The organism is Dehalococcoidia bacterium, from assembly GCA_035528575.1.
Classification (GTDB): Bacteria; Chloroflexota; Dehalococcoidia; order E44-bin15; family E44-bin15; genus DATKYK01.
Genome location: DATKYK010000020.1, coordinates 115,343 through 172,483 on the forward strand (window position 1 = coordinate 115,343; position 57,141 = coordinate 172,483).

Annotated in this window: 54 protein-coding genes and 1 other annotated feature (1 of these 55 running past the window's edge); of the genes, 39 read left to right on the top strand and 15 right to left on the bottom strand. The window is 56.3% G+C overall.

The features are described 5' to 3' along the window. The 12 genes from VMX96_04185 to VMX96_04240 all read left to right on the top strand — a co-directional run. Positions 1 to 1,184 carry the 3' portion of a 3-oxoacyl-[acyl-carrier-protein] synthase III C-terminal domain-containing protein gene (locus VMX96_04185; protein HUU63102.1) on the top strand. 235 nt of this gene lie to the left of the window's left edge, so 1,184 of the gene's 1,419 nt are visible here — the last part of the coding sequence; the start codon falls outside the window, past its left edge; its stop codon occupies positions 1,182 to 1,184. Positions 1,185 to 1,195: 11 nt separating this feature from the next. Next, a complete protein-coding gene (locus tag VMX96_04190) occupies positions 1,196 to 2,392 on the top strand; it encodes an acetyl-CoA acetyltransferase (GenBank protein HUU63103.1) in 1,197 nt (398 codons plus the stop codon). Positions 2,393 to 2,414: 22 nt separating this feature from the next. After that, the gene (locus VMX96_04195; protein HUU63104.1) at positions 2,415 to 2,909 is read left to right on the top strand and encodes a pyridoxamine 5'-phosphate oxidase family protein; all 495 of its coding nucleotides are present in this window, start codon (positions 2,415 to 2,417) and stop codon (positions 2,907 to 2,909) included. A gap of 255 nt (positions 2,910 to 3,164) precedes the next feature. Then, complete coding sequence (locus VMX96_04200) at positions 3,165 to 3,569, top strand: YbaN family protein (GenBank protein ID HUU63105.1); 405 nt, start codon at positions 3,165 to 3,167, stop codon at positions 3,567 to 3,569. A 316-nt stretch (positions 3,570 to 3,885) separates the two neighbouring features. Further along, the gene (locus tag VMX96_04205) at positions 3,886 to 5,337 is read left to right on the top strand and encodes a 3-oxoacyl-[acyl-carrier-protein] synthase III C-terminal domain-containing protein (GenBank protein HUU63106.1); all 1,452 of its coding nucleotides are present in this window, start codon (positions 3,886 to 3,888) and stop codon (positions 5,335 to 5,337) included. A gap of 12 nt (positions 5,338 to 5,349) precedes the next feature. Beyond that, positions 5,350 to 6,537 carry an acetyl-CoA acetyltransferase gene (locus VMX96_04210; GenBank protein HUU63107.1) on the top strand — a complete coding sequence of 396 codons (1,188 nt, stop codon included), beginning with the start codon at positions 5,350 to 5,352 and terminating at the stop codon, positions 6,535 to 6,537. A gap of 91 nt (positions 6,538 to 6,628) precedes the next feature. Further along, a complete protein-coding gene (locus VMX96_04215; GenBank protein ID HUU63108.1) occupies positions 6,629 to 6,844 on the top strand; it encodes a hypothetical protein in 216 nt (71 codons plus the stop codon). An 82-nt stretch (positions 6,845 to 6,926) separates the two neighbouring features. Then, positions 6,927 to 8,123 (top strand): acyl-CoA dehydrogenase family protein, encoded by a 1,197-nt coding sequence (locus VMX96_04220; protein ID HUU63109.1) that lies wholly within the window; start codon positions 6,927 to 6,929, stop codon positions 8,121 to 8,123. Positions 8,124 to 8,134: 11 nt separating this feature from the next. Then, positions 8,135 to 9,268 carry an acyl-CoA dehydrogenase family protein gene (locus tag VMX96_04225; protein ID HUU63110.1) on the top strand — a complete coding sequence of 378 codons (1,134 nt, stop codon included), beginning with the start codon at positions 8,135 to 8,137 and terminating at the stop codon, positions 9,266 to 9,268. Between the two features lie 40 nt (positions 9,269 to 9,308). Then, the gene (locus tag VMX96_04230) at positions 9,309 to 10,490 is read left to right on the top strand and encodes an acyl-CoA dehydrogenase family protein (protein HUU63111.1); all 1,182 of its coding nucleotides are present in this window, start codon (positions 9,309 to 9,311) and stop codon (positions 10,488 to 10,490) included. Positions 10,491 to 10,592: 102 nt separating this feature from the next. Further along, positions 10,593 to 11,726, top strand: coding sequence for an acyl-CoA dehydrogenase family protein (locus VMX96_04235; GenBank protein ID HUU63112.1), 1,134 nt, complete (start codon positions 10,593 to 10,595; stop codon positions 11,724 to 11,726). Positions 11,727 to 12,240: 514 nt separating this feature from the next. Beyond that, positions 12,241 to 12,585, top strand: coding sequence for a histidine triad nucleotide-binding protein (locus VMX96_04240; GenBank protein HUU63113.1), 345 nt, complete (start codon positions 12,241 to 12,243; stop codon positions 12,583 to 12,585). Positions 12,586 to 12,784: 199 nt separating this feature from the next. Here the strand turns inward: VMX96_04240 and VMX96_04245 are convergent, their stop codons facing one another. The 8 genes from VMX96_04245 to VMX96_04280 form a co-directional block, all read right to left on the bottom strand. Next, on the bottom strand, positions 12,785 to 13,390 hold the full coding sequence (locus tag VMX96_04245) for a hypothetical protein (GenBank protein HUU63114.1): 606 nt from the start codon (positions 13,388 to 13,390) through the stop codon (positions 12,785 to 12,787). 433 nt (positions 13,391 to 13,823) lie between these two features. After that, entirely contained in the window at positions 13,824 to 14,300 is a 477-nt protein-coding gene (locus tag VMX96_04250) for a hypothetical protein (GenBank protein ID HUU63115.1), read from the bottom strand. 53 nt (positions 14,301 to 14,353) lie between these two features. After that, on the bottom strand, positions 14,354 to 16,225 hold the full coding sequence (locus VMX96_04255) for a C1 family peptidase (protein ID HUU63116.1): 1,872 nt from the start codon (positions 16,223 to 16,225) through the stop codon (positions 14,354 to 14,356). Positions 16,226 to 16,435: 210 nt separating this feature from the next. Then, positions 16,436 to 17,488, bottom strand: a complete 1,053-nt coding sequence (locus VMX96_04260) for a hypothetical protein (protein HUU63117.1) — start codon at positions 17,486 to 17,488, stop codon at positions 16,436 to 16,438. Positions 17,489 to 17,569: 81 nt separating this feature from the next. Continuing rightward, positions 17,570 to 18,820 carry a fibronectin type III domain-containing protein gene (locus tag VMX96_04265; protein HUU63118.1) on the bottom strand — a complete coding sequence of 417 codons (1,251 nt, stop codon included), beginning with the start codon at positions 18,818 to 18,820 and terminating at the stop codon, positions 17,570 to 17,572. Between the two features lie 49 nt (positions 18,821 to 18,869). Then, entirely contained in the window at positions 18,870 to 19,760 is an 891-nt protein-coding gene (locus VMX96_04270) for a PKD domain-containing protein (GenBank protein ID HUU63119.1), read from the bottom strand. A 115-nt stretch (positions 19,761 to 19,875) separates the two neighbouring features. Next, positions 19,876 to 21,594: a hypothetical protein gene (locus VMX96_04275; protein HUU63120.1), complete on the bottom strand. Its 1,719-nt coding sequence runs from the start codon at positions 21,592 to 21,594 to the stop codon at positions 19,876 to 19,878. Positions 21,595 to 21,665: 71 nt separating this feature from the next. Beyond that, on the bottom strand, positions 21,666 to 26,264 hold the full coding sequence (locus tag VMX96_04280; protein ID HUU63121.1) for a dockerin type I repeat-containing protein: 4,599 nt from the start codon (positions 26,262 to 26,264) through the stop codon (positions 21,666 to 21,668). A gap of 855 nt (positions 26,265 to 27,119) precedes the next feature. Here VMX96_04280 and VMX96_04285 point away from each other — a divergent pair. The 6 genes from VMX96_04285 (at position 27,120) to VMX96_04310 (ending at position 30,852) form a co-directional block, all read left to right on the top strand. Further along, complete coding sequence (locus VMX96_04285) at positions 27,120 to 27,446, top strand: hypothetical protein (protein ID HUU63122.1); 327 nt, start codon at positions 27,120 to 27,122, stop codon at positions 27,444 to 27,446. A 186-nt stretch (positions 27,447 to 27,632) separates the two neighbouring features. Continuing rightward, a complete protein-coding gene (locus VMX96_04290) occupies positions 27,633 to 27,791 on the top strand; it encodes a hypothetical protein (GenBank protein ID HUU63123.1) in 159 nt (52 codons plus the stop codon). Then, positions 27,772 to 28,122 carry a hypothetical protein gene (locus VMX96_04295; protein HUU63124.1) on the top strand — a complete coding sequence of 117 codons (351 nt, stop codon included), beginning with the start codon at positions 27,772 to 27,774 and terminating at the stop codon, positions 28,120 to 28,122. Before VMX96_04290 ends, VMX96_04295 begins: the two co-directional genes overlap by 20 nt. Before the next feature lie 192 nt (positions 28,123 to 28,314). Continuing rightward, complete coding sequence (locus VMX96_04300; GenBank protein ID HUU63125.1) at positions 28,315 to 28,671, top strand: hypothetical protein; 357 nt, start codon at positions 28,315 to 28,317, stop codon at positions 28,669 to 28,671. A gap of 137 nt (positions 28,672 to 28,808) precedes the next feature. Continuing rightward, on the top strand, positions 28,809 to 30,248 hold the full coding sequence (locus VMX96_04305) for a hypothetical protein (protein HUU63126.1): 1,440 nt from the start codon (positions 28,809 to 28,811) through the stop codon (positions 30,246 to 30,248). Between the two features lie 244 nt (positions 30,249 to 30,492). Then, positions 30,493 to 30,852: a hypothetical protein gene (locus tag VMX96_04310; protein HUU63127.1), complete on the top strand. Its 360-nt coding sequence runs from the start codon at positions 30,493 to 30,495 to the stop codon at positions 30,850 to 30,852. On the opposite strand, the gene VMX96_04315 is transcribed toward VMX96_04310, so the two are convergent. Then, positions 30,830 to 31,648, bottom strand: a complete 819-nt coding sequence (locus tag VMX96_04315) for a hypothetical protein (GenBank protein HUU63128.1) — start codon at positions 31,646 to 31,648, stop codon at positions 30,830 to 30,832. The genes VMX96_04310 and VMX96_04315 overlap by 23 nt on opposite strands. Before the next feature lie 473 nt (positions 31,649 to 32,121). Between VMX96_04315 and VMX96_04320 the strand changes: the two genes are divergently transcribed. The 13 genes from VMX96_04320 to gyrB all read left to right on the top strand — a co-directional run bounded on the left by VMX96_04320 (position 32,122) and on the right by gyrB (position 42,859). Further along, the gene (locus VMX96_04320) at positions 32,122 to 32,382 is read left to right on the top strand and encodes a helix-turn-helix domain-containing protein (GenBank protein ID HUU63129.1); all 261 of its coding nucleotides are present in this window, start codon (positions 32,122 to 32,124) and stop codon (positions 32,380 to 32,382) included. After that, positions 32,375 to 33,754, top strand: a complete 1,380-nt coding sequence (locus tag VMX96_04325; protein HUU63130.1) for a phage portal protein — start codon at positions 32,375 to 32,377, stop codon at positions 33,752 to 33,754. The genes VMX96_04320 and VMX96_04325 overlap by 8 nt, the downstream gene beginning before the upstream one ends. Positions 33,755 to 33,833: 79 nt before the next feature. After that, positions 33,834 to 34,373, top strand: coding sequence for a hypothetical protein (locus VMX96_04330; GenBank protein HUU63131.1), 540 nt, complete (start codon positions 33,834 to 33,836; stop codon positions 34,371 to 34,373). Further along, on the top strand, positions 34,373 to 35,446 hold the full coding sequence (locus tag VMX96_04335; GenBank protein ID HUU63132.1) for a phage major capsid protein: 1,074 nt from the start codon (positions 34,373 to 34,375) through the stop codon (positions 35,444 to 35,446). The genes VMX96_04330 and VMX96_04335 overlap by 1 nt, the downstream gene beginning before the upstream one ends. Before the next feature lie 275 nt (positions 35,447 to 35,721). Beyond that, entirely contained in the window at positions 35,722 to 36,351 is a 630-nt protein-coding gene (locus tag VMX96_04340) for a hypothetical protein (protein ID HUU63133.1), read from the top strand. Between the two features lie 33 nt (positions 36,352 to 36,384). Then, complete coding sequence (locus tag VMX96_04345; GenBank protein ID HUU63134.1) at positions 36,385 to 36,510, top strand: hypothetical protein; 126 nt, start codon at positions 36,385 to 36,387, stop codon at positions 36,508 to 36,510. A 25-nt stretch (positions 36,511 to 36,535) separates the two neighbouring features. Continuing rightward, positions 36,536 to 36,718 carry a hypothetical protein gene (locus tag VMX96_04350; GenBank protein ID HUU63135.1) on the top strand — a complete coding sequence of 61 codons (183 nt, stop codon included), beginning with the start codon at positions 36,536 to 36,538 and terminating at the stop codon, positions 36,716 to 36,718. Continuing rightward, a complete protein-coding gene (locus tag VMX96_04355) occupies positions 36,719 to 36,952 on the top strand; it encodes a hypothetical protein (protein HUU63136.1) in 234 nt (77 codons plus the stop codon). It abuts the gene before it with no gap. Positions 36,953 to 36,963: 11 nt separating this feature from the next. Continuing rightward, the gene (locus VMX96_04360) at positions 36,964 to 37,371 is read left to right on the top strand and encodes a hypothetical protein (protein ID HUU63137.1); all 408 of its coding nucleotides are present in this window, start codon (positions 36,964 to 36,966) and stop codon (positions 37,369 to 37,371) included. Positions 37,372 to 37,413: 42 nt separating this feature from the next. Beyond that, a complete protein-coding gene (locus tag VMX96_04365) occupies positions 37,414 to 39,471 on the top strand; it encodes a hypothetical protein (GenBank protein ID HUU63138.1) in 2,058 nt (685 codons plus the stop codon). After that, complete coding sequence (locus tag VMX96_04370) at positions 39,461 to 39,922, top strand: hypothetical protein (GenBank protein HUU63139.1); 462 nt, start codon at positions 39,461 to 39,463, stop codon at positions 39,920 to 39,922. Before VMX96_04365 ends, VMX96_04370 begins: the two co-directional genes overlap by 11 nt. Positions 39,923 to 39,986: 64 nt before the next feature. Further along, complete coding sequence (locus VMX96_04375) at positions 39,987 to 40,199, top strand: hypothetical protein (protein ID HUU63140.1); 213 nt, start codon at positions 39,987 to 39,989, stop codon at positions 40,197 to 40,199. A 263-nt stretch (positions 40,200 to 40,462) separates the two neighbouring features. Further along, on the top strand, positions 40,463 to 42,859 hold the full coding sequence (gene gyrB, locus VMX96_04380) for a DNA topoisomerase (ATP-hydrolyzing) subunit B (protein ID HUU63141.1): 2,397 nt from the start codon (positions 40,463 to 40,465) through the stop codon (positions 42,857 to 42,859). A gap of 16 nt (positions 42,860 to 42,875) precedes the next feature. Here the strand turns inward: gyrB and VMX96_04385 are convergent, their stop codons facing one another. The 5 genes from VMX96_04385 to dnaA all read right to left on the bottom strand — a co-directional run bounded on the left by VMX96_04385 (position 42,876) and on the right by dnaA (position 47,646). Then, positions 42,876 to 43,064 (bottom strand): hypothetical protein, encoded by a 189-nt coding sequence (locus tag VMX96_04385; protein ID HUU63142.1) that lies wholly within the window; start codon positions 43,062 to 43,064, stop codon positions 42,876 to 42,878. 20 nt (positions 43,065 to 43,084) lie between these two features. Next, positions 43,085 to 43,642 carry an orotate phosphoribosyltransferase gene (gene pyrE / locus VMX96_04390; GenBank protein ID HUU63143.1) on the bottom strand — a complete coding sequence of 186 codons (558 nt, stop codon included), beginning with the start codon at positions 43,640 to 43,642 and terminating at the stop codon, positions 43,085 to 43,087. A gap of 430 nt (positions 43,643 to 44,072) precedes the next feature. Further along, complete coding sequence (gene nadD, locus VMX96_04395) at positions 44,073 to 44,675, bottom strand: nicotinate-nucleotide adenylyltransferase (GenBank protein ID HUU63144.1); 603 nt, start codon at positions 44,673 to 44,675, stop codon at positions 44,073 to 44,075. Positions 44,676 to 44,742: 67 nt separating this feature from the next. Beyond that, a complete protein-coding gene (gene obgE / locus VMX96_04400; protein HUU63145.1) occupies positions 44,743 to 46,002 on the bottom strand; it encodes a GTPase ObgE in 1,260 nt (419 codons plus the stop codon). A gap of 291 nt (positions 46,003 to 46,293) precedes the next feature. Further along, entirely contained in the window at positions 46,294 to 47,646 is a 1,353-nt protein-coding gene (gene dnaA / locus VMX96_04405) for a chromosomal replication initiator protein DnaA (protein HUU63146.1), read from the bottom strand. Between the two features lie 355 nt (positions 47,647 to 48,001). Between dnaA and fmt the strand changes: the two genes are divergently transcribed. Further along, positions 48,002 to 48,931, top strand: a complete 930-nt coding sequence (gene fmt / locus VMX96_04410) for a methionyl-tRNA formyltransferase (GenBank protein HUU63147.1) — start codon at positions 48,002 to 48,004, stop codon at positions 48,929 to 48,931. A gap of 125 nt (positions 48,932 to 49,056) precedes the next feature. Here the strand turns inward: fmt and VMX96_04415 are convergent, their stop codons facing one another. Further along, a complete protein-coding gene (locus tag VMX96_04415) occupies positions 49,057 to 49,704 on the bottom strand; it encodes a 50S ribosomal protein L25 (protein HUU63148.1) in 648 nt (215 codons plus the stop codon). Between the two features lie 531 nt (positions 49,705 to 50,235). Between VMX96_04415 and rpmH the strand changes: the two genes are divergently transcribed. The 7 genes from rpmH to ileS form a co-directional block, all read left to right on the top strand. Next, entirely contained in the window at positions 50,236 to 50,373 is a 138-nt protein-coding gene (gene rpmH / locus VMX96_04420; GenBank protein HUU63149.1) for a 50S ribosomal protein L34, read from the top strand. A 2-nt stretch (positions 50,374 to 50,375) separates the two neighbouring features. Continuing rightward, positions 50,376 to 50,717, top strand: coding sequence for a ribonuclease P protein component (gene rnpA, locus VMX96_04425; protein HUU63150.1), 342 nt, complete (start codon positions 50,376 to 50,378; stop codon positions 50,715 to 50,717). Next, positions 50,714 to 50,923 carry a membrane protein insertion efficiency factor YidD gene (gene yidD / locus VMX96_04430; GenBank protein ID HUU63151.1) on the top strand — a complete coding sequence of 70 codons (210 nt, stop codon included), beginning with the start codon at positions 50,714 to 50,716 and terminating at the stop codon, positions 50,921 to 50,923. Before rnpA ends, yidD begins: the two co-directional genes overlap by 4 nt. 31 nt (positions 50,924 to 50,954) lie before the next feature. Then, positions 50,955 to 52,178 carry a PQQ-binding-like beta-propeller repeat protein gene (locus tag VMX96_04435; GenBank protein ID HUU63152.1) on the top strand — a complete coding sequence of 408 codons (1,224 nt, stop codon included), beginning with the start codon at positions 50,955 to 50,957 and terminating at the stop codon, positions 52,176 to 52,178. 21 nt (positions 52,179 to 52,199) lie between these two features. Continuing rightward, on the top strand, positions 52,200 to 53,192 hold the full coding sequence (locus VMX96_04440; protein ID HUU63153.1) for a YidC/Oxa1 family membrane protein insertase: 993 nt from the start codon (positions 52,200 to 52,202) through the stop codon (positions 53,190 to 53,192). Next, positions 53,113 to 53,760 (top strand): RNA-binding cell elongation regulator Jag/EloR, encoded by a 648-nt coding sequence (gene jag, locus VMX96_04445; GenBank protein ID HUU63154.1) that lies wholly within the window; start codon positions 53,113 to 53,115, stop codon positions 53,758 to 53,760. The genes VMX96_04440 and jag overlap by 80 nt, the downstream gene beginning before the upstream one ends. Before the next feature lie 130 nt (positions 53,761 to 53,890). Continuing rightward, positions 53,891 to 54,140, top strand: a binding site (T-box leader). A gap of 55 nt (positions 54,141 to 54,195) precedes the next feature. Beyond that, positions 54,196 to 57,141 (top strand): isoleucine--tRNA ligase (ileS, locus tag VMX96_04450; protein ID HUU63155.1); only part of this gene is annotated, 2,946 nt, incomplete at its 3' end.

The window sequence follows — 57,141 nt, forward strand, 5'->3', positions numbered from 1 at the left end:
TGTCCGCCAGCATCGTGGCCGCAGCGGCTGATATGCGCGACGACCTCTTCACCCTGGACCTGGGGAACACGTTAAGGGCAGGCACCAGCGCCATTAAGGCTGCCCACGACGCCATCAAGAGCGGCTCGGCAAAGAACATCCTGGTAACCGCAGCCGACTGCCGCCTGGCCCCGCCAAGCTCCGAATTCGAGCCCGTATTCGGCGATGGTGCCGCCGCTTTCCTCATCGGAGATTCGGATGTCGCCGTAGCCATCGAGTGCAGCCATTCCATCTCCAGTGACTTCCTCGATGTGTGGAAAAGGAGCGAGGATACCTACGTCCGCACCTGGGAGGACCGCTTTGTCCTGGAGCACGGCTATAGCGAAAAGCTGCAGCAGGTGGTCTCAGAGCTGCTCAAGAAGTGCGGCTTGACCCTCCAGGATTTCGCCAAGGTCGTATATTACGCTCCCGATGCCAGGAGTCACGGGAGGATGGTGAGGCGGCTTAAGCTTGACCCTGACAGGGTTCAGGACCCGATGTTCGATTCGGTGGGCAACACCGGCGCTGCTTTTGCCCCCATGATGCTGGTGGCCGCTCTGGAAGAGGCCAAGCCGGGGGACAGGATCCTGTGGGCGAGCTATGGCGACGGAGCCGATGCCCTCGTCCTGCAGGTAACCGACGGGATAGAGAAGGTCAGGGAGCGGCGCGGGGTAAGGCGCCACCGGGATTCGAAGATGGAGATACCCAACTATGAGAAATACGTCCGCTTCCGCAATCTCATGCAGGGAGAGGCGGACCGCCGACCCCAGTATATCAGCTCCCTGCCCATTATGTGGCGCGACCGCAAACAGGTTCTTTCACTTCACGGCTGCCGCTGCCGCAGTTGCGGAAACATCCAGTTCCCCATACAGCGGGTATGCGCCTACTGTCAGGCTAAAGACGATTACGAGGAGGTGAGGCTTGCCGACAGGAAGGCCACCGTCTTTACCTTTAGCATGGACGAGCGGGCAGTGGAAGTAGACCCGCCCCGTGTCTGGACAATAGATGACTTCGACGATGGCGGCCGAATCTACTGCACCATGACCGACCGCGATACCACACAGATCGAAATCGGCATGCGGGTGGAGATGACCTTCAGGAAGATCCACGATGGGGCTGGACTTCACAACTATTTCTGGAAATGCCGCCCGATAAGGGTATCATAGGAGGAAAAGACATGTCAGAGAGCATTAAAGATAAGGTTGCCATCATCGGGATGGGCTGCACCAAGTTCGGCGAGCTTTGGGATAAGGATGCCTATGACCTGGTTATCGATTCCGCCTATGAGGCCTATGAGGATGCCGGCATCGACCCCAAGGATATACAGGCAGCCTGGGTGGGCACCCTGATGGGCTCAACAGCGACACAGTTATCAGCACCGCTGAAGACCGACTACATCCCGGTCACCAGGCTGGAGAATGTTTGCGCAACCGGAATGGAGACGCTGAGGGCAGCGACCTTCGCCTTGATCGCCAAGGCGTATGACCTGGTGCTAGCTGTCGGCTTCGACAAGCTCAAGGACACCGGCTACGGTGGACTGCCCATGGCGGTGCAATCAGCGGGCAGCGAGAAGTGGCACCCAGTAATCGGCTCCGGGGATTCCGCCCCAGGGCGCTATGCCATGGCCGCTACCAGGTACTTCCACCGCTTTGGCCTGAGCGGGGAGGAGGGGAAGAGAACCCTGGCCAAGATATCGGTGAAGAGCCATCATAACGGCTTCCTCAACCCGCGGGCCCACCTGCGTATGGAGGTTACCGAGGAGCAGGTGATGAGCGCCCCCATGATCGCCTGGCCCCTTGGCCTGTTCGATGCCTGCGGGGTGACCGATGGTGGCTCGGCAGCCATCCTTTGTCGCACCGAGGACGCCAAGAAATACAAGGATGAATACATCACCATCAAGTCCTTCGGCCTCGCAGCAGGCCCGGGAATGGGCAAGGTACGCACCGACTACGACTACACCCACTGGGAGGAAACCATAAGGGCGGCACAGCAGGCATACGCCGATGCCGGCATAAAGGACCCCAAAAAGGAGATCGATATGTGTGAGGTCCATGACTGCTTCTCTATAGCCGAGCTGATGTGCTACGAAGACCTGGGCTTCTGCGAGAAGGGAAAGGCGAAGGAGCACATCGAAGCGGGTGAATTCGCCCTCGACGGTAAAAACCCCTTTAACGTCGGCGGCGGCCTGAAATCCTTCGGTCATCCCATCGGAGCCAGTGGTATCCGGGAGGTCTTCGAAGGTTATGTAGAGATCCTGGGACGCGCCCAGTTGCCCGAGCGCCAGTTGAAGGATGTGAGGCTGGCGCTGGCCCATAATCAGGGGGGCAACCCCGGCCGGTTCATATGCAGCATCTGCATCGTCGGCGCCCCTTAGATAACGCTTGAGGAGGTGCCCTATGGAAATCGGCGGGCATTGGGATACTATCTCAAAGGTTGTTCAGGAAGCGTTCAACAGTTGCTTGCATTGTGCGATAGCCACTGTAAACGACGATGGGGCGCCACACATTACACCGATAGGCTCTTTAATACTCCGTGACGATGCCACAGGATTCTATTTTGAAGAGTTCCTCAGCACCACGCTAAAAAATCTAGAGCGAAATAAGCGGGTATGTGTATTGGCTGTTAACAGCGACAAGAAATTCTGGTTTGAGTCTCTTCTCAGTGGAGAATTTACATCACCGCCTGCTGTGAGGATTATGGGTGTCGTAGGGGAAAAGCGAGAGGCAACGGAACAAGAAATCGCGCTATGGCAGAAAAAAGTACAAGCAGCAAGCCAGCTCAAAGGATATGAGATACTATGGAAAAACATGAGAACCGTCCGGGACATATACTTTGATTCGTTTGAACCTGTCCATACGGGATCTATGACCGGAAACCTTTGGGAAGATTAGTCGGGGTTATTACAGGCCTAAAAGGGATTATCAGCTTCGGGCAAGTGGCCTGTCCCCTGCCTTAGTACCAACCCGAATGTGAGGACCGGTGTCTCATAGCTAAGCTGGCCACTGTTCAACTGTTTTGAGAGAATTGCTCTCATCCCTGCTACCTCAATCCCAACTTCAGATAGCTACACATGCTGGGACTACTGCCCTTCGGTCTTGACACCCAACTGGCAGAGATGTAAAAGGTTAACCACCGGACGTAGCACGATGAAAAAATACCTGAAGAGACCAACTCTATGCAATTTGAGAAATCGACTGCTGACCCTTGCAGGAACCATCTCTTTAGGGCTTGCTATCCTTGGCATATTCCTGCCCCTTTTACCCACTACTCCCTTCCTCTTGCTAGCTGCAGCGTGCTATGCCAGAAGTTCAAGAAGGTTTAGCAATTGGCTTTTAAGTAACCGCTTTTTTGGAAAATTCATCAAGAACTACCAAGAGGGAAAGGGAGTCCCGTTAAAACTGAAGGCTTTCTCCATTTTACTACTGTGGATAACGATAGGATGTTCAGTCGCTTTTGCGGTTCAGATTATTGCCGTTAGAATCATCCTGGTTTTCATCGCTTTTGGCGTCACCATACATATTCTCTCGATTCGCACTCAACATCAATTATAGGTGATGTCCCTAAGAGTGCCAGGGCTCGTCTAAATGACGGTTAAAATGAGGGTCAGCGGCAATCTCAGCGTCCCGCTACCACCGAGGTCGCTTCGTCGCTAGGGCTCCTTGCGATGACGGTGAAAAGCCGGCTAGCTGTACTGTGTCACTAATTTGCTAGACGAGTGCACCTGCTTGACGCCACATCAAGCAGTAATGTATACTGAACAACTGGGATCACGTTTTTTCCAGCTTTCGCTAGCCGCCTTTTTCCCAACCCCCTGCATCTTTGAGCGATGCGGCTAGGCCAAAAAAAGGAAGTATAGAAAGGAAGTATATGGCAGCAGGAATAACATCGTATGGCGCTTATGTCCCCTTGCACCGGATGTCACGCGAAATATTCTACAAATCCTGGGGCGGCGCAAAGATGGCGGGGGAAAGGAGCGTCTGCAATTTCGATGAAGACACCATGACCATGGCAATGGAATCGGCCATCGACTGTTTAACGGGCACCGACTCGAAGACAATCGATGGCCTGTTTTTTGCCACCACCACCGCTACCTACAAGGAGAGGCTATGCGCCAGCATACTGGCCACCGCACTCGACATGCGCCGTGATATCCGCACCCTGGATATTACCGATACGCTCAGGGCGGGTACCAGCGCCGTGGCCACCGCCATAGATACAGTCAATGCCGGCTCCTCAAGTAGCATACTGGTAACCTGTAGCGAACACCGAATGGCGGCTCCGGCGGGCGACTTCGAAATGGCCCTGGGGGACGGCGCCGCTGCCCTGCTCATAGGTGATAAGAATGTCATAGCCACCATCGAAGGAAGCTATCATATCTCAGATGAGTTCTCCGGCATATGGCGCTCGGATCAGGACGAATTCATCCGTGTATGGGAAGACCGCATGACCTATGACAAGGGCTATTCCCTGATACTACCGGAGGCGATCAAGGGGCTGATGAAAAAGTACGATGCATCAGCGGGGGATTTCGCCAAGGTAGTGTACAACACAACGCTGGAAGCTAGAAGGCATGGGCAGGTTGCCAAGTCGCTGAAATTCGAGCCCGAGCAGGTGCAGGACCCGCTGTTTACCACCGTGGGCAACACCGGCTCCGCCCAGTCCCTGATGATCCTTGTGGCCGCTCTTGAGGATGCGAAGCCGGGCGATAAGATCCTGTGGGCCAGCTACGGTAACGGTGCCGATGCCTTCATCCTGAAGGTAACCGACGAGATAAAGAAGCTCGGGGAGCGGCGTGGGATCAAGAGACACCTCGAGTCCAAGAGGATGCTGGAGAACTACGACCGTTACCTGCGCTGGCGCAAGCTGGTAACCCTGGAGAGGGCACGTCGCTCCGAGCAGACCCCGGTCTCCATAGCGGCGCTGCACCGGGATGCCGCGATAGCCCTGGCCCTGTACGGAGTGAAGTGCAAGGCCTGCGGCACCCCCCAGTTCAGCCAGGGCGGCAGCTACGGCTATTTTACCCCCCTGCGGGTATGCGTCGATTGCCAGGCGGTAGACCAGATGGAACCCTACAAGTTCTCCGATAAGAGGTCCAAGATATTTACCTACACCGAGGACAGTTTGGCAGATTCAAACGACCCTCCTACCACCGTTAACGTGGTAGACTTCGACGGCGGGGGCAGGGGTATATTCGACATGACCGACCGCGGAGGCAAAGAGCTTAGTGTGGGAACGGAGGTGGAGATGACCTTCAGGAAACTCTTTACCGACCGCGGCATTCACCAATATTTCTGGAAGACACGCCCCATCAGGTGCTAGAGAGAGGATGAAATGACAGGAAGTATTAAAGATAGAGTCGCCATTATCGGGATGGGCTGCACCCAGTTCGGTGAGCTATGGGATAAGAGCCGTGTTGACCTTATAGTAGAGGCAGCCCAGGAGGCATATAAGGATGCCGGCGTTGAGCAGAAGGACATCCAGGCTGCCTGGTTCGGCAACTACTACGATACCACCGGCCTGACCGGCCAGGGTTTGGCCGGGCCGCTCAGGTTGCAGTATATACCGGTTAGTCGAGTGGAGAACGCCTGCGCCACCGCCTCCGACGCCCTCAGGAATGCCAGCTACGCTGTAGCCGCCGGCATCTACGACCTGGTACTGGTACTGGGTGCTGAGAAGATAAAGGACCAGGGCCTCAGCGGGCTGGCGGTGCGGAACCTGGATATGAACGGGCTTATATTCACCATGACTATGCCGGGCATGTTCTCGATGTTAGCCACCAAGTATTTCGACCGCTATAACATCAGTCCCGAAGACGGGAAGCATATGCTGGCACACGTTTCATGGAAGAGCCACCACAATGGCACGATGAGCCCCAAGGCCCACTTCCGCAGGGAGGTAAGCATAGAGCAGATCATGAAGGCGCCCATAATCGCCTGGCCGCTGGGACTGTTCGATTGCTGCGGCGTATCCGACGGGTCGGCGGCCGCAATAATAGTGCCTGCAGATCAGGCCAAGAAGTACCGCGACGATCCGGTTTACATCAAGGCGATGCAGCTGAGCGTAGCGCCGGCAGACGGCAGTACTACGGTCAAGTACGATTATACTCATGTCGAGTCCACCTACCGTGCGGGCATTGCCGCTTACGCGGAGGCAGGAGTGAAAAACCCCAGAGAGGAGATCAGCATGGCCGAGGTCCATGACTGCTTCTCCATAACCGAGGCTGTAACCATGGAGGACCTCCAGTTCAGCAAGCGCGGCGGGATGAGGGAAGACATCGAGTCCGGGTTCTTCGATCTCGATGGTGGATTGCCGGTGCAGCCGGATGGCGGGCTTAAGTGCTTCGGCCACCCCATCGGGGCATCCGGGCTGAGAATGATATACGAGATGTACAAGCAGCTTCAGGGAAAGGCTGACCAACGCCAGTTAAAGGACCCCAAGCTGGGGCTGACCCATAACCTGGGCGGACAGCCCCCGCACTGTACCATGTTTTGTGGCATCTTCGGCAAGGAGCTTGGCTGATTATTTAATACTACTGGACTCGAGGATGGGAGGAGGCCATGGCAGTAAAGGCCTTTGTGCTTATCTGGGTTGATACGGCCAGGAGGAGGTAGTGGTCACCAGCCTCACTGCTCTTCAGCAGGAGATGGATGAGATAAGGTCGGTGGATATGATTGCCGATCCCTATGACGTAATTGCCGTACTCCAATGGCCAGATGTGGACGCCCTCGGCGACCTGGTAACCAAGAACATTAAACATTGCCAGGACAGTAACCCGCCTCACCGTGAATCTCAAATGATTATTTCGCCACCCTCAAACCTTTTATGAAGATACACCTGTCCCCGGCTTGAAGGGGGATGGAAAAGCATATAGAGCAGAAAATAGCGCGTAACTGAAGAAGGGAGTAGAAATGGACTTCAAACTCACCCCGGAGCAAGAGGCGCTTAAGAAGGGCTTTGAGGATTTCTTCGAGGAGGAGATGAAGAATGCGCCCGAGGACTGGGTATGGGGGCTGGAGGGCCTTTTTAACGACGTAGGCTGGCCGTTCAATGTACACATGGCAAAAAGGCTAGCGGAGAAGGGCTGGCTGGTAAGGCCCTGGCCCGAGGAATACGGCGGGTGCAGTGCCCCCATGATGGAGCAGCTCATATTCAGCGATGTGATCGGGTACTACTGCGCACCCGGTGTCGACCCCCTTGGGGTCGGTATGATAGGTCCCACCCTGCTGGCGGTGGGAACCGAGGACCAGAAGAAGGAGCACCTGCCCCCCATCGCCAGGGCAGAGAGGTTCTGGTGCCAGGGGTGGAGCGAGCCCGACGCCGGCTCCGACTTGGCCTCGCTGACCACCAAGGCGGTGAAGGACGGCGACGACTGGATCATAAACGGGCAGAAGTGCTGGAACACCGGCGCCCACCGCGCCGACTGGTGCTTCACGCTTGCCAGGACCAACCCGGAGGAGAAAAGGGGGAAGGGGCTCACCTTCTTCATCCTGGACATGAAGAGCCCCGGGGTCAGTGTTGTTCCCATCGAGGGCATGGACGGCTCTACACACTTCAATGAGATATACTTCGACGACGTTCGTGTCCCTTCGAAGAACATCATCGGCGAGGTGAACGGGGGTTGGTCGGTCACCCAGACAACCATGAACTTCGAGCGCTCCAGCGTGGGCGTGATCTCCGGCGTGAAGCGCGCCCTGGTCGAGCTGGTGAACTACTGCAAGGAGACCACGATGAAGGGCAAACCCCTAGCCGAAAACCCCTTCGTGCGCCACCGGCTGGCCCAACTGGCGATCGATATCGATGTGGGACGCGCCATGAGCTACCGTTGCGGCTGGCTACAGGAGAAGGGGGATATTATGGCGGCGGCCGCGGCGTCGTGTGGGGCAAAGGTCAACAGCACCGAACTGTGGCAGAGACTCGCCTTCACCGGCATCGAGATAATGGGCCTCTATGGTACGGTGGCAAAAGGCTCGAAGTGGGCGGTGCTCAAGGGCCAGTTCGAGAACCTGGCTCAGATAACGCCCGGGTACAAGCTGGGGGGCGGCACATCGGAAATCATGAGGAGTATCATCGCCTGGGTCGGTCTGGGACTGCCCAGGATTAAGTAAAGGAGCGAAACATGGATCTCGATTTTACTGAAGAGCAGGACATGCTGCGTAACTCGGCCCGTGATTTCCTGTCCACCGAGTGCGACAAGGCGATGGTGCGAACCATAGAGGAGAGCGAGGAGGGCTACTCGGCGGAGATATGGAGCAAGATGGCAGAGCTGGGGTGGCAGGGGCTGATGATACCAGAGCAGTACGACGGAATGGGCATGGGATTTTTTGACCTGGTGGTCGTTTTCGAGGAGATAGGTCGAAACATACTGCCCAGCCCGTACTTCGCCACAGCGGTGCTGGGTTCGCCACCGATCGTCGAGGCGGGTCCAGAGGAGATGAAGAAGAAGATACTGCCCAGGGTGGCAACCGGCGAGGCGATACTGACCATGGCGCTCACCGAGCCCAGCGCGGGCTATACCGCAGACTGCGTGGAGCTTGAGGCAGAGGACCGGGGGGATAGCTTCGTGCTAAACGGCACCAAGCTGTTTGTCGAATTCGCCAGCGCCTCAGACTACATGGTGGTCGTCGCCAGGACCGGGAGCGGTGGCGACCCGGAGGATGGCATCACCCTGCTCCTGGTGGAATCCAATAGCCCCGGCATCAAGATAGATGCCTTCGCCACAACGGGTACGGACAAGCAGTGCGAGGTGGTATTCGATAATGTCAGCGTTCCCAAGAGCAACGTGATTGGGGAGGTGAATAAGGGGTGGCCCATCGTGGCAAAAACCCTCAAGATGGCCACTATGACCAAGTGCGCCGAGATGATCGGCGGCATGCAGGCAGTACTGGACATGAGCGTGGCCTATGCCAAGGAGCGGGTGCAGTACGGCAGGCCCATCGGCTCATACCAGGCGATACAGCACATGCTGGCGGATATGTTTATCAGGACGGACACATCGAAGAACATCGTCTACGAGGCTGCCTGGATGGTTTCCGAGGGTCTGGAGTGCGCCGACAAGGTATCCATCGCTAAGGCGTGGTGCAACGAGGCCTATAAGAAGGTCAGCGAGGATGGGGTGGAGGTGCACGGGGCCATCGGCACATCCAGGGACCACGATATGGGCCTGTACTATAGAAGGTCCATGGCTGCCGACCCCGCCTTCGGCAATACTGAAGATCACAGAGAGGTGGTCGCCCGGTCGCTTGGCCTTTAGAACGTTAAACATTTAAAACGTTGATGGGAAAGGTAGGAGAATGGATTTTAGCTTCACTCCAGAGCAAGAGAGGTTCAGGCGGGAGATACGGGACTTTATAAAGAAGGAGCTGCCCCCTGGCTTCGAGGCTGGCGTGGGCGGGCACGTGGAGACGGATGAGGACTGGCTGGTCGCACGCTCCATGACCAGGAAGCTGGCGGAAAGGGGCTGGCTCAACATAGGGTGGCCCAAGGAATACGGCGGGCAGGACGAGCATATGCTGAGCGTCATCCTGAACGAGGAGTTGAACTACTACGGTGCCCCCGGTCTGGACTTCGGCGGAGTCGGCATGCTGGCCCCGGCGCTCATGACCCACGGCAACGAGGAGCAGAAGAAGGAGCACCTGTCCAAGATAGCTACAGGAGAGGTGGTGTGGTGTCAGGGATGGAGCGAGCCAGAGGCTGGCTCGGACCTGCCGAACCTGAAGACCAGGGCGGTGGATGACGGAGACGACTGGGTCATCAACGGGCAAAAGGTATGGACCAGCCTGGCGCATCACGCCGACTGGTGCTTCCTGCTAGCCAAGACCGACCCCGACGCCGAGCCCAAACACCGCGGGATTACCTTCTTCCTGATAGACTTCAGGACCCCGGGGATTACCGTCAGCCCGCTGGTCACCATGTCCAAGGAGCGCTCTTTCTCTGAGGTTTTCTACGATAACGTCAGAGTCCCCAAGAGGAACGTCGTGGGGGAGATAAACCGCGGATGGAAGGTAGCGATGACCGCTGCCGGCTTCGAGCGCTCCGGCATCTACCGTATCGCCCTCGCTCTGCGGAACGTCGACCGCCTGATAGAATGGTCGAAGAAGCCGCAGCCAGACGGACACACCCCCGTAAAGAACCCTGTAGTGAGGCAGAAGCTGGCAAACCTCTACATCGAGGGGCGTATAGCCCGCATGCTGGCCTACCGGGTTGCCTGGCTGCAGACCCTGGGCCAGGAGCCCGAGTGGGAGGCATCGATAGCGAGGGTTTTCGGCTCCGAGTTCCAGCAGCACGCGGGCCACACCGGAGCGGAGCTTATGGGGCTCTACGGGATGCTGATGAGGGACTCTAAATGGGCCGACCCAGAATGCAACATGGCGCTGCAGTCCATACTCGGCGTGGGCGCTACCATAGCAGCCGGAACCTCCGAGGTACAGCGAAATGCCATTGCCACAAGGGGCCTGGGCCTGCCCCGAGGCTGAATCTCTTAAACTACATTAATTGTCCAAATAACATATGTCAATGAAAAATAACCGGGCGTAAGTATATAAAAGTTCTAAAAAGTTCAAAAAAAGGAGCGTATTATGGACCTAGGCTTTAGCGAAGAACAGGAGATGCTACGAACTTCAGCACGCGACTTCCTTACTACGGAATGCCCCACTGACCTGGTAAAGGAGATGGCCGACGACGAGGTGGGCTACAAGCCGGAGATGTGGGCCAAGATGGCGGAGCTGGGCTGGATGGGCCTGGCCTTCCCCGAGAAATACGACGGCATGGGTATGACCTTCCTCGATCTGGCAGTGCTCCTCGAGGAGATGGGGCGCGCCTGTCTCCCCGGCCCCTTCTTCTCCACGGTGGTGCTCGCTGGACTCACCATCCTTGAAGCGGGAAGCGAGCAGCAGAAAAAGGACCTCCTATCAAAGATAGCCTCCGGCAAGGCCATCGCCACGCTGGCCATAACCGAGCCCAGCGCCAGCTACGATGCGTCGGCGATTACGGTCAAGGCGATGGCCGACGGTGACGGTTATGTGATAAGTGGCACCAAGCTCTTCGTGGAGAACGCTCACATCGCTGACTATATCATAGTCGTCGCCCGAACCAAGGAAGGGGGTGCCCCCGAAGATGGGATCACCCTGTTTGTGGTGGACGGAAAGGCGCCGGGGATAACCACCACGCTGCTCAGGACCATATCCGGCAGCAAGCAGTGCGAGGTCAGCTTCGACAGCGTAAAGCTACCCAAGGCTAGCGTGCTGGGCGAGGTGGACAAGGGCTGGCCGGTGGTGGAGAAGGTGCTGGAGAAGGCAGCGGCGGCCAAGTGTGCCGAGATGGTCGGCGGCGCTCAGGCGACACTCGACATGAGCGTGGCCTATGCCAAGGAGCGGATCCAGTTCGGCCGTCCCATCGGCAGCTTCCAGGCGATACAGCACCACTGCGCCAACATGCTGACCGATGTAGATGGCTCCCGCTTCATCACCTATCAGGCAGCCTGGAAGCTCTCAGAGGGGCTTCCCGCCACCATGGAGGTCTCCATGGCCAAGGCTTGGACCAACGATGCCTACCGGCGTGTCACCCAGCTTGGTCACCAGATCCACGGTGGCATCGGCTTCTGCATGGATCACGACATGCCGCTGTACTTCAAGGCCTCCAAGGCAGCTGAGTCGCTGTTCGGCACCTCCGACTGGCACCGGGAGAAAGTAGCCCAGGGCCTGGGGCTCTAGCCAAGAGTTCAGCGTTTCAGGCGCTTTATGGGCAGGTTGGGGCATCCGCTCCAGGCTACCCGGCATTGTGAGGAGCCGGACACAGTGCTGTCATTGCGACCCCGATAGATCGGGGCTAGTGACGTGGCAATCCCCGGGCTAGTATAATAGGAGACTGCCTGCGACTTACAAGGGGAGGCCCCCGGTACAATCGGGGGCGGGGGTCTATGGGTGTCCCCCAGATATATTTCTCTCCCTATTCCTAGTAGAAAGGGGAGTCCAGAGGGGTATCCCCCTCTTGCGGGGGGCTGGGGGTGTCCCCCAGATATATTCCCCCCCCTATTCCTAGTAGAAAGGGGAGTCCAGAGGGGTATCCCCCTCTTGCGGGGGTCTGGGGGTGTCCCCAAGATATATTTCTCTCCCTATTCCTAGTAGAAAGGGGAGTCCAGAGGGGTATCCTCCTCTTGCGGGGGGCTGGGGGTGTCCCCCAGATATATTCCCCCCTCTCCTTGAGGAGAGGGGGCCAGGGGGTGAGGTGAACAAGGACTGCATCTTTTGCCGTATTGTAAGCGGCGAGCTACCGAGCGAAACTATCTATCGGGATGATGAGGTCATCGCCTTTCGCGACATACATCCCCAGGCGCCAACCCATGTCCTCATCATACCCAGAGAACACATCCCGGCGCCTGCCGACATCTGTGCCGAGCACCAGTCACTCATAGGACGCCTGGTCTATGTAGCATGCGATCTGGCAAAGAGCGAGGGTATCTCAGAGAGCGGCTACCGGCTGATAGTGTGCTCGGGTCCCGATAGCGGGCAGGAGGTGCCCCACCTCCACTTCCACCTTATTGGCGGCCACAGGCTGGGGAAGCTGGTGTAGACCACCTCTCACCGCAGCCACACCACTAAATCCTCAGATTAGAAATACTAAGCACTAAATCCTAAACAAATTCAAAGTCCTAATTTTCAAAATACAAGACCTCAAACCCGGGTGGTTAGGCAGGCCGACGTCGGCCAGCCTAACCCCGGACCCCCGCTTTTGTATTTCGGTCATTTGTGCCTGTTTAGGATTTCGCATTTCAAATTTTGGATTTCTTACGTCTCCTTATCATCACCCACATTACTAAGCCCAACGCTATCAGCGAACCTATCACTATCCCCGCAACCGCTCCTCCACCTAACCCGCCACCACCGAGCGTGGGCGTCGGTGTAGCATCGTTAGTAGGCGAAGCAGTGGGGGCTGCCGTAGGCGCAGTGGTAGGGGTAGCACTTGGTGTCACCGGTGTGCCACTCCAGGCATGCAGGTCAACCTCTACCCTCCTGCCAGACTCTTCATGGATAGCGGTTTCGTCTGCGGGCAGCCAACCATCCTCCCCATCAAACCATATCTCGAAGTTAACCTCCGTCCCCACCTCAGCAATTACGCTAGGCAGGTAGAATTGATTGTCACCCAGTTCCTCCAGGCCGGTGGTTGTATCTTCTAATACCATGCTGTCCTCTAGAACGCGGATGCCAGTGCCAGCAGGCACCGCCTGATCATCCACAAATGCGTAGCCTATGTAGGCGCAGGGGCTCGTGGTATCCGCACCGACCGCTGTAGCCATCGACACCGACACAGCGAAGGCCAATAGTGACACCGGCATCAACATGGTAGCCACTGTTCGCAACTTATGCACTCTGCTCATTTCTCTCCTTGCTTTCTTACTAAGTCAATTTCGATGCATACCCTTTATGCGCTAACCCTATTCAGTTAGTGTCATGCTCCCCGTCTACCTGGTGGTGATTCTAAAGCAAAACAGGGTTACTGACACATTTCCCAATGGCTACATAACCCGTCCTGGTGTGTCATATCAGGCTGAGGGCAACGATAATAACCAGAGCGGGGACAAGGATTCTGACGAATTTTCCCCCACTCATCTCCATATCCTTTCCGAGGGGAAGAACGAAGCACGGCTTCAGGTTAAATTCTAAATACTAATTTCTAAGCACTAAACAAATTTAAAGTTCTAATTTTTAAAATCCAAGACCTCAACCCCGGGTGGTTAGGCTGGCCGACGTCGGCCAGCCTAACCACGGACCCACACTTTTGGATTTTGGCCATTCGAATTTAGGGTTATATTATTCTCTTCTCCTTATTATGAGCCATATTATCAAGCCCAACGCTATCAGCGAACCTATCACTATCCCCGCAATCGCTCCCCCGCTTAACCCACCACCACCGGGCGTAGGCATCGGTGTACCGATGTAGAGGCGGACCTCAGGTGCTTCCATTGTAACGGAAACGTCCGGTGTCTCGGTGGCGAGTTCACCATCGACTTTGAAGCTAATAGGCTCAGTCGAGTTAATCTCCGCCCCGGTCACCGGAACCTCCAGGATAGCTACTCCGTAGGAGCTGGTTAATTCCCAAACCCGTGGAGCTGTCTCGCTTCCTACATAGGCAGTGACATTATAATTTGCGCCCACAAGCGCACCATCCTCATATACGATGCAGCGGTACAGGGAGGGAGGGAGCTGGGCCCCGGCAAACAACGGGAACCCCAAGGCCACCACCGCCGCTAGAAAGATAATCGTAGCTAGTATTCGAAACTTAGTCAATTCCCTTCTCCTTCTTTAGTTAATTCATGCATTCTTGATCTTACTGTACAAGACTATGACGGCTGTGGTATCTCCCAGGTGCACGCACTCTCCACGATGATGAGGTAGATGTTCCAGTTCTCCAGCGTCTCCAGTGTACTCTCCGGCCAGCCATCCTTAAACCACTCCCAGGTCATGGCAGCCTCATCGTAGTACCATACTAGGATAAGCTCACTAGGTGGAGTGACGTTAGCCAAGACAACCTCAGCTCCGCCATAACGCCTGGGGAAAAGCGCCGTTGAGTCATTGTTGAGTCCGTGCGGGAACTCCCAGATAAACGGGGTAGGGGTAGGCGTGGGGGTTGTGGGCGGTGTGGGCGTCGGTGTCATCGTGGGGGTTGGCGTGGGAGTCGGGGTAGGTGTAGGTGTAGGTGTAGGTGTAGGTGTAGGTGTAGGCGTGGGCGTGGGACCGCCGCTTGTGGTTACCCCGGCCCGCAGGCAGGCGTTGTAACCATAAGGGCCCAGATCATGCCAGGAGCTGCCACCGGTACTGAAGAAGCTCACCCCGGTCTGTATGGGGGGATCTACTCCATATTCTATTAGGTCTTGGTACTCTACAGGCAAGGGGAAGCTATAGCCCGGCGTTGTCATCTCTACCGCAACGCTAAACTGCTGGCCGCTGGTGAGCGGTACAGGGATACTAAGCGGTATTGAATAGTAGCCAAGCTCATCGCATGTTCCCGTCTGGTAGGCAAGCTGACTTCCGAAGGAGCCATCATAAACGTAAAGCTCGTACCCTGCATTGTTGCTGGTTGTCCAGAACTCCACATGGGTTAGGTCGCCGTCCTGCCCCGAATTGAAGACACTGCCCATCCACAGGGTTGGACTACCCAGACCGACAGAGCCTATCCAGCCGGCTTCATCCCAGTAATACAGATTCTCGTTGGGGTCGTAGTCCTGGTAGCGATAGGAGGCCACCTCCTGCATGTTCGCCGAGCCGTAGCACAGATAGAAATACCCGCTATCTCCCCAGCCGGTGCCCCAGCTATTCTTTACGATCCACGCCCCGGAGCCGCCACCGAGCGGGTGCGCTATGCCATCATCCCACCCTACAATAGAGACGAGGTGATTGGCATCTGCCGTGCACCCTGGATAGTAATAGATGAACCCCGGGTATATGTAGGCATCGTTGTGATAGTAGGCCATGGAGACCGGCCCGTCGTTGTAAACGGCATCCTTAACCTCAGCGGTATCGTTAGGGTCATCGGTTATCCAGCGATACCCCGTGACCCTCTTGATTGTGGAACAGCTATCGTTGCAGGGCTCGGTATCGATGGTGCCCGTGTTGTAGGGGTCACAGGACTCGAGCCTGGTTCCTTTCTTGGTGAGAATATCGGTGGCAAGCCATGACCAGCCACCTCCCATACAGCGGTTGTTAACCAGATAGACCCATGATGGGTCGGTGCAACAGGCGACATTCTGCTCGGAGAAATCATACTCCACCCCATCCTCAATCAAGACCCTCGATTCCAATGCGGAGAGCGTGCCGAATATCCAGCAGGTCCCACACGGATTCTGATCCTTAACCGGGGTCACATCGCCCGAATCACTCCAGTTAAAGGCGCTGGGCAGTATTTGTGCCCCTCCTCGCCTCACCGGGATGTCCTGGAGGTGGCTCAGGTCCATCGGCGGGGGCAGATAGCCGTAGAAGGGCTCCGGTGGATTCTCGATGCATTCGACGAAGTCGGGATTGAGCGGCGCCGCCTGGAGCTCCTGAGGAGCCTGCTGCGACACTTCGGCGGCACCAGCACCAGCCAGCCGTTGCTGCAATGGGAGGTCGGTTACCGATCCGTCCAGAGCCTGAGCCACAGCCCCTGCCACCAGGCCGAGGCTGACCACCATCACCAGAATCGGAATGATAATTCTGCTCAAGTTCCTCTTTCTCATCCCCAAATCCTTTCCAGCACGATTAAATTCTATATACTAATCTCCACTATCCAGGTTGTAGAAATGCGAAATGCCAATATCTAAATCCTAATTTTCAAAAATAAAGACCTCAACCCCGTGCGGTTAGGCTGGCCGACGTCGGCCAGCCTAACCCCGAACCCCCGCTTTTTGATTTCGGTCATTAGTATTTGTTTCGTATTTAGGATTTTGTTATCCCCCTCTCCTCATTATAAGCAACATTACCAGTGCCCCCGCTATCAGCGAACCTACCACTATCCCGGCAATCGCGCCGCCGCTTAACCCGCCGCCATCCGGCGTGGGTGTAGGTGTCGTGGTCGCCGTTGGCGTTGCCGACGTTCCGATGCAGAAGGTACAATCGGTCACTTCATCCGGGATTATCGGCTGCGGATCGCCTGCCGTCCCGTCATTAAGCGCTATCACAGTAATATCCAGGTCGCTGCAATCGCCACTACTGCCTACCGCATTCAGCGTCACGGTGCCAAATGTGATAGTACCTGTAGGCCCCGGTGAAGCACCTGTAGCCGCGGTCATGGTTGTGGTGTCGCCCACCGTATTATAGGCAACAAAGCCAAGGTCTCCATCCGCCACATTGCCTACACTGACAACAGCCGTATTAACTGTAAGCGTTATGGTAGCTGAACCTATGCCTTCCGGGTCATCGGTAGCTATGGTAATGTCTACATCACAACTGCCGCTCTCAGGCACATCTGAACAACACTCAATAGCTACCGAGGTGCCCACTATCGGTGTGGGTGTTGGTGTGCTACTGGGCGTGCCCGCCGGCGTGGCGGTAGGGGTTACTGCTGGCGTGCCCGTCGGCATCGGTGTGGGGGTGACCGGGGGCGCCCAATCCACGGAGAGGTCCAGTTGGGTTACCTCTCCACTTTCGAAGGTGAAGTCCTGGTCTGCTCTTTCATAGTTGATATAAAAGTCAATGGTGTCACCATCGCTGATATCCTCACCCTGGACCAGCAGATTAGCCTTGGCCTCCTCTGGAGGGAGGCCCACGCCCCAGCCGTAGCTTCCCAGATCCCAGGTGGTAACGCTGCCGCTATCGATATCATGGACCTTCGCCGAAACCAGCGTTCCCACCGGCGCCGGCTCGCCGCCGATGGTAACATTCCCGTAGAAAGCATGGGGTAGTAGAGGGATAGACTGGGCAGAGACCGGGGACGCAAAACACAGCAGCAAGAAAGACAGGCACAAACCGAGTATTATCCTGTGCGGTATATTCCAGGTCATATTCTAAAAACTCCCCCTAAATTCAGATGGGGGCTTTAATTAAGCCCCCATCTGGTATAGCTTTGCTTAAATACTACTTATTTATGGAGCAATCGGTGTGGTGCTGTATCCTACCAGGGTGTCATAGGCCTCCATATAGACGAAGTAGCCCTTGTACGGGAGCATGTCAGGCTCTGAACCATAGTACCACGGATTGAATGTCCAACCGGGCTGATTCAAAGCGGGGCTAACCACGTTACTGAAGCTAAGCTCGCCAAAGTAGAACCCCCCTGTAATCATACATGCCAGGACTTCCATCACTGGCGTATTGGGGAAGCCACCGTCGTAACCCGGCGCCGGCCCGATTAAATTCCATCCAGTGTACAGGCTCCGGATAGGTGGCGCGCTGATGCCATCTTCAGGAACAAAGTAACACTCAGTCCCTCCGGTAGCAACGTTAACGTAGATGCCCTCCAGCGGTTTTAACACGTAGTAGGATGTTACCGCATACCAGTTGTTGCCATAGAAGCGGTAGGCTGCCACCACACCCGTGGGAATAATGTTCCCAAACCTATTTTTATTGCCAGTGCTCTCCAGTTTCACCGGCGTCGACACGATATTCCAGCCCCCGGCGAGGCTCATCCCCGGCACGAGGGTGGTGCCACTGGGGCTGTTGGAGATATCAGACAGCTTGCCGACATCATCCTCAGCCTTCAGGGCAAACCAGTAGGTAGTACCCGGGCTCAGGCCGTTAACAGTGAAGCTCTCCGGCGTACCCGGCGCGCTGGGGGTAGGCTCGCCCGCTACATCGGCCGCCGCTACCCAACCTGCCGGGGTCGATATCTGGGATAAAGCGTAGCGGATATCGTAGGCAGTGCAGGTGCCGGTGCCGTCGGGGTCCTCACCCGGTGCCGTCCAGCTCAGGTTTATGGAATCACTATCCTGGCCAGTCACTGCCAGGTTTGTCACCTTTTTCGGGTTGCAGGGATCAGTAACGAGGTCCAGGTCTACCTCCGGGGCTCCCAGGGTCACGTCAACATCCGGAGTCTCAGTGGCAAGCACCCCATCAACCTTGAAGCTTATTGCCTGTGCGGGGTCAATATCGGCCAATGTCACCGGAACCTCCAGTATAGCTACGCTCAAAGCGCTCGTTATTGCCGACGCTCGAGGGGACGGCTCGGCGCCTACATAGGCATCGACAGTCCTCCCCGCGCCTACAAGTGCACTATTCTCATACACGGTACACCGGTAGAGCGCAGCGGGAAGCTGTGCCTCGGCAGTTAATGGGACTGCTGCCAGAGCCAGAAGGGCCGCTACAAAGATCACAGTCACCAATATTCTGAATTTTCGCATTTCTCTTTCCCTCCTTTCTAAGTTAGCTAACTCATCCTCTTATATCTTATTATATCTGCGGTATCGTCCATGTGCATGCATTCTGCACGATGATGAGGTAGATCTCGCCGTTCTCAAGGCTGGTCAGGATGCTCTCCGGCCACCCCGGCCTAAACCACTCCCAGCTCTGTGCGACCTCATCATAGTACCATACTACTATAAGCTGAGTGGGCTCCGTTAAAGTGGGAAGAGAAACCGTCAAGCAGTCATAGTACCTGGGGAAGATCGCCGCTGTGTCCTGGGTGAGGCCGTGAGGAAAGTCGAGTTCACATTCCGGGTCGATGTGCACATCCGCCGTGTCGGTATCTTCCTGCGCTGCATTATCGGTCACCTTAAGCTCGACGGTGTAGTCTCCTGCCGTGCCCCAGCTATATGTCGGGTTCTGATCGGTGGAGTCATCAAACAGTCCGTCGTAGTCCAGGTCCCAGGCATAGCTATAGGGTGGAACCCCAAGGCTTGCAGAACCATACAGGTTTATAACGTCGCCCTCATAACCGGAGTAGGGACCGCCGGCCTCAGCTACCGGTTGAGTTATGCAGATATCCAGGCGGACCTCCGGGGCTTCCAGCGTCACATCCACCTCCGGCGTCTCACTAGCAGCCCAATGGTTTGCGGTAACCTTGAAGCTTATGGCCTCAGATGAGTCAACCTCGGGCTGGGTCACTGAAACCTCCAGGATACATACACTGCTACCGTCCGTCAATCCCGTAGCCCGTGGAGTTACCCCTGCTCCAACATAGGCTTCCACCAACACACCCGCACCTACAGGCACATCACAGTTATAAACGGTGCAGCGGTAGAGCGCAGGAGGAATCTGCGCCTCTGTAACCAGCGGCACTACCCCTATAGAGAGCAGCGCCACTACTAAAAAAACTACCGCCAGTTTTCGTAGCTTTCTCACTTCCCTTCCACCCCCTTCCTTAATCGATGTATTATTTATGTCTACAATTCAGCTATGCGAGCGTAAACCTAAGGGCCCCGCGTTACATCGGGGGCCCTTAGGTAAAATTATCTGCCTATGGCTGTGGTATATTCCAGGTACAGGCGTCCTGCACGATGACCTGGTATATATTGCCGTTCTCAAGGCTGGTCAGGGTGCTGTCCTGAATCGGCCAACCTGGCACGAAGTACTCCCAGTCCTGTGCGACCTCATCGTAGTACCACACCGAAACTAGATTAGCCGGCTCTGTTGCAGTAGGCAGGCTAACCGTCACGCAGTCATATAACCTGGAGAAAACCGCCGACGGGTCCGTGTTGAGGCCATGGGGGAAGGTCCAGGTACATGGTGCGACGATGCCGATGCAGAAGGTGCAATCGGTCACTGCATCCGGGATTATCGGCTGCGGGTCGCCCGCCGTCCCGTCATTAAGCGACGTCACAGCAATATCCAGATTGCTGCACTCGCCACTACTGCCTACCGCATTCAGCGTCACGGTGGCAAATAAGACTGTACCGGTAGGTCCCGGTGAAACACCTGTGGCCGCTGACATGGTAGTGACACCGCCCACCGTATTGCTAAAAACGGTGCCAAGGTCTCCAGCCGCCACATTGCCGACACTGACAACAGCCGTATTAACTGTAAGCGTTATGGTAGCCGAACCTATGCCCTGCGGGTCATCGGTTGTAATTGTAATGTCTACATCACAACTGCCAGCCTCAAGTACATCTGAACAACAATCAATAGCTACCGTCGTTTCCGTGGGTGTTGGCGTGGGTGTCGGTGTTGGTGTTACCGGCGTTTCGATGCAGAAGGTGCAATCGGTCACTTCACCCGGGGTTATCGGCTGCGGGTCGCCCGCCGTCGCATCGTACACCGATGTCACAGCGATATCCAGATTGCTGCACTCGCCACTACTGCCTACCGCATTCAGCGTCACGGTGGCAAATGTGACTGTACCGGTAGGTCCCGGTGAAGCACCTGTGGCCGCTGACATGGTAGTGACACCGCCCACCGTATTGCTATAAACGGTGCCAAGGTCTCCATCCGCCACATTGCCTACACTGACGACAGCCGTATTAACTGTAAGCGTAATAGTGGCCGAACCTATGCCCTGCGGGTCATCGGTCTCTATTGTAATGTCTACATCACAACTGCCAGCCTCAGGTACATCTGAACAACAATCAATAGCTACCGTGGTTCCCGGTGCCGGTGTTGGCGTGGGTGTTACTATTGGCGTTGGGGTTGGGGTAGGCGTCGGTGTTGGGGTTGCCCCTGAGATGCAGAACTGGCCGTCGGTCACCGGGCTGGCTACTATCGCCTGCGGGTCGCCTGCCGTCGCATCGTACATCGACGTCACGGCAATATCCAGGTTGCTGCACTGGCCAGCACCGCCTACCGCCTGCAGTGTCACTGTAGCAAACAGCAGATCAATACCGATTGGCCCGGGCGAACTCCCTGTGGCCCACGTCATGGTAGTAACACCGCCTGCGGTACTGTAGTAAACGGTGCCTAGAACTCCAGGCGCCACATTGGTCACTGTAACAACAGCCGTATTAACTGTAAGCGTTATGGTGGCTGAGCCTAAGCCCTGCGCATCATCGGTAGATATTACTATTTCGACAGAGTCAGTGCCACCAACGGGTACACTTAAAGCGTCCTCAATAGAAACCGACGTGCCCGGGTCTGCCAGTACCACCGCCGGAGTCGCTGTTAGCATCAAGGCAACCGCCAAGGCCAAAACTACCGCGGATATCTTCCTGATTACCATTGGCACGCCTTCCTTTCTAATTATCATTTTCACCTCCCCTCGGGGTATTGGCAGGAGGCTGTCATGGTAGACAGCCTCCTGCTCTTATCATCCCTTGTTCAGGGAATACACAGTCCCCCGGGGAACGACGGAATCGTCCCCACAAGGTACTGTGCCATCAACTGTAGGTCTGCCGAGTTAACCGTGCCACTGTCGTTAACGTCGGCGGCTTGGTACGGATCGCCGGTCAGCGTTATAGTTCCCACTATATGCTGGGCAATCAGCTGGAGGTCTGCCGAGTTAATGAGGTCGTCGCCGTTGACATCGCCCTCCAGGTCACAGGTAGCGCCGCGGGTGTTGACGTAGAGGCCGGTCTTGTACTCCGGCGAGTAGGCGAAATCGTGGTAGAACTTCACCCTGACCGCACCAGCACCAAGAACCGTACTCGTTGAGTCCTCGGTCAGGAATGAGCTTACCAGGATGTAGTCTCCGTCATCCGCGCTTACCCCTGCGGTGGGATCGGTGATGTCCGGCAGCGCCGGCAGAACAAACTCGGTGTAGTCCCAGGGGAGCGTCTCGATGTTCTTCCATTTCCACAGTTCTATAAGACCGCTCTCATGGAACTTCTCCTCCAGGAGGTTGGTATCGAAGCGGGGCTCCTTGGCCTCGTCCTTCCAGCACTCCTTGGTGGCAGCGACATCCACAATCTTCCGCTCAGCTATGGTGTTCATGTCGTAGGGCAGGAAGCTAATGTCGCCGAAGCCGTCAGGCGCTGCCAACCACGAGAACATTGGTAGAACACCCTCACTACCACAGGTAAGCATTACAAGGGTGTCGTCCGCCAGTGCTCTGTCATCGTTCGTAATGTTGCCCCAGGCCTGTACGCCAGTGGCCCCATCCATGTCCTGATACACAGTACTGTTCCACACGTTATCCGGAAGCTGCACATCGGGCATCGGGCAGGGCTGCGGAGAGTGGGTGTCGCTCATGTCGATGAAGCTGAAGGCGTCCGGTATGTTGACGTCGTCTATCATGTCATGCTGCATGTTGAACGGCGGCAGGAACGGGATGAGGGCCGCGCTCTCACAGGGCCACTCGTAGCAGGGGGGAACGCCCGTCTTTATTATGCTCGGGGAGGCAATGGTGACATCATTTACCTTGGGAAGTCCGTTCCTGATGGTGATGTACTTGAGCCCATAACCTGTTCCCCAGGTACCAGCGTCGCTTGACGGCTCGATGGGCGTGTATAACTTGGCGATCTCGTACTCGGCTGCGTCGACGAAGAAGCTCCCGCTCTCGGTTATCAGGCGGCCGACCACGATGTTGGCCTCGGTAGCAGTAACGCTCCGCAGCTGGCAGTACCAGGGCTCCGTTACCAGGGATAGCTGGCTGGCGCCCTCCACAAATCGCTCGGACTGCGAAGGCGGATATGACGGCGAAGGCTCGCCGGTTGCCGCCGTATCGGCTCTCAGGTCCTCTACGTTGTAGCTGTCCCTGCCGGACGCTAGCGTCCATTCCAGCGGGATATTAAGGGCGGCCGTTAGAGACTGATCGGCCTCGTTGCCGATGTAATAGAGGGTAACCCCGATCGAACCGACCATAATCTGGTCTATCTTTAGGGCGTGGTCCATAAACCGGACCACATCGCCCACCTCGACGTGGAGCATGCCGGTGGAGATGTCGATCCAGTTGGTGCCCTCCGGAATCTGGTTATCCACTGTAACCAGGCCGGGAACGCAACTGTAACCCTCGGTCATGTCTTCTGGCGGCCACAGGGCGTCATCGTCATCCTGATCGCCTGTATCCACCGCGCTTACCGTCTCCAGGAATACCAGGTCGGCAAGGCCATCGCCGTTCACGTCGTAGTCGTCCAGCCCTGGCTGTTCGTTAGAGCTATCAGAGATAGGCAGGACAAACGTGGTGTGGCCGGGTAGCCCCGGCTTCGGGTCGTTCATGGCATCCAGCAGTGTGTAGGTGTACTCCTTGACGATGTCGGGCGACTTTATACAGTCGGCCGGCTGAGGCTGGTACCACACTATGCCGCTGGGCTCGGTGTACTTGGGAACGTACCACTGCCTCAGGTGCACCTTCTCGTTGCCATCGCCATTGCTGACGGTAATGCCCTTGAAGAAGTCGCCGTATATGCCGTTGGCTGCCAGGTCATTGTGGTCCATGTAGGCCGGGTTCCACTGGATGAAGTCCTTTATAGGAGCCTCATCGCTCTGCGGAGCAAACGGCCCCTGGTAATCGGTGTAGGGGAATGCAGCGCTCAGGTTGCACTTGCCGTATACCCTGATGCTTGCCGCATCTATGACCGTCTGGCTATTGCTGTCCTCATCGTTGTATAGCCTGTTGTAGGATGCGTCGTTTACATAGATGTCGGCGCTGTTTATCTTGTCCACATGGGCGTCGTAGACGAACTTCATCCTGACAGCATTCGATGCATTTACCGACCATATATCGGTGGAGTCCTCGGTCATCCACGAGCTTACCAGGATGTAGTCGCCGTCGTCATTGTTCGCCGGGTCGGTGATGTCTGGCTGCTCGGGGAGCTTCATCTCGGTGTAGAGGTAGGGCAGCGTCTCGATGTTCTTCCACTCCCACTCTTCTGGCCCCGGTGTCGGGTTGGGTTCGGTGAATTTCTCCTCCAGCAGGTTGGTGTCGAATCGGGGCTCCTTGTCCTCCTGCTCGAAGCACTCCACGATGGCCGCGACACCGGTGGGGAACTGGCCAGAGTCCTTCCCTATCCACCTGTCATCTATGCTATTCAGCGTGAATGGCAGGAAGCTGTTGTCGCCGTATCCGTCACCTGCTGTGTTGACCCACATGAACACATTATTGCTCATGTTGGCAGAACAGGAGACCATTACAAGGGTGTCATCGTATGTCGGTCTGTCATCGTTTTGAAACTTGCCCCATGATGTATTCCCAGCGACAAATCCGTAGTCGGAGTTTAAGTCACTAGCATCGGCAAGGTTATCGGGAAGCTGCACGTCGGGTATGGGGCAGTGCTGCGGATGCAGGGGGTCGGCCGGGTCGATGAAGGTGAAGGCATCCGGGATGTTGGTGTCGTCGATTATGTCGTGCTGCATGTTGAACGGCGGCAGCATCGGTATCGCCGGGGTATCATAGCAGTCCTCAATCGACTCCTTGGTGATGCTCAGGCCGAGTAGCTGTACATCATCAAACTTGGGAATGGGGTTCCTGATGGTGATGTACTTGAAGGCCTCCGTGTTGTAGCAGTAGTCCAGGGTTACCTTCTGTCCAGCTATCGGAGCTACAGTAAGGGTTACCATACCTGTAGCCGGGTTGATGCTGGCAACTGATGCCCCGGCACCATTCACATAAGCCGATACATCGTTCTTGTCCGGCGCAGCTCCAGCGCCACTGCAGTCAGCGAAGTAAGCCGAAGTTGCTCCAGCATGGTTTGCGATGTCGATAGGGCCGAATACTAGATTACCTGGGTTAGCCTGAACCCCGAGGATCTCACCCTTCACCTCGTTGAGGGTCGATCCCGCAGCGTCCCAAACGGTGTGTAGCATGGCGACATCGTACTCGGCGCCGTCGACGAAGAAGCTCTCGCCCTCGGTTATCAGGCGGCCGACCACTATATAGGCACTGCCGCCGGCGGCACTTGACACCTGCAGGTACCACGGTGACTTGACCAGCTTCAGTTTGCTGGTGCCGCAGATGAACTTGCCCGACTCCGAAGGCGGATTGTTATTGGGATGAGCCGGTGATGGCGCCCCCATGGTGGTCAGGTCCTCAACGGCAACATCAGGCTGGTGCCTGCCCGCGGAGAGCGTCTTGTCCAGCGGAACGATCAAACCGCTGAAAAGGAGTTCATCCGCGGCGTTGCCCGAGTAGTACAGGTCAAGGGTGACGCTGGCAGGGCTGGTGGTGACTGCCGTTATATCCGCCCTGTGGTCCAGGAAGCGGATGGTATCGCCGGCAGATGCAAGGAAGAGGTCCGTGTTGAAATCCACCCACTGTACGTTAATTTGGTTATCTATCCACTGATTCGTTGGCGGCCAGAGACCGTCCTGGTCGGGACACTCCGCAGCCAAGGTATCAGTCATGCCTATGGCCTGTATGAAGGTGAGATCGGCCCCTCTAGACGGATCGCCGGCATCCGGGTAATCCCCGTTCATATCGTAGCTATCAAGCCCGGTCTGTTCCTGATTTTGATCAGCTATGGGGAACACGAACCGCGTCTTGCCGGGGTTCCCAAAAATTGGGTTGTTGCTGGAGGGAGCCAGCAGGAGGTAGGTGTACTCCTTCACCAGGTCGGGAGATTTTACAATCGACTGGTCTGCGAATACCCACCCGGCGGGCTCCTCATACTTGGGAACGTACCACTGCCTCAGGTGAACCTTCTCGTTGGCATCCGCATTATTCGCCTTGATTTCAGTGAAGAAGTTTCCGAATACCCCGTTGGACGCCGAATCCAGGTGGTACATGTATGCCGGGTTCCACTGGATAAAGTCCTTGGGCGGCGCCTCGCTGCTCTGCGGGGCAAACGGCGCCTGGTAATCGGTGTAGGGGAAGGCGGCATCTTCCCCGCACTTCCCGTATATCCGCAGGGTATTGTACTCATCGGGCCCCTGCGCGGACGTGGGAGCCACGGCCACAACAAAAGCACCGCTGAGACTCACTACTAAAGCCAAGGCAAAGACCATGTATACTGCCTTGACATGCCATTTTGGTACTTTACTCATTACTCAACTCCTTTCTCCCTTGAGAGATTCCTATTTATGAGGTAACTCTCATTACTTTTTATCTCCTCTTTGGTCCTCAATCTACATACATCCCCCCTTTCTTTGCGATAATTGGGCTATTATAAACTCCTGCCTGCTGTTTTGTCAAGTGTATAGCACACCGATCGCCTATTTTCAATACCCCGCAATCTTCTTACCCCTTGGTACTTCATCACCTCCGCTATTTATTCTAAAAATAGAAAGGCACCCGCCGATACCTTACCTTCCGGCGGCTGAGCCTTTCGATCTCTCCCTCATGCCGATGATTGCCATCAACAGGATCCGGGGCATGCTCCCATATATCAAAATCCTATATCAACAGCTATAAAAACAAAGCGTTTCTAACTTATATCACAAAGTTTCCGCGTTGTCAATAGCCCAGCACGTAGCGGATGCAAATCTATCACAAATTCGGTGACCTGTCAATACTTTTTGCGATTTCCTTCAAAATTCATACCGACCGCCTGAGCCCCGTCTTTATGGAAAATGCACCGGCCGAGATGCTGAAACAAGTTCAGCATGAAAGTGGGTAGGCTGGCCAAGCCTGTTGCCCAACTTGATCGGGCAATCGGCCAGCCTACCCGGCGGACCGAGGCCACGCGGCGGATATTGGGTATCAGCGGTGTTCTGTCGCGAAACAGATGTAGGGTGGGTAGAGTGCAACGAAACCCACCACATCCGCGACTGCCAGCGGCGCCGGGGTGACAGAATATCCTTGACAGTGGTAGAACATTAGTGCTATTCTGGCTCCGAGTGGGAATATCGCCCCGATAGATCGGGGGATGCTATGCTCGGACCTCAACCCGGCGGCAAATCATGGTTATCGACCAAATCATACTTACCCAGTATATCGTAACTGCCCTAAGCAGCGGGTTCAACGCGGTCTACTTCTCCACCTACCGCTCCCCGCTGCGGAGGAGGCGCACCGGGGCGCTGGCGCTGGCCCTGCTGAGCCTGGCGATTCTCATCGAAAGCCTCTACTTCACCTGCTTTTCCCTTTCCTATATATATAATGGAAAGGAGTTTTTAAGCGGCTTACTACTCGACCCCGGTCTCTGGCTGGGGGTGCGGCTGCTCCTGTGCCTGTGCTCGCTTTTGGTAAGCGCCCTTATACTGCGACGCCTGCTGAACAGAAGAAGGTAGGGTTTTCACCAGCCTCAAGGCGCGAAGCGGTCCTTTCTCCGTATGCCGGGATAGAGCGAGGAGGCCGATTCAAAATGTTAACAGGGCAGGGCGGGTGTCCGGGGTTAGGCTGGCCGATTGCCCGATCAAGTTGGGCAACAGGCTTGGCCAGCCTAACCCCCCGGAAAAGAGAAAAAGGAGGGGAGGATGATGACTCTGGCAAGGGCGATCGCTACCAGAAAGTGGAAGCTGGCGGCGCTGTGCCTGCTCATCGGCCTCGTGGAGGAGCTTTCCCGCATCCCCGCCGATTCCATAGAAGGGGTCCTCGACCTGCTCGAGGGTGAAGATGGCGAAAAGGCAGGGTAGGAAAAGCGCTGCCGGCGGCAAGAAGGCAAACGGTGGGTTTTACGCCCGGGCGCTCAGCGAGGCCGAGCGGGTGCTTATCGCCGAGGCAAGGGGGGTGGAGGGGCTGGATGAGGAGATCGCCCTGCTGCGGGTGAAGCTCTCCACCGCCCTGGCGGAGCACCCGGACAACATGCCGCTTATGCTCCGCGGGGTGGAGCTGCTGGTGAAGGCGGTGGGAGCCGAGTACCGCCTCTCAAGGAAATCGCAGGACAACCTTGCCGCAGCCATCGACGGCGTTCTCAAGGAGCTGGGCGGCGCCCTCTTCTCCGACATCTCCCCCCCTTCGTCCTAGTGGGTAGGCTGGCCGACGTCGGCCAGCCTACCCACTAGGACGTGGGGATTGCCGAGCAATGACAGTTTAGGGCCCGCAGCGCATCATGACAGGAGGATAATACCCCAGTGTCATCATCCGGCTGTTTTTCAAGGTCATCATCCGGCTGTTTTTCAAGGTCATCATCCGGCTTGACCGGATGATCCAGGAAGCATGATGAGCCATTTTCTGGATTGCCCGATCAAGTCGGGCAATGACAGGGGACAGCTTGCGACCCACCACGACAGGGGGTGGCCCGCGACGGGAAATGAGGGTCAAGAAATGGAGGGTGACAGCTCGAAGAGACTGGAAAGAAGCATCGGCGAGCTTTTCCTTAAAATAGGGGGCAAGCGCCGCCTCGGCCGACATGTCGGCCCGGAAATGTCGCCGGGGTGCCCCTTCGGGGCGCTTCTGGAGGAGAGACTGCGCAACATGGAGCGCGAGCTCGGTGAGCTTAAAGGGCGAATCAACGGCCTCATCTTCCTCCTCATCGCCCTGGTGCTGGCAGAGATCGTCGTGCGCCTCATCTGAACACCTTATCTTGGTAGCGGGTAGGCTGTCCCCTAGGGTAGGCTGGCCGACGTCGGCCAGCTTACCCATGGCAATCGGCCAGCCTACCCTAGGGGCAAACCGTTAAAAACAAATATGCAGTCGGAGAGGACGAAAAATTGATCAAGGAGCGGCTGAGACCCTATCAGGTAGCGGTGGGCAGGGCGATCCTGGATAGCGTGCTCAACCACCGGGGGCTTACATTCTCGGTGGAGATGGCGCGGCAGGGGGGCAAGAACGAGCTCTCAGCCCAGCTAGAGGTGCTGCTGCTCACCCTTTTCATGGCAAAGGGTGGAAACCTGGTCAAGTGCTCCCCCACCTTCAAGCCGCAGACGGTGAACAGCATGATACGGCTCAAGGAGCGCCTGAGCGACGCCGGCTACAGCGGCTTCTGGGTCCCCGAGCTGGGCTACATGCTGCGGCTGGGGGCGGCTCGAGAGATATTCTTCAGCGCCGACAATGCCAGCCACGTGGTTGGGGCAACCGCCCATATCCTGCTGGAGGTGGACGAGAGCCAGGATGTATCCAGGGAAAAATATTCCAAGGAGTTTCGCCCCATGGGCTCGGCTACCAACGTGACCACGGTGCACTATGGGACCACCTGGGACGACTCCACCCTGCTGGAGGAGGTGAAGCAGACCAATCTGGAGCTGGAGAGAAGGGACGGCCTAAAGCGGCACTTCCGCTACGACTGGCAGGAGGTCGCCAATTACAATCCCGACTACCGGCGCTACGTCGAGGCGGAGAAGGAGAGGCTGGGGGAGAGCCACCCCCTGTTCCAGACCCAGTACGCCCTCAAGCCGATACGGGGCGGGGGCGGCTTCCTCAGCCCCGAGCAGCGTGCCCAGCTCCAGGGGGCTCATCAGCGTCTGCGTCACCCCGGAGGGGTTGTGGATGCCGTCCGACGGAGATCGGACTCCGATATTTCACTCGGAGGGGGAGCTCGTAAGTATGTTGCCGGGGTCGACCTGGCGGGTGAGGCCGAGGAAGGCGAGGACGCCATGCTGCGCGCCATGAAGCCGCGGCAGGACTCCACCGTGGTCACCATCGGGGAGCTGGACTTTTCCCCCGACGTATCGGGGCTCCCCCAGCCCGGGGTGAACATCGTGGAGCACTACCGCTGGACCGGCAGACCCCACACCGACCTCTACCCGCAGCTCGTGGACCTGCTGAAGAACGTCTGGGGCTGCCGGCGGGTGGTGGTGGACGCCACCGGGGTGGGCGCCGGTGTGGCGGCCTTCCTCGAGAAGGCCCTGGGGCGTCCGGTGGTTACCCCCTTCACCTTCACCCAGCAGAGCAAGTCCCGGCTGGGCTTTGCCCTGCTGGCGGCGATTAACTCGGGAAGGGTCAAGATGTATGCCGCAGATGGCTCCGAGGAGTACCGCGAGTTCTGGCACGAGATGGAGAGGGCCAAGAGCTTCTTCCGCCCCAGCCAGACCATGAACTTCTATGTCGACCCCGCCGAGGGGCACGACGACTTCCTCATGAGCCTGTCGCTTCTCATCGAGGCAGCAGGGTACAGGCCGAGGAGCGCCCGCGGCCGCCCTGTGTCATCCTGAGAATCTCCTTGAGCGCCGCAGACCGCCCCTGTCGTTGCCCGACTTGATCGGGCAATCCAGAAAATGGCTCAGCATGCTTCCTGGATCATCCGGTCAAGCCGGATGATGACACTGGGGTATTATCCTCCTGTCACCCTAGCACCGCAGGCCGTCGCCCCACGTCGTCATGCTGAACTTGTTTCAGCATCCCCTGTTTCACGGCAGAACAACGCTGAGATTGCCACGTCGCCCGAGGCTCCTCGCAATGACGGTCGTGTTGCGCACCGCGGACCGCCCCTGTCGTTGCCCGACTTGTCCGACAGCGATCGGACTCCGATGTTTTGCCCGGAGATCGGGCAATCCAGAAAATGGCTCAGCATGCTTCCTGGATCATCCGGTCAAGCCTGATGATGACCTTGAAAAACAGCCGGATGATGACACCGGGGCATTATCCTCCTGTCACTGGGCGCTGCGGACTCTAAACTGTCATTGCGATCCTGATGTATCGGGGGTGGCTATCTCAGGGCGGGCGGGAAAGAGAGAGCCCCGCCATCTAGGGCGGGGCTCTACGTTATGCCTGATTGCCTTCGCTTACGGCACATTCACTGGCTCTTGCCTGCGCTGATGACCCGCCTCCTTCTCAACGACCAAACAAGGAAGGCAGCGAAAAGCACCGCTATCCCAATCCCCAGGGCAATTGATATAACCGTAGAGGCTTCATCAGAAGGCTCGCCAGGGGTCGCGGCCAGCTCCAACGGGCCAACCGGCTCTACAATCCCGCCAACCGGATACCCCACAGTGACGTCCTCATCCGGCTCCGGGTCTTCTCCCGGTGGAGTGTTGAGGTCTTGGCCTGTGGGACCCTCATCATCTATCGGACCGAAGTTATCGCCACTGGCGAAGGCGTTGGCATCATAGGTGCCAGGGGGAATACCGGGAAGCACATTCGCTGTAAACGGGATAAGAACACCACCGCCGCCCGGAATGTCCCAGTAGCTCCAGAGCGGTGACGTATCACCCGGTGTCGGTTCAGTAGAGTGGCGTGTAGCACCACCCCATTCTATTACAGTACCAGTGCTGGCATAGGTGAAAAAGGCGGGCAGTTCCGCCCAGATAGAGACATTTATCGCACCGTCCAAAAGGTCCACACCTGGTGGTAAATTGCCTAACCCGTCTGTAAGCGGGCCCAAGTTGCTTACATTGATCGTGTATTGCACCTGACCCCCTGGCGTCACAGTGGGCGTCAGCACGTCCATGTCGATGGTCATCTGGAGAATCTCACCGTTATACGGAGGGCTATCCGATTTAGTAATATCGCCAGGATCCGCCAGTGCGGCATTGAGGCTCAGCAGCGGGACTGCCAGAGCCACTGTCAGCACGGTCGCTATTGCTAGCGGTGTAAGCCATTTCTTTGTACCCATGTTCACCCCTTACTTCCCTTTCGGCTTTGGCTACCCCTTTAATATAACGGGCTCTGACTAAAAACTGCCCCCATCCGCGTATCCAACACTAAGAAAGCCATTATATACCACGCTAATACAGGCGTTGTCAAGCACTATTGTGGCTCCCTGCAGCCAGTTAACTCGATAGACCCCAAAATGTCATCGCGTGGCAATCTCCACGTCGCCATGCTGAACTTGTTTCAGCATGCCTTGTTTCACGACAGAACACCACTGTGATTGCCACGTCGCCAGGGCTCCTCGCAATGGCGGTCGTGTTGCACGCCGCAGACCGTCCTTTCTTTTCCCACCCACCCTCCCTGGTATGTAGAATTTTGGGGGATACCCCCAAACCCCCTCCCCCGATGTAATCGGGGGACTCCCCTTTACAACGGTTTACCGGAGAGTGACAAAACCCTGTTGACAGGGTGGAACATATGTTCTAATATGGGCGCATGGATGAACTGCCCCCGGAGCAAGAGCACTACCAGGACGATGGCTGTGACCTCTTCCCCTCATGCCTGCGCTGCCCCCTCACCCGCTGTCGCTACGACATCCCGGGGAGGCAAACCAGAAAGGAGCTGAGGAATAGAGAGATGGCGCGCCTCCACCAGGCGGGGGTTGCGGTCAGGGAGCTGGCAGAGCGCTTCGGGGTGAGCCGGCGAACGGTATATCGCATCATAGCAACCCGATCGGACCGGGGGAGCTATGAATAATATAACCCTCCCCCAGCAACTGGCCCGGATGGACCGCGACCGCATGAATCGTTATTCTGAGAACCTGGCCTTCTACAACGGCGAGCAGTGGCAACGCCGTTCCGCCCGTAGCGAACGTCAGTTGACTATCAACTATGCCAAAGCCCTTGTCGATAAAGTCAGCTCCTATCTCATGTCGGGCTTTACTTTCGCTGTAGACCCTGTCATTCCTGTCCGTCTTACGGACTCCGATATTCCATTCGGAGAAAGCTCCCCCGATCCTGCGGCGGCTGCCGAGCGCTTTTTACGCAGCGTCTATGACGATAATGATCTTTTCGCCCTCGACTTTGATACCGAGGTTGATTGCGCTGTGATGGGAGACGCTGCCTATAAGGTCACCTGGTCTCCCACTGAGAAGCGCATTCTCGTCACTGCTCCGGATGTCCAGGGGCTATACGCCTGGTGGATACCGGATAATGTCACCTCTGTTTACCGGGTGGCTGCGCGCTACCGTCTATCCGCTGAGGAGGTAAATATACTCTACGGCATATTACCCAAGGGCAAGACCGCCTGGGTCGTTGAGCTCTGGACGGACAAATTATTTGAGCTATGGATCGATAGCGATCAGGTCCATAGCAGCGCAAACCCTTACGGCTTTATACCCTATCTGCTATTCCCCAATCTCAGAGAGCCTAAGAAGTTCTGGGGGATCTCCGATATCCCCGTCATAATCGAATCCCAGCGCGAGCTCAATAGAGCCGTGTCGCAGTTATCCCGAATCCTGGAGCTCTCCGGCAACCCTATCGCCGTTCTGGAGAATGTGGAGGAGTCCTCCGATATTGCCGTCCGGCCAGGCTCTGTCTGGAATATACCTGAGGATGCCAGGGCTTATCTCCTCGACCTGCTCCAGGGCGGGGGCGTCCGACTTCATATCGATTTTATCGAGCTCCTATTCCGCATAATCCACGACGTTTCTGAATCCCCCAAGGCAGCATGGGGCGGGGCTGAGCGAGACCTCTCAGGCGTTGCCCTGGAGATTGAGATGCAGCCCCTTCTTCAGAAAGTTAGGCGAAAGCGCCTCATACGTGCCGCTGTATACCGCCGCCGAAACGAGATGATCCTCGCCCTTGCCGAGCGCTTCCTGGGGCAATCTTATGGCGATGTCACCCACCGCATTATCTGGGGGCCGGTGCTTCCCCGTGACTTCCAGCGCCAGGTCACCAATGAGGTAGCACTAATCCAGAGCGGGGTTCATTCACGGCGCTACGCCATGGATAGCCTCGGGATAGAGGACCCTGAGCGGGAGTTTTCTCAGTGGCTATCCGAGAGACAGCGAATAATGCAGCAGAATAGAGACCTTAACGCAAAGTCTACACACCTTGGGAGTGAGTGAGTGATGTGTCGCCTTAGCGTTTGTCCGAGTGCCCCGATAAATCGGGGTGCTCGGAGGTAATAAAAACGAGGAGGATATTGTGACCGAGGAAACCACTGCACCAACGGATGGTGCTCCCGACCAGGCTCCGGTCCGAGCGGAAACATCGGACTCCGATGCTATGCTCGGAGGGCAGGTTGCCGAATTACAAGCCGCCCTAGCGGCCAGGGATGCCGAGTTCGGGAAGCTGAAGGAAGCCCTTGCCGAGAAGAGCGCCCTTGCCGATTCTCAGGAGCAGGAGCTTTCCACGCTACGGCCTGCAGGCGCCGCCGCGGAGGAGAGGATCGCCGGCCTTACCGATAGTCTATCCGAGGCTATTTCCAAGTACAAGGATAGGCTCTACGCCGCCCACCCTGAGCTACTTGAGAATATGATTATGGGTGAGACTATTAAGGAGATCGACGATTCCCTGGGTAGCGCTCTACTGCTCGTCGATAAGGTCAAGGCCAATGTCGCCGAGCAGGCAAAGGTTGTTACGGTCCCCGCCGGCTCACCCGAGCGCACGGGCACCCCCGATTTTATCGGGGCCATGAGCGCTAAGGAAAAGATCGCATACGCTGTCGCAAAGGAGGCCAAGTAATGGCTATAACACTAACCGAAGCAGCCAAGCTATCGACCGATATTCTCTTGACGGGGATTATGGAGACCATCGTCAAGGATTCGCCGGTATTGCAGCGGCTGCCGTTTATCGAGGTTGTAGGAAACGGGCTAACCTACAACCGGGAGCTTACCCTGCCCGTTGTCGCATGGTATGACGAAAACGCTGCGTGGGGTGCCGAGACCGCACCAACGCTCACTAAAGTCACCGCCGGCCTGGAGATCCTGGGGGCTAACGCCGACGTGGACAACTTCATCAAGGCCACCCGCTCCAATATCCAGGACGTGGAGGCAGCGGTAATTGAGCTCAATTCTAAGGCTATCCGCCATGAGTTCGAGAAAACCTTCATCGACGGCCTGGGGACTTCCGGGGCTAAGGACTTCGCCGGCCTGAATGCACTCGTTCCCGTGCATTCCGATTGGGCAGCCGATACCGCCTACGCCCTGGGGGACTATTGCATCGCCACCACCTTTAATGGGTGGAGGTATGAGGCTACCGTTGCCGGCAGTTCCCACGCCACCACCGAGCCGACCTGGCCCACCACCGAGGGGGGGACTGTTGTTGACGAGGGTGTTACCTGGACCTGCCGTCGCTGTCCTTCCATTGAGGCGGGGACTAACGGGGCCACGCTCACCCTGGCCATGCTGGACGAGCTCATCGATAAGGTGTTGGGCGGGAAGCCCGATCTCCTGCTCATGAGCCGGCGGTCGAGGCGAAAGATCAACGCCCTGTCCAGGGCAGCCGGTGTCAATCTCCAAACCGAGCGTGACGAGTTCGGCAGTTTCATTGATCTCTATAACGGCATTCCTGTCGGGGTCAGTGACTGGATACTGGACAACGTCACCCAGGGGACTAGCGGCGTTACCTCCAATATCTACGCCTTCCAGATGGGGGAGGGCGCTCTGTGCGGGCTTTCGTCTCCTGGGCTGATACAGGTGGAGAGGGTCGGTCAGCTTGAGAGCTACGATGCCACCCGTACCCGCATCAAGTTTTACTGCGGGCTAGCCCTGTTCAGCACAGTAAAGCTCGGTCGCCTGTACGGGGTTACGGACTAGGCCAAGGGGTACTTTACTCTTGTATAGCGCGGGAGAGGCGGGGCTGTATCGGGGCTGTAGGGTGGGTGTAGTGAAACGAAACCCACCAGTCGAGGGCATGCGTTTTTCGGCCCCGCCTCTCGGCTATTCCATACGTTGTATGGTATTCGACTCGTGAAACTGGGGCACTTAGGGGCAAACTCGTAAGGCTGTTTTTTTAGCCCTAATATATAGAAAGGGGTCCGACGGACCCCGATACATCGGGGCGATGAATGAAATATCATCGGAGGTGTTAGGTGGACTTATCAATCATGGTCACCCAGGTCAGGCGGGATCTCAGGGATGAGGATTCCGAAAACTACAACTGGACGGATGATGAGCTCAAGCGTCATATCGCCCACGCTCTCTATGATCTCTCCGAGCAGATTCCCCGTGAGACTACCGTAACTCTCTCAACTGTCAGTGGTTCGATGGACCTTGATATAGCCTCTCTCTCTGATCGTGTGGTTGTTCACGCTGTCGAGTATCCTCTTGACTGCACTCCCAGGCGTTATCAGCGCTTCTCCCTGTGGGGGGATACTTTAACTTTTCTCCTCGATCTATCGGGGCCTATCCCCGACGGCTCAGATTGCACTATCTACTATGGCAAGATTCACACCCTCAATGGCAGTGCTACCACCTTGCCCACGAAGTATCACGATCTCCTAGCTATGGGGTCTGAGGGCTATGCTCTGATATCGTGGGGCGGCTATTCGGTTAACCGGGTTAATCTTGGCGGTCCCGATGTATCCGCTGACTACCGCCATTCCGGTGACCTTAAATTAGACTTGTTCTACAGCCAGATAAAGCGCCTCGGGCGCCGGCACCGGGCGTTAGTATCCAGGCTCTACACCCCCGCCGAGGCACCGGTGAGCATGTCCGAGTGAAACATCGGACTCCCCAGGGAGGCGTTTGCTATCATGGGGGACCCGAAAGACCCCGATGTATCGGGGGAGGGCGAGATCATCGAGGCAGCTAGGCATCTAGCCAATCACTACGTCAGGGCCGGCAGGTCTCTCCCCGATACGTTGGCGGTTCTGATTTAATGCTTTAAGAGAGGAGGTATTAGTTATGGTTATTTCAAAGCTTAGCAGCAGGAAGTTCTGGATTGGCGTGATCGCTGCTATCTTTTCTATGGTGGCTCTTCTCGGCTATGACATACCCATTGAAGAGGTAGTTATTGTCGACGCAGTAATGGCCATCTACATTCTCGCCGAAGCTATAGTGGACTGCTTCCGCAAAGAGAAAGCGTAAATGAGAAGCCTAAGCGATACCCTTAAAGCAGCGCAGCGGTCAGGGTCCGCACGCCCCTACGTTACGGCCGAGGTCCGCCAGAGGATAGCGGGCATCCGCCGGCTCGATTTCACCAGAGAATATGAAGGCCCCCAGGGAGACGGTTTTAACGCTCTGACCGCCACCGGTGACGATCATATTCTCAGGCTGTGGGTCAATCCAGGCGACAACAAGCTATACACTCAAATCTTATAAGGAGGATCACAATGGCTAACATGCTCTATGAAAAAGCTAGGCAGGGTTTTCTCGATGGGAGTATCGATTGGGACACCGACGACATCCGGGCGATCTTGATCGATACCGCCGATTATACCGTTGACCTGGACGCCCACGACAACCTCGACGACATCCCCGCAGGGGCCAGGGTTGCCGTCTCCGGATCGCTCACCGGCAAGACGGTGGTCGATGGCGTAGCCGACGCCGACGATGTGACGTTTAGCGCGGTGACCGGGGATCAGTGTGAGGCGATAGTGCTCTACAAGCACACCGGCGTTGAATCCACGTCCCGTCTAATAGCCTACATCGACAGCGCTACCGGCTTGCCCGTCACGCCCAACTCCGGAGATATCGAGGTCCAGTGGGCTGATGGGGCGAGCAAGATATTTAAGCTGTAACTTGTACCTTGCGGCTTGAAAACTTGAAACTGAGGTTGAGCCATGTCCACCAGGTATGAGTATTATGACGCCGGCGCGACAGCTGTTTGGGCAGCCCAGGGCAACTCGGTTAGCGCCCAAACCTTTACCCCTTCTGTCGCCCACATCATCACGTCCGTAAAGATAAAGGCGTTTCGTGTAGGTTCTCCAGGTACTGTAACTGCGAGCATACGGGCCACAGATGTCAACGGCAAGCCCACAGGTGTTGATTTATGCTCAGGCACTATAGACGGCAACGGCTTTACCACGGATACCGCAGGTGTACTCTATGAAATCACTCTCGGGGCGGGTACTGCCCTTGCAGCATCAACGAAGTACGCCATCCTTATCAAAGCCCCCAGTGGTGACACTTCTAATTACGTCCAGGGTCTAGGCGCAGGTGGCAATCCCTATGCCGGTGGTCAACTGTGTGGTAGTAGCGATAACGGCGTTAACTGGACAATTTATGCCGACTATGACAAGAACTTCGAGGACTGGGGTACTACTACACAAACCATCGCCCCCACTAGCATTGCCAGCGCCGAGGCATTCGGCACTCCCACCGTAGCCCCAGGCCCCGTTACCGTCTCCCCCCCGTCCATCGCCTCAGGAGAGGCGTTCGGCACGCCCACGGTCGCCCTCGTCCCCCTGCACGTATTCCCCTCCTCCATTCCAAGCGCTGAATCCTTCGGCAAGCCCAACCTCAAATATGACCAGGTGATCGCCCCCCCGTCCATCGCCAGCGCTGAGGCGTTCGGCGTCCCCACCGTTGCGCCCGGTCCCGTCACTGTCTACCCCACCACCATTGCCAGCGCTGAGGCGTTCGGCGTCCCCTTCGTCTGCCACTACGTCGGCGTCACGTCCTATGCCGTCGCCGCTTGCTCATACGGGTCGAGCGTCTATCTATTCCGTATCGGCCTCGACGGCCACCTATACCGCCGCCAGAGCGCCGATAACGGCGTTTCTTGGGCTGCTTGGGTCGATATGGGCGATATAACAGGGACCGCCGACTTCCGCCTCGCTTGCTGCTTCAAGGATGCTGACGAGGCCATTGTGCTCTATTCCACTGGAGCGTCCATTTACCGCCGTCGATTAAGCGGCGGGACCTGGGAGGCGGCCGCCGCCTGGACCAATAGCCTCAATTCTATTACCGGTATCGCTGTCACCTACATGGGAGACTGGAATGTGGCGGTCACCGGCACCGATACCGCCGATTGCCCCGGATTATGGACGTGCATACTCGGCGACGGCTATAGCGGTGCCGTGGGGACGTGGTATTCACTCAATGCGCTCATGTCGGCCGAGTATGGATCGGGTATCTCCTACCACTTCCCCACCCTCGATATGCCCGATGTGTTCCGCATGTTCTTTATCGAGACCTATAGCGGTACTGAGGCTTATTCCATGCCATTCTTTACCTACTCTCTCCCCACCGCCGATTTTATCGACAACCTGTGGCGTGAGCCTGTACCGTTCAACCTATCGAGTGAGTATGGTATTCACATGGCCCACGCCGGCGGTAGCGTTTTTTTAAGCTGCCCCTACGGGTACTGGACCGCAGTTCTCACTCCCGCCAGCGTGGATTTGACCGGTGATCTCACCGGTGCCCACCTATCGCTGAAGCCCTTATCGGGAGAGCTCAGTCTATTACTTCGAAACGACGACGGCCGGTACAACTCACCGTCCTTTACCAGAGGGTGCGATATCCGCTTGAAACTCGGCTACCACACCGCAGCCGGGGCGGAGACCGCCGGCTATCTCCCCATAGTTACAATCGATTCTATCGAGCGCACTCTTAAAAAGGGGCGTTCCGTTGTCACCCTGCACGCCCTGGACGGGTGGTCGCTACTCTATAACTGGATAGCCCGCTATCAGTTCTCTTGGGCTGCCAGCGAGAAAAACATCTTCCAGCTGCTGTCGTTCGTATTCGCCCGTGCCGGCATCGCGCTATCGTCCTACTCGACGTCGAGCCGCATCACCGCCTACGAGCCCGCTTTCACTATTCACCCGGGGGAGCGTGGTATAACTGCCGTTAAGCGCCTCTTATCGCTTGTTGAGGACGTTATTCTCTTTGTTCGGTGATACTGCGTATCTTATTCATCCGCAATCGACCGATAGCGCCGATTATGCCTATGGCATCGCTCACAAGGTGAGCGAGTGTGTCACGTTCGAGAATACGATTTCTGAAAATATCGCCCTAACACATTCTGAGACTATTGCCGTGGGGGACTATAGGTGGTCAGAGATTAACCTTGTCTACGATAGACTTTCCAAAGAGTTTGACGATAACATTGCTACAGCAGCCGACGCCCACAAGCAAGGCGAGGCAACTCTAAGAGAAGCCGAGCTCTCTAAAGTTGCCGGCACGATAACAGTCCCAATGAATGTAGCCCATGATCTTTACGATGTTGTTGAGCTAACCGTGCCCCACCTTGACATCTCCTCACAGCTTTATCGCTTGGCTGCCATAGATTTCTACTGGACACCTGAGAAGAAAGCATACAATCAGCGCCTTCTATTGAGTGGGGTGTAGTAGTGGGTAGGCTGGCCGACGTCGGCCAGCCTACCCGAGGGCACGTATATTATTAGAGGTATGAATGATAAAGAGAGGTATCCTCAAAGCCTTCGATAGTGGTACATACCTTGCCACCGTTCAGATGATAGGTAGTCTCCCGACATGGATGCACGGTATACCGGTATCAAGAGGCATACCCACCGATCAAATGGTTGTAGGTAGGAGTGTTCTCATATATTTTTCCTCACCCGGAGGCCCCGCATCGGCGGTACTTCTAGCAGTGTGGACACCATAATCTCTTGATCAACTGCTACCACTACCCCTTTAATACGCCATCCGCCATCATACCCCTTTCTACATAATCCACTGTCTGCAAGCCTCTGATCACCCAATGTGCCGGGGACGGGAAGAAATATTTTACAAAAGCCTCCATTTGTGGTATAATTTCTTAATGCAGGGAACTACAATCTCAGTGGTTTTCTTTTAGGTTTCGCCAAGGCTTTGCTTTAGCTGGGGCGAAACTTCCTTTTTATATGGGAGGCCGCGATTAGTACAGATATAGAAGAGAGCCGGAACAGAAACAACGAATACAATGCCGAAGACATCATGGTGCTGGACGGCATGGAGGCGGTGCGCCGGCGCCCGGGGATGTATATCGGTAGCACCGGGCAGCACGGGCTGCACCACCTGGTACAGGAGATCGTCTACAACAGCATAGATGAGGCATTGGCCGGCGCCTGCGACATGGTGGAGGTGACCATATTCGAGGACGGTCGGGTGGCGGTCGCCGATAACGGCAGGGGGATCCCGGTTGAGGTGCACCCGGTAACCAGAACCTCGGCTCTTGAGGCGGTGATGACCGTGCTTCACGCCGGAGCCAAGTTCGGTGGCCGGGGCTATACCGTCTCCGGCGGGCTCCATGGGGTAGGAGCCTCGGTGGTAAACGCCCTCTCCTCCGATCTCCGGGTGGAGGTGAAGAGGGACGGCAAGCGCTACCGGCAGGAATACTGCCGCGGCGTGGCCCAGAACTCGGTGGAGGAGATAGGAGAGGCCACAGACACGGGGACGGTCACCACCTTCCTTGCCGACAAGGGGATATTCGGTGACCTAAGCTACGACTTCAACGCGCTGGCGCAGCGCTTCCGCGAGATGTGCTACCTCACCAAAGGGGTGGAAATTCACTTCGAGGATAAAAGGTCGGAACGGGAGGTCACCTTCTACTTTGAAGGGGGAATCGCCAGCTTTGCCCGATACCTCAATAAGAATCGCCCAGTGTTGCATGAGCCGATCTATATCTCAAAGACGGTGAACGGCACCGAGGTGGAGGTAGCACTACAGTATAACGAGGGCTTTGCAGAGACCGTACTCAGCTTTGCCAACTGCATCAATACCCAGGACGGCGGCACACATCTTACCGGGTTCCGCTCCGCCATGACCCGCGTTATCAACGACACCGCCAGAAATATAAAGCTTCTCAAGGAGGATGAGGTCAATCTAATCGGCGATGACACCAGGGAGGGGCTGGTGGCCATCATCAGCGTCAAGCTGGCCGAGCCCCAGTTTGAGGGGCAGACAAAGGCCAAGCTGGGAAATCCGGAGACAAAAAATCACGTGGAGTCTGCGCTAGTGGACGGGCTCGCCCAGTACCTCGACGAGCACCCCGCAGAGGCCAAGCGGATCGTGGAGAAGTGTCTCACCACCGCACGTGCCCGGGAGGCGGCGCGCAAGGCGCGCGACCTGGTGCTCAAAAAGAACTCCCTGGAAGCGGGCACCCTGCCCGGCAAGCTGGCGGATTGCTCTGACAAGGACCCTGCGCAGTGCGAGATCTATCTGGTGGAGGGGGAGTCGGCGGGCGGCTCTGCCAAGCAGGGACGGGACCGACGCTTTCAGGCGATCCTCCCCTTGAAGGGCAAGATACTCAACGTGGAGAAGGCCTCTCCGGAGAAGATGCTGGCTCATGTAGAGATCCGCATCATCATCACCGCACTGGGTATCGGCATCGATAAGCAACTGGATCTCTCCAAGCTGCGCTACCACCGCGTAATCATCATGACCGATGCCGATGTCGATGGCTCCCATATCCGCACCCTGCTACTCACCTTCTTCTTCCGCCACATGGTGGATCTTATCAACGGCGGTCATCTCTTCATCGCCCAGCCGCCCCTATACAGACTGGGTGACGGTAAAAAAGCAGAGTGGCTTTACTCCGAGGCGGAAATGGAGCGCTCCATCGCTAAGAAAGCTTTTGAGGAGCTCTCCGTCCGCTCAACAGATGGCTATATTACTCACAAGGGAACCAAGATAGGCGACCTGTTGAATTCACTCAGGGAGCTGGAACGGGGGCTCGATGCCCTGGAGAAGGAAGGCATACCGCGGCAGATAAGCGCCATTCTGCTTGTGAACGAGGAGTCCTTCCACCGCCTCGACCTCTCTAGGAAGGAAAGCATGCAGCAGCTAAGCAGGTGGCTTGAGGAATCCGGATATCCCACCAGCTTATGCCTGGATGATACCGACGATGAATACTGGGTTGAGGTTGAATTCAAGGATCATAAAATAAGGCTGGACAAGCGCGTTCTTGAGCACGCCGCCCTTCATGGCTGCTTCAATGCGTATCCGCAGGTCAGGCGCCTTACCAACAACAAATCATACACCATTGTTAAGAAGGGCAGAGAGATCGGCAACGATATTCCCTGGTATGAGCTTGCCGGGGTGCTCCAGAAAAGCGCTGACCGGTCAGGAATAGCGCTCCAGCGCTACAAGGGACTGGGGGAGATGAGCGCCCAGCAGCTCTGGGAGACCACGATGAACCCGGAGACCAGGACGATATTGCAGGTCAACGTAGAGGACGCGGTCAAGGCGGATAAGATATTCGAGACGCTCATGGGTGATGAGGTGCCTCCCCGCAAGGCCTTCATCCAGGCCCACGCCAAGAGCGTCAGGAACCTGGATATTTAAGGCCACGCTTGCGATCCTAGCAGCGATTTCGTATTCTCTTGATGGGTGCTGTTATCAGGACAAATAGCAAGCGCGGTATGAACAGGATAAGACCGACACAGAGCCTGCCCGCCCTGATCCAGAAGTTCTTGTGCTCCTGGGCTTCATACTCATCTACTGCCCCTTCAAGTATGCTGTCAAAGATCTGATCCTCTGATGGACACATTTTAGTTCTCCTGTTATTGATTATTCAGTTCTAATCTCTCCCGCCGCGTCCGCATGCAGGATTGCAGTAAAATCGTAGCCGCGCCTATGCAGTTCATCGCTTCCCCCCTGGTGACGGTCCAGAAGCGCCACTACCTTGGCCACCCGGCAGCCCGCCTCCTCCACCGCCTTTATCGCTTTCAGGGTGGAACCTCCTTTGGTGATTACATCCTCGACGATGGCCACACTGGAGCCTTTTTGGGGGATATGACCCTCTATAGCCTTCTGCGTCCCGTGCTCTTTCATATCCCCTCTCACGATGAAGGCGGGGATTGGCTTCCCTTCCATATGGCTGACCAGCGCTACAGCAGCGACGATGGGGTCGGCACCCAGGGTAAGCCCGCCAACAGCATCTATTCCGCTATCTCTTAAAAGATCAAAGACCAGCCTGCCGGCAAGGTATGCGCCCTCCGCGGAGAGGGTAACCATCTTGAGGTCAAAGAAGTATGTGCTCTTAGCCCCCGATGCGAGGGTGAAATCGCCGCGCACAAGCCCCCGCTCCTTGACCAGCTCCATAAACCGCTCCCGCTGCTCCAGCATCAATTCAAACTCCCCTCTTTTTGTCCCTCACAAATTGGTCGTATGGAATGTGGGAAAATGTTCCCTGTCATTGCGAGCCAGGATAAGCAATTCAAGCATCTCCCACCCACCCTAAAAAGGTATTACCTGGGGATACCCCCCGGACCCCCAACACGGGAGATTCCCCGGTCGGAGCGGATGCTCCGACCCACCCAAAATCCCATACCCCAACCCCTGAAATAGGCCGAAAAGTTCCCCAGTCAATTGGGGTGGGGTGCACCCCTTGGTAACTGTTGGTTGCTAAGACACACGGTCTGGCATGTATATCTCTGCCAAATCCTTCGTCACTTTAAAGCAATTCCCCTATCACAAAGCGCCGCAGGCCGTTGCCTGTCATTCCGGGTCGTTAACAATAGTATCACATAATGAAATAATGCTGTGTATACGACGTCTATTTATAGAGCCCCTTCTCCCTGATATAGCGTTCCACCGCAGCGGGGACGAGGCCCGTTATGGTGAGGCCGCAGGCAACCCGCTCCCTGATAGCGGAGGAGCTTATGTCACTGAGCGGGTTATTCAAGATGGTGATGTGCTTTGAGATCCCGGGAAGGTCCCGCTCCATTTGCTTCAGGTCTATGTCCAGGCACCCAGGGCGCCTCGCAGCCACCAGTCGGCATATGGTGACAATCCTCTCCGGCTCTCTCCATTCTAAGAAACCGGCCAGGGCATCAAGCCCCAGGATGTAATAAAGCTCTGCATCCGCGCCGAGCTCGCGTTTCAGGTCGTTAAGTGTATCCACAGTGTAGGAGGGTCCGGGACGGTCTAGATCAATGCTCGCTGCGCTGAAAGACGGGTTTTCGGCGATAGCAAGCTCGGTCATCGCCAGGCGGTGCTCACCTGGGGCGATGTTCCTATGCCCCTTGAGCCAGGGCTCTCCTGCGGTAACAAATACAACCCGTGATAGCCCCAGCTTCTTCCTAGCCGCCTCGGCGATTACCAAGTGCCCGCTGTGTACCGGGTCGAAGGTCCCTCCCAGCACCCCTATCTTAAGCATTTCTCTCCTATGCTTGGTACCATTCCTAAAAGGGATGTCTTTAGCAAACCCGGTGATTGGCCTTTCTCTATTCCCATATCATCTCCATTTTACCAAACAGCACCCTGTCTCCGGGTTTCACCCCTGCCCTTTTAAGCGCTCCGACGACCCCCATCCCGGCAAGCTGCCTCTTGACGTAGCTGCGGGCCTCCGGGTTCTCCAGGTCCATCCTGGCGAGCACCCGCTCCGCCCTCTCGGATGATACCATAAAGGTGTCCCCTTCTCTGGAAACGACCACCTTCTCCCTTTTGGGCCGGGGACGAAATACCTTTAGCGCCTCGGGTGGTTGAGGCGCGGATGCTGTGTCCAGCACCTCATAAGCCTTCGCCATTAGCGAGTGCACCCCTTCGGTGGAGGCCGCGGAGATAAAAAAGATCTGTGATTCCCCCTGTCCTAGCTCCCTTTCCAGTTCAGGTATGCGCTCCCTTACATGGGGTATGTCTATCTTGTTCACCACTATAAGCTGCGGCTTCTCTGCCAGCACCGGATTGTACTGTGATAGCTCGTCATTTACCCTCTCCATATCGGCAAGGGGGCTATCTGAACCGCCGTCAAGAAGGTGAATGAGCACCCTGGTACGCTCGGCATGGCGCAGGAAATCGTGCCCCAGGCCCCGTCCTCGGTGAGCACCCTCGATGAGCCCCGGTATCTCGGCCAGCACGAAGGTACTTTGTCCAACCTCCACTACCCCCAGTACCGGCTCCGTGGTAGTGAAGGGGTAGTCGGCAACCCTGGGCCGCGCCTCCGTCGCTGCCGCCAAGAGAGTTGACTTTCCTACGCTGGGATAGCCGATGATTCCCACATCTGCTATAAGCTTCAACTCGAGGATCAGTGAGGTCTCCTCCCCCACCTCCCCCTTCTGAGCTATGCGTGGCGTACGGTTAGTGGAAGTTCTAAAGCGTGCATTACCATGGCCGCCGCGACCTCCGTGCGCCACCAAAACTTGCTGTCCATCCTCTGTTAGGTCGGCGAGCAAATACCTTTCACCGCCAGCATTCCTGTAAATAAGTGTACCCGTCGGAACCATGATCCTGAGGTCGCGGCCACTTTTGCCATGCCTTTTCTTGCTAGCGCCGTTCTCCCCTTGCTCAGCATAAATATGCCTCCCCCCACGATAGAATTTTTGTAGCGTTTTCATTCCTCTATCGGCAACAAAATAAATACTGCCTCCGTTACCTCCATCACCTCCATCGGGACCTCCGAAGGGAACGTATTTTTCGTGGCGAAAGCCTACTACTCCTCCTCCGCCATTCCCGGCCTTAACCTCAAGCTCAACACGATCGATCAATTACGCACACCTTATTTTTAGTAATATTATATCAATCAAACTATATTAAACAACCTTAACAAGAATAATAAGGGATGTGTGTATGTGCAAGACAGTTACCGATTGTGAGGTGTCCACTGGTGCAAACATGGTGAGCAGAGTGTGCTGGCAGAAGTGATTGATGTGGGCAGCAAGAAACGCACATTTCTAGAGAAGGGGGTTTACATAAAAAGGATCAACTTGTGCACATTTACCGCAGGTTATGCACGGAATACGGCCGCTTCTGCACAATAGTTATGTTTTGTGGTGCCTTTATGTGGGTCTTTTGGCGAAGAGCTGCTCCCTTATCTCAATGGCGTCGCGGCGCAGCTGGGGGTTGGTATTTATCTCTAAGGAGAGTTTATCATAACCGCGGAGTATGCTAGAGTGGTCTCTATTACCCAGCACCCTGCCGATCTCGCTGAAGGAACTCCCAGTCTCCTCCCGTACCAGGTAGATAGCGAGATGACGACCCAGTACAGTCAGCTTGTCCCGCCGCTTGCCTGTAAGGGCTTCCGGTTCGAGATCGAAGTACTTGGCGACATTGGCGATAATGAGCGCTGGAGTTATGGAGCGGCGGGGCGCCGTCTCGGGGAACTCGGCGAGCGCTTGTGATGCCAGCTCAATGGTGAGGGTTACCTTGGAAAGGCGGGAGTAGGCCACAACGCGATTCAACGCGCCTTCGAGCTCGCGAATGCTCTTCTGAACCTTGCGGGCGATGAAGTCAATTACCTCCGGTGGTACCGATATCTTATTCTCCTCTGCCTTGGCTTGAAGTATGGCCAAGCGTGTCTCCAGGTCGGGAGGCTGGATATCGGCAATGAGCCCCCATTCGAAGCGGGAGCGCAGTCGGTCCTCAAGCAGGGGCATGGACTTGGGGGGGCGGTCGCTGGTTAGCACGATCTGGCGGCTGGCATTATGGAGGTCGTTAAAGGTGTGGAAGAAGCCCTCCTGCGTCTGCTCCTTCCCGATAATGAATTGGATGTCATCGATTAACAGAACATCCACACTGCGATACTTCTGGCGGAAATCCTCCGTCTTCTGCTCCCGGATGGCTTTAATGAACTCGTTGGTAAACTGCTCGGTGCTCACATAGAGCACGCTAAGCTTGGTTTTGTAAACTAAGCACCCTATGGCGTGAAGCAGGTGGGTCTTCCCTAAGCCGACGCCGCCGTAGATAAATAGCGGGTTGTAGACACGACCCGGCTTTTCCGATACCCCTAGTGCGGCGGCGTGGGCTAGTCGATTGCAATTACCAACGATAAAGGATTTGAAGGTGTACTTGGGATTAAAGTGGTTGGTTCCCGTTTTGCGGAAGTTCGTACCGGCAGAGGGTTTGCCGTTCCCCTTGGACTTGGCCGTAGTGCTCTGCTCATGAATTTGAAAACGGACACTCACACCATCCCCAATGATGCCGATGAGGGTCTTATGGATAAGCGAGGTCAGTCGCTTCTCCAGCCACTCAATGGAGAAGGTGGATGGCACGCCAACCACAAACTGATCCCCCTGATAGCTCAAGCCGACGGTGTCTTTTAACCAGGTGTCATAATTTGTCCTCGATAGCTGTAACTGAAGCTCCCCCAGTGCCGCCTCCCAGATATCCTTGGCCGACTCCTTAACCAGCATCCTTTTCACACTCCTTAATGTAGTGGCACAGATAAGGGCCCTTCGTAATCGCCATTTCAGTGATGTACCCGAGGCCGGTAGGTCGGCCTGAATCGGGAGCACTGATATTTAAGGTCGCCTGAGTCTTAGACAGTTCTATCAAGGATATCGGAAGGCGCAACAGAAACATTACCAAGAAATGCACCAGGGGTCAATATGTTTTTGCACCAATTTTGCCCCGATTTCCGTTAACTTTTTGCCCTATTTTTAAACCTCCAACACAATTTTTACGAACAATCGACGTAAAGTTATGGGTCCTCTTTTTTGCTGGTGGCTAGAATGAATAGTGCTTCCATGATAGAATATCCTTGCTACGATGCGCATCGTTTTTATGGGTGCCCCCCAGTTCGCCGTGCCAGCCCTGGAGCGGCTTATCTCTGGCGAGCACACGGTGGTCGCCATTTACACTCAGCCGGATAAGCCGGCGGGGCGTGGGCGTATGCCCTCCTTCCCTCCGATTAAGCGGGTGGCCCTGGAATATGGGCTCGAGGTGCGCCAGGTGGAAAGCTTTGCAAAGGCTGACGCCGCCGCCTCACTGGCGGATCTCAGCCCCGATGTTATCGTGGTTGCCGCCTTTGGCCAGATCCTGCCTCCACGGGTGCTCGCTGTCCCGCCCTTCGGCTGCATCAATCTGCACCCATCGCTGCTCCCCAGGCATCGCGGACCCACGCCCATCCCATCGTCGATCCTGGCCGGCGATGAGTGGACCGGCGTCTCCATCATGCTCCTTGATGAGGGCGTCGACAGCGGCCCCATCTTAGAACAGCGCAGGGTGTTAATCGCGCCTCAGGACACCACTGACTCCCTGACCGACAAGCTGGCACAGATCTCCGCCCAACTCCTGGAGGAAACGCTCCCCCGATGGCTCTCCCGCTCGCTTACTCCTCAGCCGCAGCCGGAGGAGGGAGCCACCTATACCAGGCTTATATCCAAGGGAGATGGTAATATCGACTGGCAGATCCCGGCTGTTCATATAGAGCGAATGGTGCGCGCTTATTACCCCTGGCCCGGCTGCTATACCACTTGGCGGGGGAAGATGCTCAAGATAGTGTTGGCAGCCCCGATAACAGGGGAGAGGGGAGAGTCTGGAAGGGTGCTCACGCTCCCCCGGGGTGAGGTCGGGGTGCAATGCGGGGAGGGAATACTCAGGTTGCAAGGGCTTCAGCTCGAGGGGAAGCGGGAGATGGCTGCCGATGAGTTCCTGCGGGGGCAGCGGGATTTTGTCGGCTCGCTGCTCCCCTGTTAAAAATTAGCTGATACTCCGAGCTAATGTCCCTGTCTATGTGGGCCCTGAGGGCGACCTGGTCTGGCTAAGCAAAGTCACTAGTAACTAGGACCTGTTGTCCCTGGACTGATGGTTTATCGCTGGGCTTATTCCGATTTCTCCTCACCCTCCGCTTCCCCTGGTGGGGCCTCAGCCTCTTCAACCGATACCGCCTCCTCCTCAATCAGTTTCTCGACTTTGCTCTCCATCACCTTGACCACCAACTGGTCGGGATCGGTTAGCACCTCAACCGCCTCGCCCACCACGATGTCCCGCACGTGAATAGACTGGTTGATCTCCTTAAGCACGGTGAGGTCTACCACGATATTTCGTGGCAGGTTAGCGGGTAGGGCTTCTACCTCGAGCGAGGTCAGGTTCTCGATTAGCATGGTGTGGCTAGTCATGGCTGCCGGGGCCTCGCCGAGGAACAGAAGCGGAACATCAGCCTTCACGCTGTGGGTCATCTCCACCTGGAAAAAGCCCACGTGCAGCAGGTCGCCAGTTAAGGGGTGGCGCTGCATATCGCGGATCATCGCCATTCTTGGCTCCTTGGCACTATCGACGTTGAGGGCTATCAGGGCATTGCGGCCCACCTTGGCGATGAGACGCTTCAGCAGCGAGGTCTCTACCTGGAGGGAGAGGGATTCGATATTGGGTCCGTAGAGGTTGACTGGGGTGAGCCCTTCACGGCGAAGGAACCTCACCTTCTTTCCAAGAACATCCCTATGGCTAACCTTCAGTTCATCCCGGTTCACTTCTACCCCCTAAGCAAGGCTGATTTATATTATACAACTACCCCGGCCTTGGCGTCCAGTATTATGCTGGAGAATTCTCATCCCTGGGGACAAGTAATGGAGAAAACATACCTAATACACTATAGGTTTTACCAGGCGGGAGTCATGAAGGGGAGTCCAGAGTGGATTCCCCTCTGGGGGGATTGGGGTTGTAACATAAGAAAAACACCCTGGAGCGGGTGGACAGTAAAAGACAAGCTCCTCCTTTCCAGATTCTCGCGATCGTAGCAGGAGTTCCCAGCCGAAGTAAAAACCAACCCCTCTGTTATAAAGGGCCGCAGACCGTTGCCTGTCATTAAGAGCTATGCCGTGAGTTAAGCTAAGGGGTGGCGAAGGGGTGGCGAAGATTCTGAACCTGGCGCAAGGTTCAGAATGACAGAGGGTTACGCCGCTTCGCGGAGCGAAATCCACGATATCATGTGTCAACCATCTGTCTTAAACCATCAATAGTCACTGTTTGACACCCCAATCAGGTTACAGTATAATCGTAGAATGCCGAAGCGGACCTACCAGCCGAAAAAGATCCCCAGAAAGCGAAAGCACGGCTTTCTAGAGCGCATGAGCACCCGTGGTGGTCGTGCCGTGCTGCGGAGGAGGAGGCTCAGGGGCCGCAAGCGGCTCACGGTATAGTTATGGTGAAAGCGGAGCGACTTGCCGGGAGAAGGGAGTTTGAGGCGGTTTTCACTGGGGGTAAATCCTGGGCAAATAATCTGGTGGCTTTGCGGGTGCTACCCAATGGATCGGGGTCGAATCGCTATGGTTTTGCCGTGGGAAAGCGATTGGGTGGGGCGGTTGTGCGCAATCGGGTGAGGAGGCGGCTGCGGGAGGTGGTGCGGCTCACTCCGATGAGGAGCGGCTGGGATATGGTGTTCATCGCCCGACAGACCGCTGCCGAAACCGATTACCATGCCCTGAGGGGGGCCACTGAGGAACTACTGGCTCGAGCGCAGCTACTGGGTGGCGGGAACGGATGAAGAGGATTGCTCTGGGCTTAATCAGTGGTTATCAGGTTACCATTTCACAGGTAACCGCTCACTCCTGCCGTTTTGTGCCCACTTGCTCGCAGTTTACCTATGAGGCAATTGCGAAGTACGGTCTCTTGCGGGGGGGTTGGATGGGGGCAAAGCGCCTCGCTCGTTGCCATCCGTTGAATCCCGGTGGGTTTGACCCGGTTCCTTGATGCCCCGGGTCTCCGCTGCCAGGAGGTTTTATTGACGAAAACAAAGACTTTTTTAATGCTGGCTTTGCTTGCCGTGGGGTGTCTGCTCCTTTCGGGGTGTGCTGCTACGATGATGGGCGCCGGGACGGGCTGGTCCGGGCCGGTAGTGGAGGATAATGTCCTCTATGTGGGCACCGCCGGTGGGAAGCTGGTAAGCTATAATCTAGAGAGTGACCCCCGGCCGTATGCTGAGGAGTGGTGGCGGTTTCCGCCAACGGGTGAGCCCTGGCCTGGAGGAGGGGAAGGAGGCGGTGGCTTCGGTAGCTTCCTTGCCTGTGCCCCCACGACGACAACGGCTATCTACAGCAGCCCCGTTGTGGAAGGGGGCATGGTCTATATCGGCGCCTACGAGGGCAGGGTATATGCGCTGAACTCCACCAGTCGCTTAGTCGGGTACTCTTTCCCCGAGGAGTCAGCCGGGGAGTGGGTCTACCCCAGGGAGGGAGAGGAAAGCATCGGCGACATCGTGGGCAGCCCGGTGGTCGCCGGCGGCATACTCTATGTCGGTTCTGCCGATGGCAATCTATATGCCATTGACACCGCCACCGGGAAGTTGGCATGGGACCGACCCCTCTATGAATCCGGGGATGATATATGGGCCACCCCGCTGGTTGATGATGGCGTGGTCTATATCGGCAGCTTTGACCGTAATCTCTATGCTTTAAATGCCACGGATGGCACGATGCTCTGGGCATTCGAAGCGAAAGGGGCGATCGTCGCTACACCGCTTATATACAGCGATACCATCTACATCGGCTCCTTCGACCGCGAATTCTACGCCATTGACGCCAGCACGGGGAAGGCCAAAGTGGGCTTTACCCCTTTCCATGCGGACAACTGGTTCTGGGGTAAGGCAGTGGCCTATGATGATACCATCATGATCGGCAGCCTCGATGGTCGGATCTATGCCCTCGATGCCGAAAGCGGAGAGTCTAAGTGGGAATATGAAACCGGGGGGTCGGTCCGCGGCGACCCCGCCCTGATTGGCGACCTGGCTATATTCGGCTCCGATAACGGAAGGGTCTATGCTATAAACGCTTCTAATGGGCAGGAAGCCTGGCATTACCCCACGGGGGAGGATTATTTCGGTCCAATTCGTGCATCCCTTTATGCCGGGGATGACGAGGTGTATGTTTATGACACGCAGAACAGCAAGATTTTCGCTCTGGGGGCGGAGCACGGCGATCTGTTATGGAGCGTGTCCACGCTCGAGTGAGCATGTTAGAGAATTTTCCTGATGAGTAGAAACCGCCTGATATTAATCCTCGTCGCCGCTGCGGTGATTGTCCTTTCATTAACCTATGGGCTTGTCAACACCTTTGATCTCATCCTGCTCCAGCCCATGCTCAATTTCATGATCCTGGTCTCCAATGCTCTCTTTAATAGCTTCGGCCTGGCGATCATCGTCCTGGTCATCGTTGTGCGCCTGCTGATGACGCCCCTAACCCTGAGGCAACTGCACCACACCCGGGCGATGAGCCTGATGGGGCCGAAGATAAAGGAGCTCCAAAAGAAGTACGCCAAGGATAAAAAGAAGCTCCAGCAGGAGATGGCGAATGTGTATAAGGAGAGCGGGATAAGCCCCATGGGCTGCGTGGGGCCCATGTTGATTCAGCTTCCCCTCTGGATCGCCCTCTATCGCTCCATCCTGGGAGCTGTGGCGACAACCCCCGAGGCACTGCTGGGTCTTTCCCATAATCTCTATTCCCTGTCGGCGATTCATCATGCGGTTCCCCTAAATGGGGATTTCCTCTGGCTCAACCTGGCCCAGCCTGATGTGCCCCCTAATGGGTATTTCATCCTGCCCGTTCTGGTAGCGGCCTCGATGTGGGTGCTGCAAAAGATGTCCACCGTGCCCACACCGGACCAGCAGCAGCAGTCGATGAACAAAATGATGATCTGGATGATGCCCCTTATGTTTGCATTTTTCACCCTCGCCTTCCCCAGCGGGCTGGCGCTGTTCTGGGTGGTATCCAATATAATTGGCATTATAACGCAGTATTTTATCACCGGGTGGGGCTCGCTTTTCGTGAAAGCCCCGGCTGCGGCACCAAAGGTGGCTATAGAGCAGAGTATAGAAACACCCGAGGCGGCCATTCAAGAGGAGAAATTGGCTGCTGAGAGGGAGAAACAACAAGAGAGGGTGGCGCATGGAAAGTCTCGAGACAAGCGCAAAGACCGTGGAAGAAGCCGTCGAACTGGCACTAGAAAAACTCGGCGCAAGCCGTGAAGAAGTGGAGGTGGTAGTCCTAAAAGAGGGAAAGCCAGGAATTTTCGGTTTTGGCGGTGAGGATGCAACGGTCAGGGTAGTCAGGCGGCAAACTGATGAGGTGAGGCAGGAGGCGGCCGCCCTGGCCAGGCAGATGCTGGAGAAGATTCTTTCCCTGATGAGGGTATCGGCCTCCATAGAGGAGAAAGAGACATCCCAAGAGGAGCGAGCCCTTATCGGCCTAGAGATCAACGGCGATGATCTGGGCATTCTAATCGGGAGGAGGGGTCAGACCCTGGCCTCGCTGCAATACCTGGTCTACCTCATGGTGAGCCATCAATTGAAGGCTCGTGTAAGCATGACTATAGATGTAGCCGGCTATCGGGAGCGCCGCATGGAGGCGCTCAGGGATCTGGCGTGGCGCACGGCGGAGCGTGTTACGGCAACCGGGCAGACGGTGCCACTGGAGCCGATGCCGGCAAGCGAGCGCCGCATCATTCACCTGGCGCTCAGGGACTGCCAAGGGGTTATCACTCAGAGTGTCGGCGAGGGTGATTATCGTAAGGTGACCATCCTCAAAGGGGAGTAGTTTGAGCCTTGACTTAGCCATTGGACATGCGAATCTCTTTCTGTATTATTTTATTAAAAAAAAGATGCTTTATTTTCCTGGCCTCAACTGGGGGAGAGGCGCATGTTTATAAAAGTGTTTGAGGAAGGGTGAAAAGGCGAAGACGGAGAAGAGTAAGAGGGAGAAGGCGCTTAGCGAGTCTGGTATGGTGAGAGCAGATGCGACCTGCCTTCTGAAAATCCCTCCCGAGCTGCTAACCGAACGCGACAGTCTTAGGCGTCAGTAGGCTTGGCCGGCCTCGTCGGCCGTTATACAAGACGAACCCCACATGGCGGGGTTTGATGAGGGCCCCGATAGCGGGGAATTAGGGTGGTACCGCGGGCATGAAGCCCGTCCCTTGTGGGCGGGCTTATTTAGATTAAGAGAGGCCATATCTACCCAACTGGTGAGAACATAATGTTTGAGCAGGGGCAAAAAGGCGAGGAGATGTTCCGGCCGGTGCCGGGCAAGATAAGCTTTCCTGAGCTGGAGAAGCGCATCCTCCAGTTCTGGAGGGAGGAGCGCATCTACCAGCGGAGCGTTGCCGAGCGAGAAACCTCTCCCCTCTTTGTCCTTTACGAGGGGCCGCCTACCGCAAACGCAAGCCCCGGGGTACACCATATCCTTTCTCGGGTGTTCAAGGATGTCATCCCCCGCTACAAGACGATGAAGGGGTACTGCGCCCCGCGGAAGGCGGGCTGGGATACCCACGGGCTACCGGTGGAGCTGGAGATAGAGCGGGAGCTGGGTTTCTCCTCAAAGGTGGAGATCGAGGCCTACGGGGTTTCCCGTTTTAATGAGCGCTGCCGGGAGAGCGTGTTTCGCTATCAGCGGGAGTGGGAGGAGGTGACCGAGCGTATCGGTTTCTGGCTCGACATGGAGCACCCGTATGTAACGCTGGATAATAGTTATATCGAGTCCTGCTGGTGGGTGATCAAGCAGCTATGGGAGAAGGGGCTGATCTATCAGGGCTACAGGGTCACCCCCCACTGCCCCCGGTGTGGCACCTCGCTATCGTCCCATGAGGTAGCCCTGGGCTACGAGGAGACGGATGACCCCTCGGTCTGGATAAAGTTCAAGGTTGCGAAAAGGGCCATGGGATATTTAGAAAAACTTGGCGCCCGGCTTGATTTACCAACCTACCTTCTCGCTTGGACGACAACTCCCTGGACACTGCCCGGCAATACCAGCCTGGCCGTTGCTCCTGAGGCGGATTATGCTATTGCCAAAGTGGAGATTGATAATCGTGAGGAGCAAATCATTCTAGCAGAGGCCCTCCTTGAAAGCTCGTTGGTTCATCCCTATCAGGTTCTAAGCACCTGTAAGGGAAGTGAACTTGTAGGAATGCGATTGCACGAACAAGGGGTAGAGTATGAGCCTCTTTACACCTTTTCTCCGGAATTTTACCGGACATTCGTTTACAAGCCCGGGGTTGAAGTTGGACCTGGAGGGTTAGCAAAGGAGCATCCTGGCAGAGGCGAGAATTTTTTCCTAATTGCAGCGGACTTTGTGGTACTTGATGAGGGCACCGGCATCGTGCATATTGCCCCTGCCTTTGGGGAGGTGGATTTTAAGGCAGGATATCCTAACGGCCTCTATTTTGTGCAGCCAGTGGATGAGCGGGGCAATATGAAGGGAAATCCTCTTTTTGATGGTAGATTTGTTAAGGATGATAAGGAAGATGAGGGTGCCGACTCAATCATTATCGCTGATCTCAAACTAAGACGGCTCCTCTATCGCCGCGAGACCATCCGCCATACCTATCCCTTCTGCTGGCGCTGCGCCACCCCACTCCTCTACTACGCCAAGCCCTCCTGGTATATAAAAACTACGGCGAAGAAGGACCGGCTTATCGCCGGGAACGAGGAGATCAACTGGTATCCGGAGCATATCAAACGTGGGCGCTTCGGTGACTGGCTGGAGAACAATGTTGACTGGGCCTTCTCCCGCGAGCGCTACTGGGGAACGCCGCTCCCCGTTTGGCGCTGCGAGGGTTGTGGCCACGAGGAATGCATTGGTAGCGTTGTGGAGCTAAGGGGTAAAAAGGGGCTTTCGGGCTTGGAAGAGCCGTTAGACCTTCATCGCCCCTTTGTAGATAATATATCTTTTGAATGTCCCAAGTGTGAGGGCGGGAAAATGAGCCGCCTGCCCGAAGTCCTCGATGCCTGGTTCGACTCGGGGGCGATGCCGGTGGCTCAGTGGCACTACCCCTTCGAAAACAAGGAGGTCTTCGAGAAGTTCTTCCCTGCCGACTACATCTGTGAAGCGGTAGACCAGACCAGGGGCTGGTTCTACACCTTACATGCTCTATCCACCCTGCTCTTCGACCGCCCCTGCTTTCAGAATGTCATCTGTCTGGGTCATATCCTGGATGACAAGGGGGAGAAGATGAGCAAGTCCAGGGGGAACGTGGTTGATCCCTGGACCGTCCTGGATAATCAAGGTGCCGATGCCCTGAGGTGGTATCTATTGACCTCGTCGCCAGCGGGCAGCGTACGCCGCTTCTCCGCGGAGCTGGTGAGCGAGGCGCAAAGGAGGTTTATCCGTACCCTGTGGAATACATATTCCTTCTTTGTTACCTATGCTAACATCGACAAGTTTAACCCACGCGCCGCAGTCCATTTAGCCGAAGGAGCAGTGCTTGACCGCTGGATCATCTCCGAGCTGAACCAGCTCATCGCCGATGTCACCGACGCCCTGGAGGGCTATAATCCAACCGACGCCGGGCGCCGCATTCAGGGCTTTGTGGAGGACCTATCCAACTGGTATGTGAGGAGGAGTCGCCGTCGCTTCTGGAAGAGCGAGAGCGATGCCGATAAGCTGTCGGCGTATAACACCCTGTACGAATGCCTGGTTACCCTTACAAAGCTTCTCGCCCCGCTTATCCCCTTTGTCGCCGAGGAGATGTACGGCAACCTGGTGTGCTCCTTCTATCCCGATGAGCCGGAGAGCGTGCACCTCGCCCGGTTCCCCGTCGCCGATATGGAGAGGGTGGATGAGCAACTGGCTCAGGACACGCGCCTGGCGATGAGGGTGTCCAGCCTGGGGCGGGCGGCGAGGAGCAGGGCCGGCATCAAGGTGCGTCAGCCTCTGGCAAAGGTGATAGTGGGTAGAGGATCAGTGGGGGCGATAGGATCACTGGGGGCGACCGGGCCTCAGGTTCTTGAGGAGCTGAATGTAAAAAAAATTGAGTTTGAGAAAGATGACGCTGTTTTAAAACGCCTTTCTGATGAGCCAAAGATCGAAGTGGCTGAAGAAGGTGGCCTTAAAGTAGCCATTGACATGGAAATTACGCCCGAGCTTGCCGATGAGGGGATGGCGCGGGAGCTGGTGCACCGCCTCCAGACGATGCGCAAGCAGGCC

What these genes read in the sequence shown, in the direction of transcription:
- VMX96_04365 (HUU63138.1), top strand. Translation starts at nt 37,414, where the DNA reads ATGTCCACCAGGTATGAGTATTATGACGCCGGCGCGACAGCTGTTTGG.
- VMX96_04190 (HUU63103.1), top strand. Translation starts at nt 1,196, where the DNA reads ATGTCAGAGAGCATTAAAGATAAGGTTGCCATCATCGGGATGGGCTGC.
- VMX96_04310 (HUU63127.1), top strand. Translation starts at nt 30,493, where the DNA reads ATGACGGTCGTGTTGCGCACCGCGGACCGCCCCTGTCGTTGCCCGACT.
- VMX96_04325 (HUU63130.1), top strand. Translation starts at nt 32,375, where the DNA reads ATGAATAATATAACCCTCCCCCAGCAACTGGCCCGGATGGACCGCGAC.
- VMX96_04350 (HUU63135.1), top strand. Translation starts at nt 36,536, where the DNA reads ATGGTTATTTCAAAGCTTAGCAGCAGGAAGTTCTGGATTGGCGTGATC.
- VMX96_04300 (HUU63125.1), top strand. Translation starts at nt 28,315, where the DNA reads ATGATGAGCCATTTTCTGGATTGCCCGATCAAGTCGGGCAATGACAGG.
- VMX96_04225 (HUU63110.1), top strand. Translation starts at nt 8,135, where the DNA reads ATGGATCTCGATTTTACTGAAGAGCAGGACATGCTGCGTAACTCGGCC.
- VMX96_04260 (HUU63117.1), bottom strand. Translation starts at nt 17,488, where the DNA reads ATGACCTGGAATATACCGCACAGGATAATACTCGGTTTGTGCCTGTCT.
- VMX96_04360 (HUU63137.1), top strand. Translation starts at nt 36,964, where the DNA reads ATGGCTAACATGCTCTATGAAAAAGCTAGGCAGGGTTTTCTCGATGGG.
- pyrE (HUU63143.1), bottom strand. Translation starts at nt 43,642, where the DNA reads ATGCTGGAGCAGCGGGAGCGGTTTATGGAGCTGGTCAAGGAGCGGGGG.
- rpmH (HUU63149.1), top strand. Translation starts at nt 50,236, where the DNA reads ATGCCGAAGCGGACCTACCAGCCGAAAAAGATCCCCAGAAAGCGAAAG.
- VMX96_04315 (HUU63128.1), bottom strand. Translation starts at nt 31,648, where the DNA reads ATGGGTACAAAGAAATGGCTTACACCGCTAGCAATAGCGACCGTGCTG.
- VMX96_04290 (HUU63123.1), top strand. Translation starts at nt 27,633, where the DNA reads ATGATGACTCTGGCAAGGGCGATCGCTACCAGAAAGTGGAAGCTGGCG.
- VMX96_04440 (HUU63153.1), top strand. Translation starts at nt 52,200, where the DNA reads ATGAGTAGAAACCGCCTGATATTAATCCTCGTCGCCGCTGCGGTGATT.
- VMX96_04265 (HUU63118.1), bottom strand. Translation starts at nt 18,820, where the DNA reads ATGCGAAAATTCAGAATATTGGTGACTGTGATCTTTGTAGCGGCCCTT.
- VMX96_04235 (HUU63112.1), top strand. Translation starts at nt 10,593, where the DNA reads ATGGACCTAGGCTTTAGCGAAGAACAGGAGATGCTACGAACTTCAGCA.
- yidD (HUU63151.1), top strand. Translation starts at nt 50,714, where the DNA reads ATGAAGAGGATTGCTCTGGGCTTAATCAGTGGTTATCAGGTTACCATT.
- VMX96_04255 (HUU63116.1), bottom strand. Translation starts at nt 16,225, where the DNA reads ATGAGAAAGAGGAACTTGAGCAGAATTATCATTCCGATTCTGGTGATG.
- nadD (HUU63144.1), bottom strand. Translation starts at nt 44,675, where the DNA reads ATGCTTAAGATAGGGGTGCTGGGAGGGACCTTCGACCCGGTACACAGC.
- VMX96_04355 (HUU63136.1), top strand. Translation starts at nt 36,719, where the DNA reads ATGAGAAGCCTAAGCGATACCCTTAAAGCAGCGCAGCGGTCAGGGTCC.
- VMX96_04220 (HUU63109.1), top strand. Translation starts at nt 6,927, where the DNA reads ATGGACTTCAAACTCACCCCGGAGCAAGAGGCGCTTAAGAAGGGCTTT.
- dnaA (HUU63146.1), bottom strand. Translation starts at nt 47,646, where the DNA reads ATGCTGGTTAAGGAGTCGGCCAAGGATATCTGGGAGGCGGCACTGGGG.
- VMX96_04385 (HUU63142.1), bottom strand. Translation starts at nt 43,064, where the DNA reads ATGTGTCCATCAGAGGATCAGATCTTTGACAGCATACTTGAAGGGGCA.
- VMX96_04285 (HUU63122.1), top strand. Translation starts at nt 27,120, where the DNA reads ATGGTTATCGACCAAATCATACTTACCCAGTATATCGTAACTGCCCTA.
- VMX96_04375 (HUU63140.1), top strand. Translation starts at nt 39,987, where the DNA reads ATGATAAAGAGAGGTATCCTCAAAGCCTTCGATAGTGGTACATACCTT.
- VMX96_04200 (HUU63105.1), top strand. Translation starts at nt 3,165, where the DNA reads ATGAAAAAATACCTGAAGAGACCAACTCTATGCAATTTGAGAAATCGA.
- VMX96_04195 (HUU63104.1), top strand. Translation starts at nt 2,415, where the DNA reads ATGGAAATCGGCGGGCATTGGGATACTATCTCAAAGGTTGTTCAGGAA.
- VMX96_04320 (HUU63129.1), top strand. Translation starts at nt 32,122, where the DNA reads ATGGATGAACTGCCCCCGGAGCAAGAGCACTACCAGGACGATGGCTGT.
- fmt (HUU63147.1), top strand. Translation starts at nt 48,002, where the DNA reads ATGCGCATCGTTTTTATGGGTGCCCCCCAGTTCGCCGTGCCAGCCCTG.
- VMX96_04280 (HUU63121.1), bottom strand. Translation starts at nt 26,264, where the DNA reads ATGAGTAAAGTACCAAAATGGCATGTCAAGGCAGTATACATGGTCTTT.
- rnpA (HUU63150.1), top strand. Translation starts at nt 50,376, where the DNA reads ATGGTGAAAGCGGAGCGACTTGCCGGGAGAAGGGAGTTTGAGGCGGTT.
- VMX96_04345 (HUU63134.1), top strand. Translation starts at nt 36,385, where the DNA reads ATGGGGGACCCGAAAGACCCCGATGTATCGGGGGAGGGCGAGATCATC.
- VMX96_04245 (HUU63114.1), bottom strand. Translation starts at nt 13,390, where the DNA reads ATGAGCAGAGTGCATAAGTTGCGAACAGTGGCTACCATGTTGATGCCG.
- VMX96_04210 (HUU63107.1), top strand. Translation starts at nt 5,350, where the DNA reads ATGACAGGAAGTATTAAAGATAGAGTCGCCATTATCGGGATGGGCTGC.
- VMX96_04295 (HUU63124.1), top strand. Translation starts at nt 27,772, where the DNA reads ATGGCGAAAAGGCAGGGTAGGAAAAGCGCTGCCGGCGGCAAGAAGGCA.
- VMX96_04335 (HUU63132.1), top strand. Translation starts at nt 34,373, where the DNA reads ATGGCTATAACACTAACCGAAGCAGCCAAGCTATCGACCGATATTCTC.
- jag (HUU63154.1), top strand. Translation starts at nt 53,113, where the DNA reads ATGGAAAGTCTCGAGACAAGCGCAAAGACCGTGGAAGAAGCCGTCGAA.
- VMX96_04275 (HUU63120.1), bottom strand. Translation starts at nt 21,594, where the DNA reads ATGATAATTAGAAAGGAAGGCGTGCCAATGGTAATCAGGAAGATATCC.
- VMX96_04205 (HUU63106.1), top strand. Translation starts at nt 3,886, where the DNA reads ATGGCAGCAGGAATAACATCGTATGGCGCTTATGTCCCCTTGCACCGG.
- VMX96_04230 (HUU63111.1), top strand. Translation starts at nt 9,309, where the DNA reads ATGGATTTTAGCTTCACTCCAGAGCAAGAGAGGTTCAGGCGGGAGATA.